Here is a 57,671-nt window from a genome sequence, read left to right on the forward strand (position 1 = left end):
GGCCAGTTGTTTCTCCTCGCCGTCGACGGTGGTGAACGTGGCAGGGGCCGCGGTCGCCCCGGGACTCGTCCCCCCACGCTCCGGCGATACAGAACTGGCAGACGATCCGAGCAAGCTATCTGCAGCGACGCCGCCGAGTCCGGCGGTGGCGATGGCCCCACCGGCGAGGAGTTTCCGCCGGCTAAGTCTAGTATTCGTTACAGCATCGATGGGACCCTGGTGGGCCAGCCGGTTCCCGAACGTGAGCGGGCCGACCGCCTCCTCGAGCCGGTCACGGGTCTCCCGGGACAATGCCTCGGCGTGAACGGCCAGCTGGTGGGTGAACAATGCGTTCTGGGTGTCGAAGTCCGCACCACAGACGTGGCATGCCCCGTGTGCGTTCCACGTGTGGTCGTGGACGGCCGTCTCGCTCGCAAATCGCTGGTCGCAGACCGGACAGACGGTCCCGTCACCGACCTTGGATTCGGCCCGCTTGCGGTCTTCCGCCGTGAGGTCGTCCTCATGGGCCTCCAACCAATGGGTATACAGCACCGCTCGGTCCTCGAATGAGGCCCCGCAGTGGTGGCAGACGCCGTGAACGTCCCACGCGTGGTCACGGGTACTGGTTTCTCTCGGGAAGCTCTCTCCGCAGACCGGACAGTTGTTCCTTCCCGTCATCCGTGGTATCCCCGTCGGCGAACAATGACTCCGATGACGAGCAGTGGCAACGCTGTCGCGAACACAGTCGCGAGGATGCCACCCAACCCACCGGAAGTACCCCTCGCAGCCGTCGCGCCAGCAGCTGTCCCGCCAGCGACGGCGGCACCACCGGCGAGGGTCGCAAGGCCGATACAACAGAGGCTTATCGCACCGGCGACTCCGAGGAGGCCCCAGGCGGAGCCGTCACCCGAGGGTGCCATGGCTCACCCCCTCTATCCGATGGTAGCTGATCGCCAGCAGTCCCGCGAGCATTCCACCGAGACCGACGGCGAGGAGATACGTCAGCCCGGTCGAGAGGCCGACTGCAGCCGCGATGCCACCGAGTATCACTGCTCCGCCGAGTAACTCGATGGCGAGACAACAGACAACGGCGCCTCCGACCCCCGCGTACGGCAGCCACGACCATTTACTCGTCATGGTCATCTGAATCGGTAACGATCTCGCAACCGATGACGCTCTCGATGTTCTGGCGGATGCAGTCGTCGGCGAGCGAGAGCATTTCGACGGCCTCTGGGCGACTGACTTCGTAGTACTTCTTCCGGCCGTCCTTCTCGGCGTCGACGAGTTGACAATTCTTGAGACACTGAAGGTGGTGTGAGACCAGATTCGTCTTTAGATCCGTTTGATCACAGATCTCAGTCACGTTCAACGGCTCGTCGCTCTCGATCAGCTTCTGGAAAATCCGTAATCGAGTTGGGTCGCTCAACGCTCCGAAGATATTTGCCCGTGCGTCGTTCACGTCTGCATTCGATTGGAGGAGCTGAACACTCATTACAATACTCACTGGACTATTGCCATATAGGCTTTTGGAGTTATACTGCATTAAGGGAGGGCCTCTTCTACGATCCTCCGCAATCCCTATATAACGTAATACTCTAACGAGCATTAGAATGGATGGAACAGGCGAATATGATCTCGTGATTCTCGGTGGCGGCGCAGCAGCGTTCGCCGCTATCACCGAAGCGAGTAGTCGTGGGCTTTCAACGGCGATGGTCAATACTGGACTGCCTATTGGCGGAACCTGTGTCAACGTCGGCTGTGTCCCCAGCAAGCATCTACTGGCCGTCGGCGAGAGCGCCTTCGCTTCTCGGGACAACCCGTTCGACGCCGTCCAGTACAGCAAAGACGAGCCGACCGTCGACTGGGGAGCCGCGCTGGACGGCACCGACAACCTTGTCGAGCAATTCCGGCAGACGAACTACGTTGACGTCGCCGAGCATTACGATACAGACATCTACGAGGGATACGGCAAGCTGGTCGATGATACAACCATCGAGGTAGTCGACGGTGCGGACGAGGGTGCGCGCATCACCGGGGAGAAAGCGCTCGTTGCCACCGGGAGCGCACCGTGGGCGCCACCCATCGACGGCCTCGACGATGTCGACTACTACACGAGCGAGACCATCCTCGACGAGCGTGATCTCCCCGAGAGCATCGTCATCATCGGTGGCGGATATATCGCGCTCGAATGGGGCCAGATCCTTCACCGCGTCGGCGTCGACGTGACCATCCTCCAGCGCTCCGAGCGCGTGCTCTCGGCCATGGAGGGGCAGCTCGGCCGTGAGATGCAGCGGGCATTCGAGGAAGAAGGGATCAACGTCGTGACCGATAATGACGTCCGGCAGGTTCACTCGCCAGTCGCAGACGGCGGCGCTGAGGCCGTCCAAGAGAGGATCGCTGTTGAAACCGAAGTCGACGGTGACGAACATACCTTTAGAGCGGAGGGCCTGTTCGTCGCGACCGGCGTCCAGCCCAACAGCGAAAACATCGGGCTGGAAGCGGTCGGGGTTGAGACCGACGCTGACGGAACAATCCGCGTCGACGAGTACTTCCAGACGACCAACCCGGATATCTATGCCGCGGGCGACGTCATCGGCGAACCCGAACTGGAGACCGTCGCCGCCAAAGAAGGCAACCACGGCGTCAAGAATGCCTTCGGCAGCGTGGAGCGAAGCTCCGCGGGCCATTCGAGCGGGCAGAGCCCGCGAGAAGACGACGAAGGCGTCACCATCGACTACGATGCAGTTCCGGCGGTCGTGTTCACGAGCCCTGAGGTCGCTTCAGTGGGGATCACCGAACTGGAGTACATGGACGAGCACGGGACGTGTTCGTGTCGCACCGTCCAGATGGAGGACATCCCGCGGGCGAAGGCCGTCGAGAACACTGACGGGCTCGTCCAAATCGTCAAACACCACGAAACCGACGAGATCGTCGGCGTCCACATGGTCGCTCCCCGCGCCGCAGACATGATCATGGAGGCGACGCTCGCCGTGAAATTCGGGCTCACCGTCGACGACATCATCGACACCATTCACCCGTTCCCGACGTTCAGCGAAGCGTTCAAACACGCTTGCCAGGCGTTCCGACGGGATACCTCGACGATGAGCTGCTGTGTGGAGTAACTGGGCTCTATCGAAACCCTCAGATATTGGTAGTTTTGGGCTAGCGTTTTGTCTATCCTGGAAGTCAGTGCAGAGGAGAAATCAGTAGTCCTACTCGGTTTTGCAGGGATTTGGAGCCTCCTATGAAGTCCCCCAGCTAGCTGGGAGCAAGCAACACCGCTCGCTAGCCCATCTCTTACCTTGCAATGGGAACTGAACCCCAGACCGACGACCGTATCGACCTGCCGCCCGACTTCGCGGATCACCTCGCGGCGGTGGGCAATTTCGAGACGCCTCCGGAAACGATGGACGACTACTGGGCCAGGTTCGCCGAGCAGCTTGCGGCGAGCGACCAGACCATCGAGCCGGAAGATCTGTACACGGAGAACCCGACCCGTCACGAAGTCCGCGTAAACGACCATATCCGGTACTCGCCGTGCATCTTAGATGCGCTCGGGGCCGCGGTGATGGAGGACCAGGACCCGGTGACCGTCCGCTCGGTTGACCCTGTGACCGGGACGCCGGTCACGTTCACCGTCGACGACGGGACCGTGGACGTCACCCCTGAAGAGGCCGTGATCACATTCGGGATCGCTGCGACCATCCCTGAACTCGAAGACAGCGATGAAACCATCTTCAGCTGGATGCTGCAAGCCGAGACGCCCAGTCTTACGAACACGTTCTGCCAATACATCAACGCGTTCGAATCCGCAGACACCTACGAGCAGTGGGCCGCAGAAACTGACGGAGAAACCGTCCCGTTTCAACCAGCGGCAGTCGGGACGCTAGTACGGCGGTACGTGGTCCTCGACTAGCCCAGAAGGGATTCGAGGAGATTGTGTTCCGCTCGCTGGAGGTGTTCGGACACCGTCGAATCGTCCACGCCGAGGTCGGCCGCAACCTCCGCCGTTGACGATTTGCGGGGCACGTCGTAATACCCGAGTTCGTACGCGACGTCAAGCACTTCGTGCTGTCGATCCGTCAGTACATCCATGGGCGTCTCCTGGATACGGTAGTCCTGCAGTTTTTCTAAGGTGATATTTTGTCCAGCAGCCTGCAAGTCAGCGAGCATAGCACTGAGTTCCTCCTGTGAGCCAGTCTGCTCGAACGAGAACCCCTGGCTGTGTACCTCGGCCCATTCAGTCCGCGTCATTACGTCAGCATCGACACCGACCCTGTCTAACTGTTCAGCCACGTTCATCTCGACGAGATAGACATGCTTCGATCCCTCGTCCGCTACGCATTCCCACCACTGGATCGTCTTGAGTTCGTCCAGCCGGTGTTCGTCCAGTTGCTCTTCGACGTGGATTCGGGACACGCCGCGCGGCCCCTCGCACGAGAGGATTTCAATGTCGAGTAACCCGGCATTCTGAAAGACCGCGAATCCGTACTCGGCCAGTGTTTCGTGGTCGACGCTGAGTACCGCCTGGCGCATGACGCTAATATTACTGGCACAGCAGAATGAACCCACCGCCCAGTAGACTGGGCATGACTACATACGATTCTACCACTGGTCACTCTAAAACAGTGTTCTATCTACACATCTGCAGACAGCAACTATCACTTGTTGACTGACGTTTCTATTTATGTATCCGGTTCAGGCGATTCCTTACGGACGACCCCCGCAAGCGATTCGAGTTTCGCCGACACCTGCTCGCTTTCTCCTGCGATGCGGGGAAGACAATCGTCGAGGGTCACAATTCCTACTACGTCTCCGTCTTTAGTAATCGGAATCCGTCGTGCAGCCGCGTTTTCCATCTCGCGAAGAACCTTCGGAAACTCCATCTCGTGATCGACAGTCACCGGATCAGCCGTCATGAGATTCTGGGCAGTCACGTCGGCCGCTGTCGACGGGTCTTCGAAGACATTGGCCGCTCCGTCACCGGTCATGAGTTCGACGACGAGATCACGGTCGGTAATAATGCCTTCTAGCTCACCGTTCTCTTCGACAAGAACGCTGCCGACGGACTGATCGAACATTGTCTGTGCAATTTCCTCGACGGTGGCGTCCGGTGCAACGCTGACAACGTCTTCTCTTCCTGTTTCAAGAATTCCCATACGACTCAATAGGAATTGAAATTCCAAAAGCGTTGGTGCTAGAACCCCCATTTAGGGCGTACTTGACATCAATTATCTATGCTTCACCTCGCTAGGAGGCAGATGCGTTATCACCCCTTATTCCGAAAATCTCTAAGTTCTACGTGAGTATTTTATACTAATAGGGCTTAGTCGACCGGCTTCCACTGGTGGCTCGAATTCCGGCACCACTTTTATTCTAATTGTCGTTGTACCATTAGAGGACGAATTATGCCAGCGACGACTGAACCCTGCCCCGACTGTGGGAACGCTGCCGGGCAAATAAAGACCGAAACAGTTCGTAACATGGTCGAACCGTTCGGGAATCAAGATATAGAGGACGACGTTCAGTACCGAATCTGCAAAACTCAGGACTGTCCAGTCGTCTACTTCGCCGACGAACTCGATCAGCAGTTCGAGATTGACGTGATTCGCGAACAACCGAATTTCAAGTTGGATGGTGACGCCGAGCCATACCCGCTGTGTTACTGCTTTGGATACAACAAGGAACACATCCAAGAGGACATCGCGGAGAACGGCGAAACGAACATCGACGACTGGATCACTGAACGCGTCCAGGCCGAGGAGTGTGCCTGTCGATGGAAGAGTCCACTTGGAGGTTGCTGTCTCGGGAACGTGCGAGCGGCGATCACTGAAGCACAGGAGGAACTAGTCTGATGCCGGACGAGTACGATCTTATCGTTCTCGGCGGCGGTATGGCCGGCCTCCCAGTCGCAATGAAATCTGCCTACTCAGGCATGGAGACCGCACTCGTTGAGGAGGACCTGCTCGGCGGGACGTGCCTCAACCGCGGCTGTATTCCGACCAAGACGATGATCCGGAGCGCCGAAGTGGCGAACCTCGCCCACCGTAGCGAGGAGTTCGGCATCGACATCGACGGTACCATCAAGGCCGACATGGACGCCATCGTCCAGCGGAAGGACGACGTCGTCGAGAGCATTCGCGAGGGAGCCTACAACAACGTCGAGGACAACGAGAATCTCACGCTCGTCGAAGACCACGGCGTCTTCGAGTCAGCCCACGAGCTCCGCGTCGGTGACCGGACACTCTCTGCCGACCGGATCGTCATCAACACGGGAGCCCGTCCAGCAAAACCGCCGATCGATGGCCTCGACGAGGTTGAGGTCCAAGATAGTACATCGCTGCTATTTCTCGACGAGGTGCCGGATTCGCTGGTGGTGATTGGCGGGGGGTACGTCGGCACCGAATACGCACAGATGTACAGCCGGTTTGGTGCGGACGTGACCGTCTTTCAGCGTGGTGATCGGGTGCTCCCGCGAGAGGAACCGGCGGTCAGTGACGTGATCGAGGATGTGTTCACGGACGAGGGCATCGACGTTCACACTAATACAGCTGTGACGGCTCTCACATCGGACGGAGACGACATCCTTGTCGAGGCCGACGGACCAGACGGAACCGTCGAGACGACCGCCTCGGACGTCCTGCTCGCCGCGGGACGCCGACCGAACACCGATGGAATCGGTCTCGACGAGGCAGGTGCTAAAACCGACGAGCACGGGTTCGTCGAGACTGACGACAGCTTCGGAACGACTGCTGACGGCGTCTATGCCATCGGCGATGTCAGTGGGCCACCGATGTTCACTCACTCCGCACGCGACGACGCAGACCTGCTGTATCGCCACCTCGCGAAAAACGAAGAGGTCAGCACCGAGGGCCGAACCGTCCCGTGGGCGGTGTTCACCGACCCACAGGTTGGCCACGTCGGACTGACAGAGGAGGAGGCCCGTGACGCCGGCTATGAGGTCGGAGTCGGTCGACAGACCCTCGCTGAGCAGGCCAAGCCGAAGGCGCTCGGCGAAACCGCTGGCTTCATCAAACTCGTCACGGACGCCGAGACGGACGAACTCCTCGGCGCGCACATCGTCGGCGAACAGGGCGCCGAGATCGTCCACGAACTCGTCCTCGCAATCGAACTCGGCGCGACGGCCGAACAGATTGCGAACACGATGCACATCCACCCGACACTCCCAGAGAGCATCAATTCCGCTGCCGGTGGCGTTCATAAACCCTCGTGACAATCTAGATCGACCTATCCGGGAGTACTTCGGTACGCAAGAAGGTTATGTGGCTGATCGGAGTAACATCGTTTTCACCCGACCGACCCCATCGAAATCGCGGAGCCGATACACAAGTTCTCGTATCCGCGCAGCATCGCCGTGACAGAAGACCGTCTCCAAACACCAGTCGCCTTGGTGGGTATGGCTCATTGTCTCGATCACGTCCTGGAACTGGTGCTGGGCAGAATGAAGGTCATGAATCACCTCGTGATGCTGATAATCAAAGGCCAAGACAGCGACCACGTCACCGGATACCTCTTCGAGCTGTGAATGGCCCTCAATATACTCCTGCATTGCTTCACGAATTGCCCGCGAGCGAGAGTCCAACCCCTCAGCCTGCCACGTCTCGTCGAACTCATCGAGAATGTCCTCAGACACGTTCAAACTCGTTCGCATACTCCCCAGTTGGTCCCCCGGCGTCTTGAGCCCTCGATTATTACGGAATTCCCGTTTCAGTCTTAACAATCGCTATACAGCGCGACGATATATGGACTGGTGAATGCTACAGGGCGAGGCGTTTCCACTGTTGGTCGGCGCGATTGCGCTTGGATTCGTGCACGGCATCGAACCCGGACACGGATGGCCGGTCGCTGCGAGCTATGCGCTCGATCAATCCAATAAGTGGCTCTACGGACTCGCCGCCAGCTCCCTCATCGGTATCGGACACCTTATCAGCAGTCTGGCAATGGTCGGCGTGTTCTTCTACGCGAAATCGTACTTCCAGCTGACTCAGGTGAACGAGCCGATCTCGATCCTCGGCGGCATCGCCATTGGCGGCCCGGTGAGCATCGTCGCGGGTATCTTACTCATCGGTCTCGGAATTCGAGAGTACACGCACGGCCACTCTCATAATCACGAGCATGACCACGATCACGAGCACGATGAGCATGCAGAGGGCCAGTCGGCCCAGCACGACCACGCCACGTCTCCGGTGCAGGAACACACTTCGGATGGATTCGTTGCACGGGTGAAAGCTCGGCTTGGAGGAATCGGAGGACATTCTCACGAGCACGGGGCGAAGCCAGCTGATGACGCCGACCGGGGACTGTTCGGAATTGCCTGGTTCGCGTTCGTACTCGGGTTCGCTCACGAGGAGGAGTTCGAAATTATCGGACTCTGCGCTGGCTCAACGTACTGTCTGCAATTGATGACTGCGTATGCGCTGACGGTCATCGTCGGGATCGTCGGGTTGACGATGCTGCTCATCGCTGGCTACCAGGAGTATGAGGAAACGGTCGAAAAGTACACACCGTACCTTCCGCTATTCTCAGCGACCGTCCTCGTCATCATGGGACTCGGATTCATCGTCGGCTTGTTCTAAGTCAGGACGTAGCGCCTCCAGCGTCTCACCCTCTGTTAGGTCGATGAGCGCGCGGTTCAGCAATTCCCGGATGACGAACTCCTCGTAGTGCTGTGTTGCACAGTACTCGCACGGCTTCATCTCCCGTGCAACCGCTTCGATGTCGTCGCCGTGTTCCTCATAGAGCATCTCTACGAGGTTCGTTAGCTCCGCTGTCGCCGTTTCTTGCGCCCCAGCGAGCGTCTCCTCAGCGTCCTCTGGAAGGTCGTAGGAGAAAATGCGGGTGTTCGATTTGTAGTATTTCTGCGTGCCACCGCCAGCTTCCTCCAGTCGCGCTATTTCGACCATCCCCGCGTCCTTCAGGACGTTTACGTGATGGCGCACCGTCGTCTCGGCCTTCTCCTCGCCGCGATGGTCTAGCTCGTCGTGAATCTCCTCGATGGTCATCTCCTTTTCAGCGAGCATATCGATGATCTTCGCTCGTACGTCGTTCTCCAGTGCTTTCGCCTTCTCCGGATCCGTCGTCACAACCTCGCGAATCGGCACGTCAGATTCGAGTAGAGCCATTTTCTTAGGAGTGTATAGACGCACGACGACAGTAAGAGTATCGCCACTCAGCCAGCAGTGATATAATGAATTGAAAACCGCTATAATATTTGTCGTAATGGTTTTTAGCGTCGCGCAGCAAGCTACTACCACGATGGGAACGACACAGAACCAATTCAACGTCGGGGGGATGTCCTGCTCGTTCTGCGCCGAGAGTATCAAGAAGGCATACAACCGGACCGACGGCGTCGAAGACGTCGACGTGAGCCTCGCCCACGAAGAGGTACTCGTCCGCTACGACAACGAGACGCTGAGCGAGGTCGAACTCAAGGATACGCTTCGCGACCTCGGGTACACGATCCGCGACCCGGACAAAGAAAAACGGTTCGAGGAACAGCAGGCAGAGCTCACCAACGGGAAACGTCGACTCCTGCTCGCCGGCGGTGCATCCATCGGTACTGCCGGATTGATGCTGTGGATGATCTTCGTGATGGGGCGGTTCGAATCGACATCGCTCGCGATGAATCTCGTTACCCTCGGCCTCGCACTCGGCACGATGTTCGGCCCTGGCCGCTACATCCTCGAGAAGGCGTACAACAGCCTTCGAAGGCGCATCTTCAACCAGCACGTCCTGCTGGAGGCCGGCGCGTTCGCGGGCCTCTTTGGGGGCTTTCTCGGTCTGTTCGTCTTCCCCGGGTTCCCGACTGTCCACTTCTTCGCCGTCTCCGTCTTCATCACCACCTATCACATCCTCTCAGAATACACCAGTCTCCTCGTCCGAACGCGGGCATCCCAGGCAGTACAGAGCCTCCTCGACCTTCGGCCGGACACCGCCCGTCGCGTCACCGACGACGGTGCTGTCGAAGAACTCGCTATCGACGACCTCGAAGTCGGTGCCCATGTGCGCGTTAAACCCGGCGAGACAATCCCCATCGACGGCGCGGTCGTCGACGGAGAGTCGACGGTCGACGAGTCGGTCGCGACTGGCGAGTCCATCCCCGAGGAGAAACAGTCGGGCGATGAGGTGATCGGTGGGAGCATCAACGAGACCGGGACGCTCCTGGTGGAAGTAACCGCCACCGGCGAGGATGCGTTCCTGAATCAGGTGGCCCGCGAAATCGAGCAAGCGCGCGCGATGAAGCCCGGCATTATCCAGCTCGCCGACCGCGTTCTCAAGTACTTCGTTCCCGGCGTGCTGACGATCGCCGTCCTCTCGTTCCTGTTCTGGATTCTCGTGCCGGCAGTGGTTCCCGGCACGATCCTCGGCACGGGCCCACAGGTACAGACCGGAGCCTTCGCCGCGCTCGCGGTGCTCGTCCTCGGGTATCCGTGTGCGCTCGGCATGGCGACACCGCTGGCCCTGATTCGCGGCGGCGGCAAGGCCGCGAACCGGGGCATCCTGATGCGTAGTAGCGACGCCTTCCAGATTTTCCCGGACGTCGACCACGTCGTCCTCGACAAGACGGGGACCATCACGGTTGGGACGCCCGCAGTCTCCGAGGTCGTGGCACTCGAGAGTGACGAAAGTGAGGTGGTCGCGACGGCGGCAGGCGCGGAGGCGTTCAGCGAACATCCCCTCGCCGACGCCATCCTCGAGTACGCCGACGAACGCGGCGTCGAGTACGCAGATCCCAAATCGTTCGAGTCGGTGACCGGCAAGGGTGTGACGGCGACAGTCGACGGGGATGATGTGCGGGTCGGCAAACCAGACTGGCTTACGACAGAGGGCATCGACCTCTCAGCGGCCACCGACGAGATTGAGCGCCTCCAGCATCGGGGCCTCACTGTATCGGGCATCGCTCGTAATGGTACTCTCGTCGGCCTCGTCGGAATCGGTGACGAGATCAAGGCCGACGCCGCAGCGACAATCGAGCGGATGACCGACGCAGGGATTACCCCGGTAATGATCACCGGAGACAACGAGCGCACCGCCGAGGCGGTCGCGGCTGAGGTAGGTATCGACCAGGTAATGGCCGACGTCCTGCCGAACGAGAAGCGTGACGAGATCGGCCGTCTCCAACACGAAGGGCATCGTGTAGCGATGGTCGGTGACGGGATCAACGATGCGCCTGCCCTCACGCAAGCCGATATTGGGATCGCCATCGGTGCAGGCACCGACATCGCCATCGAGAGCGCGGACATTGTCCTGATGGGCGACCGCCTCGGCGGCGTGATGGATGCCTACGAAATCGGGACGGAAAGCTACTGGAAGACGCGTCAGAACCTGCTAGCGGCGTTCACGTTCAACGGGGTCGGCGTCGCCGCCGCGACGACCGGACTGATCCATCCGGTGTTCGCGATGATCGCGATGGTACTGTCAGTAACGGCCGTCCTCGCCAACAGTTTCGGTGGCCAACTGCTCGCCGGCGAGGGCGTCAACACCGACTTCACCGTTGATGGGGAAAACACAGCAATCGGACAGGAGGATGAGGCAACCGTCTAGGCCGTGACGTCGTAGCCAGCGTCTCGAATCGCTGTATTGAGGTCGTCGTCTGCGGTGTTCTCGTCGACGACGATCTCCACAGAATCTCCCTTGTGGTCGGCCTCGACGCGAGTGACACCCTCGATCGTTTTGAGCGCGTTCTCGACGTTCTGCTCACAGCCGTTGCAGGACATCCCGGTGACCGCAATCGTTTTTCGCTCCATATCTAGGTGCTACACGCTCCGGCGGCAAGACCATTACGGTAACAATGATATCGGTATAATACAGTTAGAAAGGGGGCCGAGAAACGAGTTCTCGTCGTGGAAGGTAACTGAGTTACAAGAAGACCAGGAGTAAGCGCCCACGTTAACCAACACAATCATCGTCTCGTCTGCCGCCGTTGGTTAATAGCAGCCTTCAGAGCGGTTTTTCGCCCCCTGAGAGGGTGCGGGCGGCCAGATGTGGCCGCGCCAGGCCCTACTCATGTCACTTGATATCAGCACTAGCAGCAGCACTGCGCGAGAGATTGCCGCTGCCAGACAAGCCGACGTCGTGGCGTTCCTGCACCGAGTTCCGTTCGCGTTGGACGCCTTGAAGTTCGACTTTCTTCCTGGCTTTCGGGAAGACTGTGGCTATCAGCAGACCCAGTTTCAGCACTTGGACATCCCCGTCGGGATGCTCGATAATGATTTTCGAAATCCCGATCTTGACCGGTACGTCTCCCGATTTTTCGAACACGAGCCCCGAGTTGGTGTGATCGGGGATGCATACGAACCCGACGAGGTCGATGAGTACGTAGCCGCTGCTCGCGAGATCCAGGCGAGCTATCCCGATGCAGAACTCGTTATCGTTCCCAAGTGTCGAGAGGTGATTCACACGATTCCCGACGACCTCATCCTCGGCTATTCGCGCGGGTACGCCGACCGATTGGCCCACGAATTCTCCGAACCGACTGACTGGCGTGGCCAGCGCGTCCACATCCTCGGTGGAAGCCCACCCAAACAACTTGACGTCATCCGGCAACTGACTCGACCGACGCTCACGGACGAACCACCCGCCGACATCGTCGGCCTCGATTGGAACGGCCTGCATCGCGGGGCGCAGTTCGGGGAGTTCTGGACAGCTGATGGCTGGGACGACAGCGGTCGCGACGCTGACCATGTTACAGTTCGCAAGACTGTCCGGCACAGCCTCGGTCGTATTCGGGGGTTCTGGAAGGCACACGGCGTCTGGCCTGAGTCGACGCCGCAGGAGAACGGCATTCACATCGAGTACGAGGGACCGTCACCAAGCGATCTCGACAGTGCTACCTGTACTGAATGTGGCGCAAACGTCTGGATGACCCGGCGCAGCCCCTACATCGCTGAGTACGATACGGGCGAGATCTGTGGATACTGCAGCTATGATTGCTACTTCGCGCATCGTCATCGGAACAATCTCGAGGAGTTCGCCGGCGAGCAGAGCGTGTACCTCCCGCCCGCGTGACGCCACGAGCAGTTTTTTCGCGCCCGGAGAGGGCGAAGGCTCGATGGAGAGCCTTCACACACAGGTGAACTTCGTGAGTCAACAACAGAGTGCCAACAACATCTCGATCGACGACATTCCAATCGATATTGCAAACACGCAATCAGGGAAGGTCGATTCCGCCGAAGTTCCTGAGGAGATCCGGTCGATCACTCGTAGGCTTGCAAGCGAACAGCCACCGACGAATCCGCTCGTCGTGTTGAAGGCTGCTCGTTGGTGGTACATCCACGGAACGGGCGGTACCGACCCTGCGTTCCGGTGGGCTATCGAGTGGGCGCGACACCTCGCGACCGACACGCCCAGCGACGTTGAACAGTTCGATGAGTTCCTCGAGTACCTCGTGGCGGTCGGCTTCGCTGACGAGAAGGCCGTCCTCCGGTGACCGCCGCCGCGAGTTTTTTATGCGCCCCGAAGGGGTGCGGCGCGATCTGAACTGACGCAGTCGCCGTGAACGCGATTTACTGAAAACATGGCTACGACCAGTGACTCATCGGTCTCGTTCAAGGAGACCGACACGCGACACGACGAGATGCACAGTACCATCGAAGCGTGGATCGACGACCTCGTCGACCACGTCGACGATGCGCAGGCCAGCGATGAATTCCAGGAGTGGCTCGACGTCCAGAGTCGGTTCCACGACTACTCCCACCGAAACACCCTCCTCATCAATCTTCAGTGTCCCGAGGCGACGAAGGTCGCGGGGTACAACACCTGGCGGAATGAGTTCGACCGGCACGTCCAGGAAGGCGAGTCAGCCATCTGGATTTGGGCCCCGATCATTACCAAGCAGTGTCCCAAGTGCGAGAACTCGCCTAGCTACCACGAGCAAAGTGACTGTGAATACGACGAAACGTCGCCGGACGAGTGGTCGAAAGGGCTTGTCGGCTTCAAACCCACGTCTGTCTTCGACGTGTCCCAGACCGAAGGTGAGCCGATCCCCGAACTGGAAACCGAGGCAACTGGGGACGCCGACGATCTCGTGCCTACACTCACGGACGCAGCCGCTGATATCGGCGTGACGGTCCGTATCGTCGACGCTGCCGAGTGGGAGCATGGCGACGCAAAGGGCGTCTGCAAATACCGGAGTACGCGTGATCTCCAACCAGTCGTCGAGGCGAGAGCTCGCTCGAATCAGGCCGACCTCGCCGTGACACTCATCCACGAGTTCGCTCACGCCCTACTCCACGCCGATGTCACCGACGAGGCTGAACGGGCGAAACGCGAGGTCGAAGCGGAAGCCGTCGCGTACATCGTCGGGCGATATTTCGATCTGGATACGAGCGGATCCGCGTTCTACGTGGCCGCGTGGCAGGGCGATGACTCGGAAGCGATTCAAGAGCGCCTCGGTCGGATCAGTTCGACGGCTCAGGAAATCATCGGGAAGGTTGTCGAAGACTGAATCAGCGTTCATTCAAATTTAACCAACAGCCGGGGGTAATCCGCTCTATTTGTTGGTTAAGTTTATCCGCTCTTGTGTAGAGCTACGGAAAGACCCTGTAGTTACACTGAGCCAGCTATAATCTGGGAGTATGTCTTCTGCTCAGCCGGCGTTCGGCGCGATGTTTCGAGAGTTGATCAAGCTGGGCGTCGTCGAGATCGACACCGAGCCGCTCGATGCGGGCATCGAGCGGCGACTCAAGGAATTCTGGGAGAATACATCCTGTCCACGGTGCGGGCACAACTCTGTTCAAACGTGGCCGCATCTCGACCGCGTTTGGTGTCGTAACTGCAACTTCAAGCCGGTCTACACCTACGGAACGCCGTTTCACGAGAAGCACCTCACCTGCGGCGAGGTACTTCTCGCGTTCACGCTCTACGCCGATACGTTGCTCAGTATCAACCAGATCGCGCCGTTGCTCGGTCGGGCCTACAAAACCGTTCACACGGCGATTCGAGAGGTGGAAGCCGCGATCCATCGCGGCTTCCCCGTCGTTTGGGGACTCCTCGACCAGACCATCGATGGACGGACGCAAGTTGACGAATCTGGCATAGTCTGTTCGGGGTATAAGGGACAAGAGCCGCCGCGAAACAGCCGTTCTCGCGGCGGCTCGTCCCAAACTGGCCGCTCACGTTGGCGGGGCCGCCACGGTGATCAGCTGACGCTCGTCGCGGCGTGCCGCGACTCGCTTCGCGTGATCCGTGGTCAACTCGGTATCGACTTCAGCGGTGATTTGGAGCCAGTGATTCGGGAGGCTGAAGACCTCTCCCAGCGGCTGGGAGAGGTCTGGACCGACGGACTCCAAGCCTACCGAGAGATGGACTACGATCACCGAACAGTCGTGCACAAAGAGAGATACGTATCGCCAGAAGGCGTCCATATTAACCAAGCTGAGTGCCTGTTTTCGCTCGTCCAGCCGTGGCTGCGGAAGTTCCGCGGCCTGTCCAAGCAGGGCTTGGAACAGGCCGCTCACACCTTCGGCATCATTCGGTCACTCAACCTAGCTGGTGAATCTATCGAGTCAGCCATTGATTGTCTCATTATCGGGGCTTTCCACAGTTCTACATAAGAGCGAGGTTGGTATGGCACTCTACTCGAGTTCCACGACGTCTCCACGCCCGTTGTCGAGGATTTCTCGCACCTCGGCCAAGAACTCTTGACCTTCCTCGTGGAGCCTTGTGCCTTCATCGAGGTCACACTCGTCCGCATCGAGCTGCTCAATGATTTCCTCGACACGGCTCAGCCGATCGTGGATCTCTTGGTCGTTTGCCACGCTCAGATCACCCCCAGCCACAGTCCGGTAATGACCAACAACAGCAACAGCAGCACAGCGATTGCGGCCTTGTAGTAGATCGGCGGAACCCCCTCAGGTGCGGCCGCCTCGTCGACTGCTTCGACGAGTTCCTGTTCGTGTTCGTGCTCCTGCTGGAAAGTTTCGTACGCAGCCTCGAGTTGCTGCTCCAGCGGTTCGACCTCACTCGCAAGGAACTCCTCGCGAGAACTCACGATATACTCGCCGGCGGCCGTCGGCGTGATCGTCGCGACATCCGCCACCTGATCAGCGATTAGCTGGTCATCAGTGTGCCCAATTGCGGTGATGATCGGCGTGTTCGCGGTGAAGATCGCCTCCGCGACCCGCTCGGTGTTGAAGGCTTGGAGGTTCGAATCACTCCCGCCGCCGCGACCGACGATGATCGCGTCGACGTCCTCGGAGCGGTCGAGGTGGTGGATGCCGTTCGCGATGGACGTCGGCGCCTCCGATCCCTGGACAGTCGCGTCCTTCACCAGGATATCGGCGGTGGGGTCCTGCTCGTGGATCGCGTTCTGGATGTCGTACTGGGCGTCCCCCCGGAGAGAAGTGACGACGCCGACCCGCTCCGGGAACGCCGGTGGTTGTTGTTTCTGCTCGTCGTCGAACCAGCCACGCTCTTCGAGTTCGCTTCGCAGTCGCTCGACTGCGGCCGCCTGGTCGCCGTCGCCGACGACGATCACTTCCCACGGTTTGAGGTCGATTTTCCCACCTTCGACCCAGTAGTCGATATCGCCCTCGAGGATGACCTCGGTGCCGTCTTCGAGCTCGGCGTCCATATCCCGGTAGCGGTTCGCCCAAATCATACAGGGGAGTTCAGCGTCGCCGTCGGTGAGCGTGAAGTAGAGCGCCGTACTGTTCTGGTGGAGGTCAGTGACTTCGCCAATACCGCGGACACCGTTGAGGGCAGGCATCTCCTCGACGATAGATGCAATCCGGTCGTTCAGCTCTGACACGGTGAGGACCTCTCTCGCATCGGGTTCGACCGCCTGCCGTTCGGTTTCCGGTGCGTCCGCCATCTCCGTCTACTAACTCTTGCCAGGAACCTCAAAAAGCTACGTTCGAGTGATGGGTCGGCTGTGTTACGCAGGCCTACAGGTCGCGGGGCTGAACCGTCTTCCGATCGTTGGCCTCAGCACGCTCTGCGGCGTCGTCGAGCAGTTCGGCGACCTCTTCGTTGAGGCCGTCGTAGAAATCTGCCGACACGTTGTGCTTCGACAGTGCATCCTTCACAGCTGCTTTGACGATCAGGTCAGACATTCCATCCTGGAGTTATCTTGTTCAGCATATAAACGTTGAAGAACTACGGTGTTACTGACGAAAGAGGGAGCGTATAAGTGTTGTCGAAAGGCGATCGGCGTTCCGCATCAGTACCGTCCCTATGATACTCGTTAGGAGAACGTACCCAACGGTGAACGCCGGGATCGTCTCTCGAAGCGCAGAGGTGGTACCTGCTGTTACGAGGAACGCAGCGATGACGAGCGAGAACTCGCCGCGGGGCGCTAATGCACACCCAACCCGTACTGACCGATGACGATCCAATCCGTACGCCCGTCCAGCGAAGAACCCACTTACGAGCTGTCCGCTTGTGGTAACAACGACTGCGACGAGAACGAATCCAAGTGTTGCCATCAACAATGCCGGGTTCGTCTGTAATCCGATCACGAAAAAGAACATCGCGGCGAAGAGATCCCGAGTGGGCGCGATGAGCCGTTCAATTCTATCTGTGTGTCTCGTTCGGCCGAAAGCAGTCCCAACGAGAAACGCAGCAACAGCTTCACTGACCCCCACCATGAGCCCGGCACCGGCGACAATAGCTCCAACACCGAGGACACCGATGACGAAGATTTCGGTTGAGCCCACGCCGAAGAGCCGTTCGAGGATTCCTGCTCCGTAATACGCTGCGCCAAGCAGGAGGAGCAGAAACAGTATCGATTGACCGATGGAGAGAACAACGGTTGATGCATCCGTGCCACCAACTAAGAACACAGAGAGAAGAGCGAATCCGAGAGCAGTCAGGATATCCTCGATAACAATAACACCGAGAATCGCCTGACTCTCCGGATCTACGATCCACCCGAGATCGATGAGCGATTTCGCGATGATGACCGTCGAAGAGTTGAAGACGATCAGGGCGATGAACCCTGCTTCTAGCCAGGTAAACCCGAATGCGAGCCCGAGAGCGATACCGAGTGGGAGACTAATCCCGATATCGACGGCACCGGCACGCAGGAATCTAATGCGGTTCGTGAAGAGCTGTTCGAGGCTCAGTTCGAGGCCCACGAAAAACAGAAGCAAGACGACACCCAGGTCAGCCAGCAGTCTCACGATATCTGGACTGTCTATGAGAGTCAACGAGATACCGCCGAGCGACGGTGCGTATGGACCAATGAGAATTCCGACGATGATGTACGCAGGAATAACAGACTGCTTGTATCGAAGTGCCAGCGCTCCTGCCCCCGCGAGCAACAGGAGGAGGACACCGGCCGTAAAGAGAAGATTGAACTCGACCACAGTGGGCTACCTGACTTCGGGAGAGATGAAAGGCGTTGTCTCTCTTGCCGGCTCGCTCGACAGCTACGCTGTTAGGAGTTCATCGAGGGCGTCGTATGCCTCATCAGTCCCGACCACAACGAGCATATCTCCGGCCTGAATGTCGGTGTCCGGGTCTGGATTCGATATTGTCCGGTCACCGCGCTGGATTGCGAGAATCGAGACTCCTGTGCGACTTCGGAGCTGTGTCTGGCGAATGGGCTGATTTGCAATTGGCGATGTTTGCCCGACTTCGATCCACTTGATGCGAGCATCTTCAAAGGCGTCCTCGAGGCCTTCCCCGACCGGATGGAAATATGTCCCATCGAATATCTCCGCGATTTTTCGGGCCTGTGACTCGGTCGCTTCGAACAGTTGCTCACTGTCACCATCGGCGTCTTCTCGCCAGTAGGTCTCCCGACGGCCGTTGTTATGCACCACGATGACGAACTCACCACCGGTCGGGAACGATAGAGTATAGCGACGACCGACGCCTGGAAGCTGGGTTTCGAAGACCTTCATTGAGCGGGTATTCGCAGGAGATACATATTGGCCTTCGGGTCAGTGATACGAGCACTTTTCTCGCATCTATCCGAACCACCGAGTGTGTATGGGTACTCGCCGAACACCGCCGACTATCTGCCCGGACTGTGGGGCCGAGGATTCGTACCGGCCACGGTATACAACGGGAGGAGGCTGGCGGGTCTCACACTATCGATGTCTCCGCTGTGGTCGAGAATTCTATCCCCATCGTGAGTAGTCGATATCTCAGTCAGGAAGGCACCTCCATAGTTTTGCCGTCGCTCTGCTAAGTGAGGAGCTATGAACGTCCTCATCCCGGTCCGTTTCCCTCTTACCGACCGGAACAAGCGTGCGCTGGAACGTGCACTCTCGCTTATCGATGACGATCCCATGGCGTTGGTGACAGTCCTGCATCTGAATTCGTATCCGGACGATGAACGCGTGACTCGTCGTGATCTCAGGACTGTCGTTGAGCGTGAGTATGGAGACGTTCGGGCTGACTACATTACTCGTGATGGCTTTCTCATTGAAGAGGCAGTCCTGGAAGAAGCGAGTCGTGAAGAGATTACCCACGTAGTCATTAGCGAAGCGCGCCGCAGGAAGTGGGTCGATTCACTGCTCGAACTGCTTGATGTCAGTGTGGATATCGAGAGCTATCTCCGAGCGAATTTGGATATCGAACTCGTCGTGGTACCCTGAGTAACGCCATCGAGTTTAGTCTTTAAATTACGTCTCTGCATATCAGTCAGTACTTCATGTCCCTGTACTCGCGGTGGAGTCAGTACGGAGCTCGGCTTACAGTTATACTCACACTCGCGGTAGCGCTCCTCTCAGTCCTCACAGGTATCGCAAATATCGGAGCACAGAGTGTCGTTGGGCCACTTGCAGAGTTCATCCCACCAGCGATTCAACGCACTGCGGGGTTTACGGGCGCGCTCACTGGTTTTCTCATTCTCATCAGTGCGTTCGGGCTGCGTCGAGGGCTCCGTGTTGCTTGGTACTCGACTGTCGTACTGCTTCCGATCACCGCGCTCCAGGGATTGATGCAGTCCAGTCCCCTGTCGTTCCCGCTAATTGTCCTCTCACTCCTCGCTCTTCCAAATGTTCTGGCGAACCGACGTCACTTCGACCGCGAACTCTCGTTTTCGATATCACAACTGACGGCTTTGGCCGCGATTGTCGGTGCACAGATCTACGGGACGGTCGGGACCTATGCACTCCGAGACGAATTTGCAAATATCACCACGCTGGTTGATGCGTTCTACTACACGCTGGTGACTGCCAGCACCGTCGGGTACGGGGATGCTGCACCGACGACCCAGAGTGCCCGCCTCTTCGGGATGTCGGTTATCGTGATCGGGACCACGAGCTTCGCACTCGCACTCGGGACGGTCCTAGGCCCTGCAATTGAAGCCCGTCTATCCCGTGCACTCGGACGAATGACGGACTCACAGCTCGAACTCCTCAGCAATCACATCCTCATTCTCGGATATGGCGACCTCACCGAGGCAATCCTCGAGGAGTTCTCGCAGGATATTCGAGACGGAACCGAGATTCTCGTGATAACGCCAGACAGCGATAACGCACAACACCTCGCTGAGCGGGATTTCAACGTGCTGACTGGCGACCCCAGCGATGAGGAAACCCTTCGGAAAGCGCATATCGAGGAAGCTCGAGCGATACTCGTCGCGACGAACAACGATGCTGAAGACGCGCTCTCCGTCCTTACCGCGCGAGATTTGAACACCGAGGGTTACATTGTTGCTGCAGCGACGAACCGTGAGAATATCGGGAAGCTAAAACGGGCAGGGGCAGACACCGTCATCAGTCCGCAGAGTATTGCGGGCGAAATCCTCGTCCGATCGGCGTTGAATCGGCAGAGTATGGACGAGATGGACGAGTTAACGACAGAGTTTCTCGACGAATAGCACAATCCTGTCCAAGATACATACGGACCGCTCATCGATACTTTTGTTCGATGTTACAAGCTGTTTTAAACACGGGATGTGAATTCGGTCTCGATAAGCGGAGTCTCAACCAGATATGGAACCGCCCCGGTCAAGAGTCGTTGAGATCGCAACCCTCCTCGAGAGATATCTCGCGCTCTCCGTCTATATCGGCGTTCGAGGAATGATATTTTTTGGGAGCTGGTTTATTCTGTATACCATTATTGGACTATTTGTAAAAATGTCTGGGTGGTTCGACCCACCGTATCCTCCATTATCACTGGAATCTGACCCATTCTTCGTCATCGGAGGCGCAATTGTGGGGTTATTCGTCGTTCAGAGTGCTGGTTCGTTCTTGCTGTATCATTTCCTCGTTGGGGTCGAGGACGAGAAGTCAGAGTTCGCAGTCCTGATGGGATTCATCAGTCTTGGATTCGGTGGCGCACTGCTTCGAGTGACCCTCCCTCCTGCGCTTCGAATGGTCTCAAGCATAGTATAATCCGGAATTAATTCGTATCCTCACCAATTGACGGTGAGGACCTGACTGGTATCAGACCACAACGTCTTTTCTCGGAGAAGTCGGAGGACCTACCAGTCATCTAATTGGACAGCCAAACTGTATTGGACTCCTGGCTTGAGCACTATGTTGGGACTCAAGAACGATTCCGTATGCTGCTCGGCAACGATGAGTGCTCTCTTCGCGGGTCAACCGAGGTGGGAACCCAATTCTCCAGTTCCTTTGCATACCAGGCCAGTGATCCTATCTCGTTCTGAGCCGTAGGAGTTGTTGAACTCTGTCACTCTCTGACACTTCATGCGTCTGGGACTTACGGAGATTCTCATAGGGCCATCCGACTTGATCACAGTATCGCCAGTCGCGTTGTCGGGGTATTGTCGCGTGGACTCTCGTTCTGGTCGCCGTAGGATGCAGTATTTACTTATTTATAACTGGCATACAGCCACGCTAGTATGGCCGATGATTCAATTTCGTCTTCTACTCAGGCAGGGGGTGGGCAAAGCGTAACCGAAGAACTCAATCCGGAAATCGGGCTCCTCGGCGCGCTGGCGATCGGCGTGGGGACGATGATTGCCGCTGGCATTTTCGTTCTGTCCGGCCTCGCCGTCGAAAAGGTCGGTGCCGTCGCTATCCTCTCGTTTCTTATCGCTGCGATAGTCGCCGCGTTCACCGCCGCCGCCTACGCCGAATTCTCCTCCATCTACCAGGAGAGTGGGGGCGGATACATGTACACCGCTAACACCTTCGACAACAATCTCACCTACATCATGGGATGGACGATGATTCTCGGCTATCCCGCGAGCGCCGCCTTCTACCTCGCTGCGTTCTCTGACTGGTTCTACCGGTTCATCTATCCCGCTCTGAGCATCCCCGAGGCAATTCCGTTCTGGGTCCCGGGAATCGTCATTCTCTCTTTGCTTGTGCTCGTCAATATGCGCGGCACAGAGGAATCCAACCAGTTCCAGATCATCGTCACCGGCCTGAAGGTCGCGCTGTTGCTGTTGTTTCTCTACGGTGGATTACAGGCGCTGGATCCGGCGGTCATCCAACAGTCAGTCACAGAGAACATTAGCGAGTTCGCCAACATCGGCCTGACCAGTGCCCTCGTGTTCATCACGTTCTTCGGCTTCTCCGCGATCGCCACCAACGCCGAGGAAATCAAAGACCCTGGTGACACTATCCCGAAAGCGATCTATCTCAGCATGGGGATTGTGACGGTCATCTACACGCTGGTCGTGCTGGTGATCGTCATCGCCGTCAACAGTGATGCCTTCGTTCAATTCCTCGCAGCGAATGTTGATCTCGGTGGCGTGGACGCCGCCGAATACATCGCTACCCATGGAGAGGTATCGATGGGGTACGCGGCTCGGTTCTTCCTCGGATTGCCCTACAACGCCGGGTTCTACGTGATTATCGTCGGGGCACTGTTCTCGATGCTGTCGGCTGCAAATGCGACGATCATGGCCGGGTCGCGCGTGAAACTGGCAATGAGTCGCCGGAACCACCTGCCACGAAGCCTCGAGGCGATTCATCCGAACTGGGGGACGCCGTACAAGACGGTGCTCATGACTGGGGGACTCATCTTCCTGTATATCTTCGTGTTCGCGGTGTTGTTCGGTGAGACCGGTGGCTCCCGCCCGCTGTTCGGTATACACCTCGGGATCGAGGGGCTCGCACAGTTCGCTAATTTCCTGTTGATCACTGGTCTCACGGTCGTCAACGTCGCGTTAGTCGTCAACCGTCGCAAGTATCCTGACATCAACCGTGGCTTCCGGGTCCCGCTGGTCCCGATCATCCCGGCGATTGCCGTCCTCGCTAACCTCGTGCTCATCGGAACCATCGTCACCGATACGGTCGGACAGTACGCCGTCGCACTCGGGGTTCTAGCGGAGGTTATCGGCGTGGGAATCTGGTTCGCCTGGAAGAGTCGGACACCGTCAGTCGAACAACTCGAGGAGGAGACACCGACGGCTGTCGCCGAATATACGGCTCCTGGTAACGGCTATCAGATTGTCGTCCCGATTGCGAATCCACGGAATGCACCCCAGTTAATGCGAACTGCGACGACACTCGCCAATGAAAACGACGGCGAAGTGCTCGTCATGAGTGCGGTCACTGTTCCCAACCAGACGCCGCTCTCGCGTGGACGTGAACGGACCGGCGAGAAGCGTGCCGTCCTCGACCAAGCGATGGATATCGCCGAGGAGGAGGGAGTTCCCGTCAGCGGGACGATCAGGATTGGCCACCACGCCGCCGACGCCATCATCAACACGGTCGCCCAGCACGGCAGCGACGCCGTCCTCGTCGGATGGGGTGGCGACCGGTCGAGCGATAGTGACGTCGTACTCGGCTCTGTCGTCGATCGTGTTGTCGCCGAAGCCGACTGTGACGTCTTCGTCGAGCGGATCGGGATAGAAGCCGACGGCGATCTCGATTCGATCCTGTTACCGACGGCGGGTGGCCCACACGCCGAACTGGCAGCCGAAACGGCCGCCGCGCTCGCCCGCGGAACTGGCGCGACAGTGACGTCCGCCTACGTCATCGACCCCGACGCGTCCGACGCGGAATACGAGCGGGCACGCTCGTTGCTCGCTTCGGCGACCGAGGCGTTCGAAACCGGTGGAGCATTCGAGACAACCCTCCTAGAAGGAGAAGACGTGGTGGCGACCTTGGTTGAGGCGAGTGCAGATCACGACCTCACCATCATCGGCGCGACGCGGGAAGGCGCGTTCCAGCGGTTCCTGTTCGGCACGATTCCGGAAACGGTCGCCATGCGAGCGTCTAACACGGTCATCATGGCCAAGCGGAACCTAGACGTGCGGTCGCGACTTCAACAGTCGATCGACATATTACGCGAGCGTCTGACTGGGCAGTCAAACACGATGGAGCAAGGTGGGGAGGAATAAATGTCCGAGCCGGATGCGGATCCGTTGCGCGTAGAGTACACGACAGTTGGTGAACTCATTGACTTCATCATATATGCGATCGAGGATATTAGTCTCGAATTCGAGAGGTGGGGCGAAGAGCACGTTCGGGGACCGGGGTTGTACTTCGTGGTCGTGGCAGGGGTGCATTCTGGCGCGTATGCGGACCCACTGGGCGAGAACGTCTGGCCGACCGAGACCTGTCGGGTCGTCACGGAGAATCTCGACGGATTCGTCCAGGCAGCGCGAACGGTCGGCCATTCACGTGACGGCGCGGTTGTCGTCAGTACGGACGGAACTATCCAAGAGCAGATGGTCCGGATCAAAAGTCCGAATTCCGACGAAGCGGAGGCGGCAGAAACGATTGAGTATGCTGACTGGATGGGAACGAAGCACTTGAGCGCAATCGAGGTGTCTGTCCGTGAAGAAGTGGTCGCGGCTGTGACGCTCAGTGAGGAAGACGGTCGCATGACACTCTTTGAGGATGGGGATTACAACGATTATCAGCGCGATGAGTTAGGTGGTGAGTGGCGTCCTTCGGGTTGATTCAGACTCTTCAAGAACATCCTTCCTTAGAAGATTCGACCCGGAATGTCGAGAACGACTTTTTTGTAGGGTTCGCCCTTTAGTCACGTCTAATGAGTACATTGAGGGAGAACCAATGCGTGTAATCGTAGTTGGGGCTGGTGAAGTCGGTTCCAATATCGCAGTCAGTCTCGCCGAGAGCCACGACGTCATCGTTATCGATGTTGACCCCGAGAAAGTTGATGAACTTACCTATTCGAACGACATCTTAGCGATAGAGGGGGACGGGACCTCGCTGGAGACACTCGAAAACGCTGGCATCGCCGAAGCAGACATGCTCATCGCCAGTACAGACGACGATGAGACGAACCTCGTCACCTGTGGAACCGCGAAAACAGTTGGTGGCGTCTTTACTATTGCCAGGACTCGAAATACGAACTTCTTCAAGACTTGGACAAAGTCGGAGGATGCATTCGGCGTCGACTTCATGGTCTCGACGAATCTCCTCACGGCGAATGATATCGTCCGCGTCGTCGGGCTCCCAGCAGCAATCGACGTCGACCCGTTCGCTGGCGGACTCGTCCAGATGGCCGAGTTCGAGGTGACAGCAGAAAGTGAAATCGCGGGACAGACCGTCGAAGAGGCGGATAAATTCGAGGCGCTCACGTTCGCTGCACTTGTTCAGGATGGCGACGTCGTAATCGCTCGTGGGCAGACGCGTATCGAAGCTGGGAACAGGGTGATCGTCATCGGCAGTCCAGAGAGTGTCCAATCCTTTTCGAGAACGGTTGCCTCACCTGAATCTTCAGATGAGGCCCGCAATATTGTCGTCGTTGGTGGGAGCGACATCGGATATCACACGGCTAAGCTACTCGAAGAGCGTGGTATCGAACCTCGTCTAATCGAACAAGATGCGGACCGTGGTCGGGAACTCGCCGAAGACCTCCCCGGAACAATCGTGTTGGAACACGATGCGACAGATACAGATTTCCTCGTCGGGGAACAGATCGATCGAGCGGACGCAGTCATCGCAGCGACCGACAGCGACGAAAAGAACCTCCTCGTCTCGCTGCTCGCACAGAACATTGGAGTTCAACGAACAGTCGCCGTTGTCGAGGAAGGGCAATACGCCGGCTTATTTGAGGCGATCGGGATCGACGTCGCAATCAATCCACGTGAAGCGACTGCAGAGGAGATCATCCGCTTTACACAGAAGGGCCAGGTCGAAAACCTCTCACTCATCGAAGATCGTCAAGCTGAGGTGCTGGAGATCGAGGTCGACGAGGAAAGCGTCCTCACCGGTCGACCGATCCGCGAGTGCGTTACCGAACTCCCATCCGACGTCGTCATTGGAGCGGTCACTCGCGATCAGGAGTTCATCGTTCCCCGCGGCGAAACCGTCATCGAACCCGGCGATCACGTCGTTCTCTTTGTGGCTACAGATGTCCTTTCTCCTGTTATGGATCTCGTATGAGGATTCGCGTCGATTGGCGGGTTAGCTGCCGACTGGTTGGAACGATTCTCAAGTGGCTGTGGGTGCCATTACTCTTCCCACTCGGTATCGCTCTCTACGACGGAACGGCACTGCTCCCGTTCGTCCTCCCGATATTGGGCACGGTACTCCTAGGATTCGGTCTCGAACAGCTAACCGACGAGCGTGACCTCCGTGCCCGGGAGGCGTTCCTGATGGTCTCGCTGACGTGGCTGAGCATAGCTCTCGTCGGTGCCGTCCCATTTCTGCTGGCTGGTGAAGGCACTCTTGCAGAACCTGTGAACGCGCTCTTCGAGAGTATGAGCGGCATCACGACTACCGGCGCGACGGTCATCGTGAATTTCGACCGCCACTCGCGGGCCATCCTCATGTGGCGAGCGGTTCTTCAGTGGCTCGGTGGGCTCGGAATCCTCGTGCTAGCGACGGCGGTCCTCTCCCAGTTATCCGTCGGTGGGGCGCAGCTCATGGAGACCGAAAGCCAGACCCAAGACGTCAACAAACTCACTCCCAAAATTTCGGAAACGGCTGCTCTTCTCTGGAAGCTCTATATCGGCCTGACCGGGCTCCAGGTGGCGGTTCTCTACGGGCTTCACTTGGTTGGATATGCACCGGAGATGACGTTGTACGATGCGATTGCGCACGCATTCACGACGATCGCGACGAGTGGCTTTTCACCCCGGGGGGACAGCATTGCTGCCTTCTCTCCTGCTGTGCAGTGGGTGATTATTCCGTTCATGGCAATCGGTGCAACCAGTTTCGTGTTACTCTACTTCGTCTTCCAAGGGAACTTCGACCGGCTCCGGAACAGCGACGAGTTTCGGTTCTACGTCGCGATCCTCGGGTTCTTTTCCCTCGGTGTTGGCGGGATGCTGTTCGCGAACGGCGGGCCATACACGAGCCTCGAAGAGATCGCTCGACACGCTATCTTCCAGGTTGTCTCAATCGTCACAACCACTGGCTACGCGAGCACGGACTTCAACCTCTGGTCGGCGGGACCCAAACACCTCCTGTTCGTCTGTATGTTCATCGGTGGAATGGCTGGCAGTACGACCTGTTCGATCAAGACGCTGCGCTGGTTGGTCGTCGTGAAGGCGTTTCGGCGCGACCTGTTTACGGCAGCTAGTCCAAGTGCGATTCGCCCAGTCCGACTGAGCGGATCCGTCATCGACGAAGAGACGATTCGGGATATCTATGCGTACACCCTCGTGAGTCTCGTGTTTTTCATCCTGGCGACGATTTTCGTCGTGCTCGACGCTTCTCGGGTACAATTAACGGTTTCTGAGTTTGAGGCGATGAGTGCTGCAGCAGCAACGTTCTTCAATATCGGACCGGCCTTCGGTATCGCAGGCCCACTCGAAAGCTACGAGCCGTTCCCGCGGTCGACGAAGCTCGTTATGACGTTCCTCATGTGGGTTGGACGGATCGAAATCATTCCGGTGCTGGTGCTATTGACGCCGTCCTACTGGCAATCGTGAAAAGCGTGGAGAAGCGGTACTAGTCCAGCTGCTTTCCACATCGAGGGCACAGACGGACTGAAGAGAGGATTGGATGGAGAAACTTGACTTGAAACTCGAAGCCACAGTTCTCACACTCGTAGACGGGTGGTTCTCGAATCCAGATCGTCCGGTTTGGTTCGGGCTCTTTTTTCCGGACTTTGTCTTCGCCGACGAGCTTGTTCAGAAACGACCAAATGAGACCTTTCGATGTCTCGAGGCGGCGTGCTAACTCATCCGTAGTGTATGGTTCGAGCGGGTCCATAGTCTCATAGACATCCTCAGGGGAGAGCTCATCCCCATTCGACGACTCGCTATCGGGATTCGGGTCAGGCATGATGAGGGATAGTACGGGTACCTACGCGTCGCATACGGCTTTCGAGCTTAAATAGGGTCGGAATGCCCTTCAAGATATCCCGGCTTCACTCGGGTGTTGACTTTCGCAGTCTCAGTGGAACACGGTCCAGAATCGGATCCGAGTTCTGGATCAGAACAGTCCCCAAGATGCTCATCAGCAAGACGTAACCAACCGTAAATGCGGGAATTACGGATCCGAGTGCCCCAGTGCCAACACTGGCAGCAAGTGTAGCGATCACGAGAGAAAACTCACCTCGTGGCACCATCCCAAAACCGACACGGGCCGAACGTATTCGATCCAATCCGTAGACTTGACCGGACAGTGTGCCACTCACCAGCTTTCCAGCAGTCGTGACGAGAATGGCTGCAAGGAGCAACCAGACGACGTTGGCGAGTAATGTAATGTCTGTCGTGAGCCCGATCGAGAAGAAGAACACAGCAGCAAAGAAGTCACGGGCAGGTGCGACGACGTCCTCGATCCGTTCGGTATGGTCGGTTCCGCTGAACGCTGTCCCGACGAAGAACGCAGCGACAGCTTCACTGAGTCCAGCGGTGAGAGCTGCACCGGCTATGAGTGTCGTGATCCCCAGAACCCGAAGCAGGAATAGTTCATCTGAATCCGCGTCGAACGCTCGCTCCACGTACTCCGAGCCGTACCACGCAACGACGGTGAGGACACCGAGAAACGCAAACGCCGACCCCACAGACATCGCAGCATCCAGAGCTGTCCCCTCACCCAGTGCGACCGCCGATAGTAGTGCTAAGTAGATGGCGATGAGAATATCTTCAAAGACGAGTGTGCCCAAGATCGGGCTACTCTCCGGGTTCGCAACCCAGCCGTTATCGATGAGTGACTTCGTGATCACGGCACTCGAGGAAATGTAGACGATCCCCGCGATGAAGAACGTCTCCAAGAGCGTGTAGCCGAAGACGACACCAAGAGTCAGGCCGAGACCGAAGTTGATGAGGAAGTCGATACTCCCGATTTTCGCGATGCGTTTCCGATCGGCCAGCAGCTGAGAGACGCTGAACTCGAGACCAAGGAAGAACAACAGGAATATGATACCGAGTTCAGCGAGTACATCGATAAACTCCCGATGTTCGACGAGGGTGAGTGAGATTCCGCCAATTGAGGACGGCTCATTCGGTCCGATGAGGATCCCGATGATGATGTATGCTGGGATTACGGACAGGCCGATGCGGTTGGCCAAAGCACCTGCGAGCGCGATACCAGTCAGTGCGATGCCGATCTCGACAAGCAACAGTTCCGCCATTCTTAGGCCTGCGAAGTATCGGTAGATCCGGTTTCGACAAGTTCGGAGAACGCCTGTTGCTCGTCCCGGCTCCCGAGCGTGACGAGGATATCATCAGCCTCGATAGTCGTATCGGGCATCGGATTCGCTATCGTCTTTTCGGCCCGCTGAATTGCAATAATTGATACGCCGGTCTGCTCCCGAATATTGGCCGCCCGGAGGGTCTGTCCCACTAATGGTGATGATGAATCGATATCGACCCACTCGATGATCGCTTCGCCCAAGGGCACTTGGATTTCGTCCATTTCGATGGGCTGAAAGTGTGCTCCCTCAAGGATAGAGCCAAGCTGGCGCGCTCGCTTACCAGTAAGACTGAACAACTTCTGGCTGTCTTGGTTTTCTCCAGGACGGCGATAGACCTCACGCTTCCCATCGTGGTGAATGAGTACAATTAGTCGTTCCTCACCATCCAGTTCGAGTTCGAATTTATGACCGACCCCTGGAACTTCGGTTTCATAGATCGTCATACGTTATCGCGGGAGGCCGAGTATGATAAATGACGTGCGTTGAAGCAATTTCCGGCGAGTTGCTACTCAACGTCGCTCCTGGCGGCTTTATGTCCAGCCGAGAAATAGTCTTCTAGAGCGCTTATGGAGGAAGTGACCGACAAAAACTCTACGAGTACACGACTGAGATAATCGTCGAGGTCATGGGCATCGATAATCGTGGTGAGTTCGCTATTGCCACCTATCAGTTTACGTTTGAAGAGAGAAATGGATGGTTCAAGCAAAAGGCGAACTTGACATCCTCCATGAGCCTCACGTCGAAAGGGCTCTGGAAGAAGCCGGCTATTCATTCAAACGGTCGAAGTGAGCACAGTTTCAGATTACACTAGTGGGACCTAAGAATGGAAGCGACGAAGCAAAAAGTTCATAGCCTTTTTGAAGAAGGTGTCGGTATGGAAAAACTCCGAGTGATGGTTCGGAGATTGAGTGACATCTCATTACTCTCCAGTCCAGACTTTGAATGTCCGAACTGCGAAACTACGGTTAAGTCACAATACGAAGAGTGTCCATCCTGTGGCCGACAGTTGCTCTAACTCCGAACATCTGTTATATATTGATGAGATGTTTAATTCTATGTTTTTGCAGGGAAGCGAAATACCAGTTCCGTTCTGGAAATGAGCTCAGTCAAAGTTGTATTTGGATTACAGGGGTGGGCTCATGAACCGGAATCAAGTACGCGCGACTGCACTCGGATTTCTTGGCGTGTTTGTCGTCTTTGGTATATTGGCATATCTTGTCGGCGCAGAAGGATTCATTCAGGAACTTGCTGACGCTAATCGTCGTATCGTTGCACTTATCCTCCTAGTTACACTCGGATGGCTCGCTGCGTGGGGAATTGGTCTTCGGACAGTCCTGGCGGTGATGGACATCGAGATCTCGTTCATACGATCGTTTTTCATTCTCAACGGAGCAATGTTCTCGAACAACATCACCCCATTTGGGCAAGCAGGTGGTGAACCGGTGACCGCACTGCTTATCTCAAAAGTAACTGACTCGGAATACGAGCAAGGGCTAGCAGCTATCGCAAGCGTAGATACCCTCAACTTCATTCCATCGGTGACGTTCGCTCTGATCGGTGCCGGATATTACGCCACCAAAATGTCGTTCAGGCGGCGCCTGCAATTCCTCGTCGCTGGTATCATCATCCTTGCTATAGTTGCCCCCGCCGTCGGATATCTTTCGTGGCGAAGGCGAACTCGGGTACAGTCGTGGATCGTTCGAATTCTCACTCCAGGTCTCAAACGGCTAGGTGGGATTCTCCCGCGGATGCAATCCCCCACACGACAGGCTATCCGCTCTCGGGTCAGGCATTTTGTCGCCGCTATAGAACGCGTGGCGGGGGATCGTCGGGGAATTATTGTTGCACTCGCTGCCTCGACGGCTGGCTGGGTCCTCCAGATGGTCGCGCTCTGGTTAGCCTTTCTGGCGATCGGTTCTCCGATCCCGTTCTCCGTCCTGTTATTCGTGATCCCAGTTGGGGCTCTCGCTGCGATCACGCCGCTTCCAGGTGGCGCTGGTGGCATAGAGGTAGTACTCGTCGGCGTGCTTACTACCCTTCCTGAACTGGCGATTGGAGGGGGTACCGCCTTCGCCGCTGTCGCTATTTTTCGGGGAGCAGTTTACTGGGTTCCTGTGACTATCGGTGGCGTAGTAATGGGAATCGTAGGCGTTGACGCTGTTTGATACACATTCGTTGTTTCAAAGAACGTCTGCAACCATACCATGGATTAATACTCTACAGCCCAACCACCGGACAAGGATCCAGAGTGCACTCGTACCTCCGCGAATATCTCCGGCGTCTTCGCTTAGTCGTATGGAACAAGCGAGAGCAGCGACCTCGGGCGTTTCTTCGGATATATATCTTCTTGATAGCCTACACCATTATCTTCATCTCGATTCCGGTCCTCGTAGCGCCATCTGGTGACAGCCTCTTCCGGTCTGCTTTGCTTCGCACGATACTCACAGTCTGTGTGATTGGGCTCCTGTTTGGGGCAGCAACCTACATCGACAAACGCCCCATTCGCTCGTTTGGACTCGAGATTGACGGGCGGTGGGGGGTTGACGCACTCGTCGGCCTCATAATTGGAGGCGCAATCCCAACAGTAGCAACTGTACTCGGATTGGTTGGTGGCTGGATGACAGTTAGTGGAGTGGAGTACACTCCAACAGCCACCTATCTCCGAGATCTCGGCTTTGCTATCGTTATTACAGTGGGTATCGCGATTGTTGAAGAACTCGTTTTTCGAGGGTACGTACTCTCGAACGCCATCGAGGGGCTTAACTTTCGATGGCTGTCCCAGCCCGTAAGGGTCGGTACTGCATTGGGGTTGTCCGCCCTTCTATTCGCACTCACGCATCCAGCACCTGAACTCGTCAATGGTCTCCATTTCCTGTGTGCCGGTCTTTTGCTGGGCCTCGCATACCTCTGTTCGGGACAGCTCGCCCTCCCAATCGGCATCCACGCTGGCTTCAATTTCGTCTCTGCGTACGTCTTTCCGACAGCTGCTGATCCATCAGTAGCCGTGCTCTCGTTGACCGTCCACGGGCCCTCCTGGCTCACCGGGCAGACGGGATTTATACCGTTGGTACTCCAGTTCCCGGCGGCACTTGCGATCATAGGATACATTTGGTGGCAAACTGGCGATTTCGGTATCAGCCCAACGGTTAAATCCAGAAATCTCGAGGGGTGACCGCTCTACATGTGCGCTTGAATGCTGTCTCAAAGACGGTTAGATCGGAGCCCCTCGACACGAGGTATAAAACGACACGTCTGGAAAAGGTAGTATACCCATGCCCCTCACCGGTGACTCGACGATTCTCGTTCCGGTCGACGTCTCCGTCGCAGAACCACCTGATCAGGAGGTTTTAGAACTACTTCGACCGGTTAACCTCGTGGTACTCGGTTACTATCCGGTCCCAAAACAGACCGCCCCAGCTCATCTCAAGGAAGACCACGAATCCGACGCCTCAGAGCGATTGGACGACCTCGTTAGACAGTTTGACAGTACTGAACACGACGTCGAGGGCGTCCTCGTCTTCACGAAGGACCGTCAGGATTCCATCGACCGGGTCGCAGATCAACACGACTGCGACGCGGTCTTTGTCCCCGGTGAAGCCGGACCCGTCGAACGGATACTCGTTCCCCTTCGAGGAGACGTGAACCTAGAGCGAATCATCTCACTCGTCGGCGATCTCGTCCGAGCGAGTGATGCGACTGTCACCTTGTTTCATTCTGTTGAGGAGGGGACCGATCCGAGTCAAGGAGAGTTTGTTCTCCGGGGTGCAGCTGACCGGCTATCGGAGGAGGGAATCGATCGCGACCGGCTCGACTGGGAACTTTCCGGAGCCGAGGATCCGAAGTCAGCGATTATCGACATCGCTGCGGAGCACGATCTGATCATTCTTGGGGAAACAGAACCATCACTTCGAGGCCGGATTCTGGGAACTGTTCTCACTCCGATCCTCGATGGAACCGAGAAACCTGCGATCGTCGTTCGAGACATCAATTAGACTCTTCATGACAACTATTTCTGAGCGACCAGCATGACCGACGACAGCGGCGGGGAACTAGAGCGGAATATCGGGTTCCTCGAGGCGATGACACTAGGCGGTGGTACGATGATTGGAGCGGGAATTTTCATCCTACCAGGAATCGCAGCCGAAGGTGCCGGCCCCGCGAGTTCGATCTCCTTCATACTCGCTGGCTTCGTCGCGTTGCTCGCGGCCCTGTCGCTCTCCGAGCTGGCGACAGGAATGCCCATTGCCGGCGGAAGCTACCATTACGTGAATCGTGCTCTCGGTGGACTGTTCGGAAGCATCGTCGGATGGGGAATGTGGAGTGGCCTCATGTTCGCCAGCGCGTTCTATATGATCGGATTCGGCCAATACCTCGTCGAGCCGATTCCATTTCTCGATGGCCGACTGTTCATTGTCCTTCTGGGACTCGCGGGACTGGCCCTGATTGTCGGGGTGAATTACTACGGGACAGAGGAGTCGAGCCAGCTACAAAACGTGATGATTGGGACGGAAACCGTAGTCGTCCTGGCGTACGTGGCTCTCGGTCTGTTCTTTATCGACCCGTCCAATCTCGAGCCGTTTGCTCCCACGGGACCGAGTGGGATTATCGCCACGACTGGCGTCGTTTTCGTCTCATTTCTCGGCTTCGAGATCATCGCGACTGTCGCAGGGGAAGTCAAAGATCCCAGCCGGAACATCCCGCTGACGATGATTCTCTCGGTCGTCCTCGTCACGATCCTCTACGCATTAGTGATGCTTGTCAGTACCGGGGTCATCCGATACGAAGCACTTGGTGACTCACTCGTTCCGGTTTCGGATGTCGCAGTCGTGTTTATGGGCTCAATCGGAGTTGTGGCAATCGTCGCCGCTGCAGCCATCGCAGCGATTTCCAGTTCGAACTCTTCGATTCTCGCAGCGGCCCGAGTGAACTTCGCGATGGGGCGCGATGAGTTGATGAGCAACTGGCTGAACGTCACCCACGACAGATTCGGTACCCCACACCGGGCGATCATCGCAACCGGTGCCGTCACGGCGTTACTGATTGCTGCCGGGCTCAATATCGAGACGATCGTCGCGCTCTTGGCCGAGGTTGCGAGTTTCAGCTTCCTCGTCTCGTATTCGATGGTCCACGTCGCCCTTGTCGTCTTCCGTCGGGCCGATCCCGAAGACTACGATCCGTCGTTCAAGATTCCCGATGTATTGTATCCGGCAGTACCGATCCTCGGGGTGGTACTCTCGCTCGTCGTCATCTCACAGATGGCGTCGGTCATCATCCTCCTCGGATTAGGAATCGTCGGAGTCGGTGTGGGCTGGTACTTCATCTACGTCAAGGAGCACGCCATCGACAGAGGCCTCATCGACGATGCAATCTCGCCGACAGTAGATGGATACACGGTCGTTGTTCCAGTCGTGAATCCCGAGACACAGCAGGACCTCCTCCGACTGGCAGCGGCAACTGCACACGCACATACCGACGAAGAGACGCCAGAACTCGTGGCAGTGAACGTTCTCCAGGTTGCCGACCCGTCACCACAACAGAACATCGAAGCCGAGCGCCTCGACCACCAGCACGACCTCCTCGAAGCGGCACGGGATATCGCAGCGGAGATGGACGTGAATCTGCGGACGGTGGCGATGACCGGACAGCGCGTCGACGAGACGATTCTTGAGGCGATTCTCGAAGAGGACGCCGATCAAGTGCTGCTCGGCTGGAAGGGAACGCTCACTCGACTGGGGCACGTGTTCGGCCCGAATCTCGACTCCGTCGTCGAGAGGGCACCATGTGAAGTCACTCTCGTTACGCTCCACGACGAGACGATCGGTACCACCGTGGCCCTGGCAGGTCCGGGGCCCCACTCGCCGGTTGCTGCACGGCGGGCTGCTGAGTTTGCGACCGTCGACGGGAGCGTCCCGACACTAGTGAACGTTCAGCCAGAAAGAGAACCGGAATCCGCTGCTGTCGAACGAGGGGAAGCAGTGATCGAAGACGTTGCACACCAAGCAGGACTCGATCCAGAGGAGTATGAGAGTGAGGTCATCGTTGCCGATGATATCGAAGCCACGATCCTCGAGACCGTTAATCACTACAATACGATCTGTGTCGGGCTGTCCGAACGGAGCGAAGCGTCTCGGATTATGTTTGGAACGATCGCAGAACGCATCAGTCAGGAGGCAACGAGCAACGTTGGCATCGTTCGCGGTCCCCTCGAAGTCGACGAGCCAGCTACGCGTCCTCTAGAGGAACAGCTATCGAAATGACCAGTGCGGAGTCCCCCCTAACGGTGAACACACCTCTCCGGACAACAGCAAAACGTTATCCCGGGGATGCACCTGTTCCCAGATAGTCGTCAATTTCGGAAAGTGCCTCAGTCGCAACATCACCGAGTTCCCCAGCCTCGATATGCGAATACCGTTCGCGAACCATCTCCTCGGAGTTGTCCAAGTACCGGGCAGCGACAGTGTACCCGAACGCCCGAACGAGGACCTCTCCCATCCCACGTCGACCGCCGTGAGGGGCGAGATAGTCGTGTTTCGGATGGTCGATGTCGATCTCTGCGGCCTCTGAGAGTCGCTGGAGAATCGACCGTGCGCCGTCCGTCGTGATCGACGGCGGTCGCACGTCCTCATCGAGCGCCAATAAGAGGTCACGAGCGAACTCGCTACGTCTATCGTCGATTGTATCCGGGTGTTTCCCTCGGTCGGCCAGCTCGTCCTGTACGAGCGTCGCAAGCGTCCGCTGGTCGAACGTCGAAAACACCGGCCAGCGGTCCGTCGGCGGGTCCATCAGCTTGCGGTAGCTCCGCAGGGGCGAGATCACCGGGTCGGGGAGACTGGCGGCGTCCCACTGCTGTTTCTTCCGGTAGACGTCCATACTCCCGTCGTCGAGGGAGAGGTCCTCCCAGCGGACGCCGCGCCGGCGCGGATCGTTTGGGTCTCGAAGGAGTTCCCCGACCCGAACGGCGGTGTACGCGAGAACGAACACCAGCGCCCGGTCACGAGCCGCCTTCAGCGCCGCGTAGCGCGCTCGCTGTTTGTCGAGGGGGTCAGTATCCTCCGAGAGGGTCGTGTACGCCTCGACGGCGTCGCGGGCCCGTTCGTCGACGTGGCGGGTGAAGGCGTGGCGCTGCTCGGACGTCCAGGCCTGCTGGTCGCCGGGCTTGCGGCCGTCGTCTTCGGGAAGTGGAGCCATCGCACTCGCCCGCTGAGCGTAGTGGGCCTCGAGGTAACCCTCGTTGACGCACCAGCCACACCACGCAGAGATATAGCGGTAATAGGTTTGTACGGTATTCTGCTTGAGCCCGCGATCACCGGCGAGGTGCCGGGCGTACTCCCGGAAGACGCGTTCGTCGAGGTCCTCAAAGGTGGGTTTGCGGTCGACGTCGTCGGTAGTGATACCGGTCCAGTCGTCGTCACCGCGGTCGCCGGCGGCCCACTCGGCGAACCGCTCGAGCTCGCGCGCCGCGTTGCGTCGGTAGTTCCCGCCATCGCCACCCCGGCCTTTCCCCTTGTCCTGCAGGTAGCGCTCGAAGCTGTCGTCGAGCGGTGTCGAACCATCGCGTGTCGATGAGGTGTTCTGATTCATACGGTTTCGTCACGGGAGCAGGTGGTCGTCCAGAATATCACTACAATCAATCGGGATCGCCTCCCACGCAGCTTTCACGGCGTTGTATCCGGTCCAGCCCTCACGTTCCAACATCTCGCCGCACGCTTCGCAGAACTCGCGACGCGAAATTAGCTCGTTGTCGTAAAGAATGTAGAACAAAAACGGCGGTGTCACGACACGGATATCTTCGTCTTGGTCGTCGACAGCACGACGAATCGAGCGCCGGCCCGCCGCGTCCATCAAGATGACGTAGTCAACGGCCCCCGGGTTCTGTAGCACTTCCTGTCGGAGCGATTCCTCGCCGGCGTCCGCTCCGTGGGGACGGGGGACGCTCGTCACCTGGGTGAGCGGTGTTTCGTTATCCTCGAGCGCATCGAGCGCGGTACGGCTCCCGTAATGAAGCCGGTACGGACGGCTTCCCTCTGGCGCTGTCTCGCGTGTGTTCTCGACGTGTCGCTTGAGTTCCTGTTTGCAAACGTTTGTCGTCGTGAGGCCGATTTGGTCGGTTATCTCGGTCCACAAGGGGCTGTTCGCGACGGCAATCAGCGCGTCCGTATCGACCAAGATCGGATACCGAGTGTCGTCACTTGCCATTTAGACGAGATAGTCACTAGTGTCATCCTTGGCAGCCTCACGGAAATCGCCAATGTCCTCTTCGAGCAGGTCGAACTCTTCACCGAGGAGCACGCGAGCAGCGTCCTCCGAGAGGTCGCCCGCTGAATAGCGTTCGTAAATCGCGATCTTGTCGTCGTCCGTCATCGCTCGCCGAAGCATCTGAGTGAGCCCTTCGCGTGCGAGTTCACTAATGTTGATTCCGCCCAGATGGACGGAATCGAGTTCGTTCGCCGCCTCTTTGAGCGGCCCAGCACGGAATTTGATCGTATCGTCAAGCGATTCCTGGCTCATGATACGAATTACGCGGGGCAGAGTGATAAGTTGTTCCCCCATGTGTGAACACGTGGGTGGGTGGCGAGCTTCTATCGAGCGTAGAGGTTCGCGTTCGGATCACCACCTGGATGTGGGACCGACATCCGTTAGCTGTTGGCCTCGGCAGGCTCTGTCGTCGGAGCGAGGAAGTCCCATTCGCGGATGGCGAAGCCAACGATCTGGATACGCCGCTGAAGGTGCTCCCACTCGCGGGCGATCTCACGGCGCCGGTCTTCCTCGTCGGAGTCAAGGGACTCGTCGGCGAGCGTTCCACGAAGCTGGTTCGGTGACTCGACGCCGAATTCGTCCTCCCAGTCGCGAATCTGCGTCTTCATATCGGCGAGACGGTCCGTGAGCTCCTCGACAGTGTGCCCGCTGTCTCGGAGGCGCATCGCCTCCTGCATCGCTTGGCGGCGGTAATCAGGGTAATACGTCGTGTGAGTGCCGCTTTCGTCACGATGGAGGATCCCATCGTCGACGAGGCGTTCGAGGACGCGTTTGGTTGGTTCGTGTGACCAGCCCGCTTCGGAGGCGATCCAGTTGGCCGTCCGCGGCTCCGACAGCTGCCGGGCGACCATCCGCACGCGGTCTTCGCCCGTAGTCTGTTGATTCCGTAGTCCAGTATCTTCTGTCATATCCTACTATCAACGCGATTTCTTAATATAGGTTGAGATGGATAGTTCTATATCGACATCAGGGGATGGGTCACCGAAATTCGTTGGCGGTGATCGTCTCGAGATACTCGACGCTGACGTACCGGAATTCGATTCGGTCGCTGAAGCCGTGTTGAGGGAGGAGCGTCTCGGCCGCGCGTCCAGCCGGTTTGTCCGTCGTTAGGAGAACAACGTGGTCTGCCTCCCCAGTGTCGAGTACTTGAGCAGCAAGCCCAACGAGTGCCGTGTCCGCTTTCTCGGTGACATCCTCGTCGCGGTCGGTCTCGTTGGCGATGAATCGGCGCGCTTCGTCCATCACTGTCGAGACGAGTGGATTGGTGTAGTCGAGCTCGTCGGCGACGACGATCCACCCCTCCTCGAATCCATCGGGATAGGGAATGTTCCCCGAGGGATACTCGTCCGCTGCAGGATCGCCCCCGAGCTCTTCGTAGACGCGCTGCGGGATACGCAATGAGACACCGGCCTGTCGGAGTGCCCGACGAAGCCGTTGAAATTTGTCCTTGTCCGGGCCACCACACCGTACAAAGACGCCGGTATCGGCGATATAGACCGTCGTCATGCAGCCGCGTCGGCGTACTCGGTCGCAACCGGTTCCAGCGCCTGGAGGATGATCTCGGCCTCAAGCGGTGAGAGGTCAAGCTCCCGGGCCGCAATCCGATGGTTGACCGTGCCGTCGACGTACTCGTAGGCGTACTCGAGGGCGACAGCAAGGCTGTCGAGGCCATGACGCTCGATGTAGACGTCGACGTCCTCGTCCTCCTCTCGGCGGGCGACGGCTGCAATAAGGGCCGGCGTGATCGTTTGGGTCTCGCCGTCCGTCGAGAGCGTGAGTGCAATCGACTCGGCGTCGTATTTATACGGTCGCTGATCACGGGTTTTCTCCACTAAGCCAGCTGTTTCGAGGTTCTGCACGTAGTCGTAGGTGGTCCCTTGTGGGATATCGAGCTCGTCGACGATCTCGGAAACGGTGACGGGGCCGTGCTGCAAGATGTAGGCGTACAGCCGAGCGAGTGCCGGCGTCTCGAGAAGGTCGACGACCGTCTGCAGCTGCTGAATAGGTGGTCGACCTGACCGGGGCGGCGAGTGCGCCATCTCGATTACGAATTATAGATAATTCGTGATAAGACTTCCGGCGATGGATCGGAACTCGCAACCAGTCCAATACCCGCAGAGAGACAGCCGCTTGCTGCGGCTCAACCCCGGGGGAAGCGGCGTCGTGAGGCGGTTGCAGCATTCGTGCTTCACCGACGGCGGCGGGGTACTTCAATCTGGTCGTGATTATTCGTGTAATCACGTCCAGACGCTTATTTGCCTGAAGTGCCGAATCCCGGCGGTAGAAGTGTTAGTAGCCAAGAAACCGGATTTATAAATTATATGTCGCTATACTAAAACTGAGCCGGCGGTCTCAACTGAGTCCACCGTATAGAGGCGGAATCAGACTATTCTGAGGTTGCTGCTGGGGTATTGTAGAATAGTTTTCTATTTTGGAATAGTACGCTATTCAGTCGATTCTGAAGAAGCAGACTCGCGGGCTTGTTCGAACCGTTCGGCCACTTCGTCTACGAGATCTTCCTCCACGACGGTTCGGAGAAGAGCATCAGTCATTTCCCGAACGACGATGTTCTGGTAGCCCTGCTGGTTGAGCTCGCGTTCCAGTTCATACTTCAGCCAGGAATCGAAGTCCTCGATCGTAGCCTCCCGGGCGTAGAAAGGCCGCTGTTTAGCGGCCTCATAGCTGAACGCTGAATCTGTCATCGGGTTTTGTCGTTCGACGGGTTCCTGAGAGGGCGTCTCCTCGTCGCCTTCCGATTCAGACGCGTCATCCGTATCCTGGGGTTCGTCGTCCGGTTCATCTTCGAGTGTCTCCCCGAGGTCGGCAAACGGATCGTCGTCAGCCATGGCGGACCACCTCCCCAGCCTCAACGATGTGCGCCAACTCGTCGAAACACTGCAACTGGTCACAGTCAGGGTCGTAGTCCAGCAGGGGTTTGCGCTCGCCGTAGGCCTTCGTGATGCTGGTACGGTCACGGATGCCCGGTGATGGTTTGAGATCGCCGGCGTCGACAGCCTCCCAGTCCGTGATTCTCGCGAAATTCGGGATGCGGTCCTGAAGGTTATCGTGCGAGTTGAGACGTTCGAGGAGCTGTCGATCCTGAGTCTGCTGGTCGATACGGCCGCTCAACATGTTCGGAACCAGCGACAGGACGTCGACGTCCATATGCTGCCGAAGCGGGGAGATCTGTCGCTCGATGGTTCGCTCCAAGCCGGCCATCGCCTCGTTCCCAGGAGCGAGCGGAAGCACGAGATTCGCTGTCGCGACGAGCGCGTTGTCCGTGAGTCGGGACCGGTACGCCGGCGAATCCGTGACGATATAGTCGTACGTATCACCGAGGAGTGGGTCGACGACTTCCCGTTTGAGCAGCGCAGAGGGTTGGAACACGTCGCCCACGACGATCTCCCGCTCGACCTGTTCTAAATCCTCGCTGGACGGGAGAATATCGAACTCGTAGCTGGTATCGTAGACAACAGAAGTCGGGTCAGCATCGTCGAAGAAGACGTCGCCGATTGTTTCCTCGGTGTTGTGATACTGGTCGTCAAAACCCAGCCCAACGGACGCGTGACCGTTCGGGTCAAGATCGATGAGGAGGACATCGTGTTCGTGTGCGGCCAGCTGTCGGGCGAGGTTGACCGCAATCGTCGATTTTCCGACGCCCCCCTTAAGCATACAAACCGAAACAGCCCGAAAGTTGCCGTCGGTCTGTACCGAATCATATGGGCTATTCGGGCTATTCGTTCTATCTATGCTATTCTCGCTATCTGAGCCACTCATACTATTCAGCAGTATCAACTCCTCTCAACTTAACTCTGTGGTGAATAGTCCGAATAGTATTCTATTCCAAAGCTATACGCTATTCCAGAATAGTTTACTACTCTAGAATAGTTAGGATAGAATCAGTAAACGTGGCTTAGGAGACGAGCTCCAACATAGAGCGAAGTTCAGATTCGATATCAGTCAGTTCACTCCGTTGCCACTCAAACCGTTCTTCGACCCCAACATCGGTAAACCGGAGTGAAGCACGAACCTGCCGGGCGGGATCGTGCTGGAAGAGCGCGAGAGCGTAGGCAAGCATTTGCGGCCGATAGTGGTCAGCGAGGGTATCAGTCGTCGTCGACGAAAGATCGTTCGTCTTGTAGTCGATGATATGATACGCATCAGGAGTGACCAGAAGACGGTCAATATCACCCACTATGCGGGAGTCATCAAGACGAGCGACAACTGAGTACTCGTCATAGGTCGCTTCGAGTGGGAGGTCCGCCTCAGTTTCATCGACGAACCGGATCGCATCCTGGGCATGGCTCACGGCCGCTTGGAGATCGTCATCCGTCGGTTCTTCGCTCCCCATACGACTCAATTGACGAATAAACGAGGGCCACTCTTCTCGTGGGGGACGGAGCTCATTGAGCCGATGGACAACAGTTCCGAAGGTGGTGGGACTCAATCCGACTGTCCCATCCCCCGACGTGTAGCTGTGTCCGTCTTCGGAGGCATCCGCAACAGCACTGACGAGGGTCGTCGCGGCAACGCGAACGGCAGCCTGACGTTCCGGCGGGGAAGGGACAGTAATCGCAGGGTCTAACTCTTCAGTCGGAGCCTCAGATTGCCATTCAACCGGCCGAGGTGGCGCCTGAATGGTGTATTGGGCATCACCAATTCGAGCGTCTGTAGCTCCATCGTGAAACGTCTCAGCGACTAGCTCATGGTCGTCAAACAGAATGGGCTGGAGCCAATCCCGCCATCGACTGGCGTCGTCGAAATCATCTGGCTCACCGAGTTCGATGTGGCCAGACTCATCGATATCGATGTCGTGTGTTCCACACAGCAGCAGGTGGTCCCGAGTTCGGGTACAGGCCACGTAGAGCAGTCGTTTGGATTCCGCACGCTCTTGCGGGAGCGAGCGACGATCGGCATATTCGTGGACTGCCGTCTTCTCGATTGCGAACGCATCGTTGGGGTGGGGAGCACCTACTGCAGGAATCGGTGGGGCATCAGTCGTCCCCTCGACGAGGCGGACATAGCCGTGGTCGTCAACGGACCGCCCGAAATTGAGGTCACTTCCGAGATCGGGGACAGTGACGATTGGGAACTCAAGTCCCTTCGCGGCGTGAATCGTCATTATCCGAACGCCCTCAACATCACCCGGAATGTCAGCCTCTCCTTCTCGGGGGTCAATCTCGGTTTGGCGGTCGATCCGGTGGAGTAACCCAGCAGCTGTGTGAACACCGTTCTCACTCCAAGTTCGAACCTGGTCGCGAAATTTCTCGACGTTCGCGACGGCCTGCTGACTGCGTTCGTCAGCACTCACACTCGCCAGATACCCCGTGTCGTCGATCACCCGGGACAACAGACGATTCCACGGGAGCACACCATCCTCAGACGGCATCGCACAGCCACTAAGGGTCCGCCACGAAGTGAGGAGGTCGAAAGCATCCGCGAGCTGTGGATCGTCCGTCTCGGCGAGTGCATCCCACACTGAATCGGCCTCTGCGACAGCTGGTGCGAGGCGGTCATCGGTGAATCGGAACAGCGGCGACCGAAGCACCCCGTAGAGGGAGACGTCGTCCTGTGGATCACCGAGTACTCGAAGCAGGTTCGTGAGCGCCTGGACCTCAGGCGTATCGTAGAACCCGACGCCACCGACGACAGTGTAGGGGATGTCGTACTCTTCGAGGGCGCGCTGATACCGATCCAGATGGGTTCGCCGGCGAAGGAGGATCGCCGTGTCGTCCGGCGTAGCGTCGCGATGATCACCCGTGTCGGGGTCTTGGACTGTCGGCGGATCGTCGAACAGGTGGGTCAGTCGAGCAGCGAGTGCTTGCGCCTCGGCCTCGATGGTGTGGTCCAGCGCACCTTCGGCGACCGGATGGTCGTCGCCGAAGAGTTCCGCCGCAGTGTCGGCATCGTCGGGCACAGCGAGATACTCGACACTCCCGGTAAGTCCCTCGATGTCCTCGACACGGTCACGTTGCGTGGTCAACTCCTGTGGTGGCGCTTCGTAGGGTTCGTGCGTATCACCCTCCGACTGGAACAGGTACTCGAAGAGTTCGTTCAAGAACGACAGCGGCTCATCCAGCGTCCGGAAGTTCCCAGAGAGTTCGAGCGCCGTCGGACTCTCGGCCTCGCTGTCGGGGACATCGTCGACCCCACGGGCTTCGTTGACGGCCCGAAGTTCCGCTCTCGCCGCTCCAAACGTCGTTACGTCGGCGCCACGGAATCCGTAGATACTCTGTTTCTCGTCGCCGACCAGGAAGACGCTCGACGCCGTCTGCTCGTCGACGCCCGTGAGGAGCTTGACCAGCTCCCACTGGCGCGGGTCCGTGTCCTGGAACTCGTCGACCATCACGGCCGCAAACTGGTCTCGAAGCCGCTCCGTGACGGCATCGTTCGCTCGCAAGAACTCAAGGGTGGTCTCGATCACGTCGGGAAAGTCGAGCGTATCGCGGCGCTCCTTCTCGTCGGTGTAGGCTGCGAGGACGGCGTCGAAGACCCGCATCAGAGCCAGTGCGTAGTGGGCGCTGTTCGATTCGAGTTCACCGGGCGTCGTCTCGACTGCATCCGCGTGCGGTTCGACGGCCGCGATGACCGCGTCGATGACGTCCTTCAGGTCGTCGTAGACGTCACCGTACTCATCCCACTCGTCCCGGTCACCGACGACGTACCCCGAACTGCTGTACAGGCCGCCGTTCTTCTTCTCACAGTCCTCGTAGAGCTCGAGGATTGCCCGCTGACAGTCGCGAGGATCGCTTTCCTCCGGGTCGGCAGGGAGTGTCGTCGCGACCTCGGTGAAGGTCCGGTAGGCCCCAAGGCCGTCCTCGTCGGCGATAGCGACCTCACGGTCGACGCGGCCTGCGACCGTGCGTAGCTGCTCGAGGAGTCCGTCCGCATACAGCGTCTGTCGAGCGTCGGCAGCATCGAGGTCACAGACAAACTCCCAGCAGATATCGACGTAGTCGTCGACCTCGGCGTCACGCCACGCCTCAAGGACGGTCTCGCTCTGTGGGCGATCATCGAGTAATCCAGCGAGTACATCGACCAACTGGTCACGACTCCAAAGCTGAGCAAGGAGCTCCACGTCGTCATCGTCTTGGTTGCGTTCGAGGAACTCCGTCACGACTTCGCGTTGGAGTGTCGCGGCGCCGTCTTCGTCGAGCACGTCGAAGCCGAGCGGGACCGGAGCCTCGACGGCCCGTTCCCGCAGGAGCCGGGTACAGAACGCGTGAATGGTGTGGACGTAGCCGTCCTCCAGGTCGTCGAGGACGTTTCGCCAGCGGTGATAGGCCTCTGGTGAGTCGACGGCCTCGAGCCGGTCGTACACCTCCTCCCGAACGCGCTCGGTCAGTTCGGCAGCAGCCTTTCGCGTGAAGGTGATCGTGACGATGTTCTCCGGAGTGAGCGACGGGTTCTCGGCCAGAATCGTCACGTACCGCTCGGTGAGCGTCGTCGTCTTCCCCGTCCCGGCGCCGGCAGTGATCGCGACGTTCCGGCCCTGGACGAGCGCGTCCTCCTGTTCCTCCGTGAGCTGAATCTCCTCAGGGTCCTCAGTCATCGCTCATCACCGCCTCGATGTCCTCGTCGTCACGAACACGGAGTGGAACGTACGCAGCGTCGTCCTCGTGGACTTTATCGACGAACTCCCGCTTGCGGTGATGGCGGACATCGCACGCCCGACGGTAGTCACAGTATCGGCAGTTCGCTCCGCGGGCGGACAGAAGCGTCGTGTGGAACCGACCGTTGCCGATCGCCTCGTCGATCTGGCCCAACCACTCCGGAACGACATCGTTCAGGAACCGACGGAGTTCGACCTCTGAATCGAACTTCGATTCGACGCCGCGTGGAACCTTGAGGTCGTTGGGGGGCCGTACCTGATAGTACGTCGCTGAAAGCGATCCCTGCTCGAACAGATCACCGTCGACGACGTTGGCCGCAGCGAGCAGATAGATGGGGAGCTGGAACTTCGTGCCGCCAGTCGTTTTCGTCATATACGGTGCTCGCCCAGTCTTGTAGTCGTAGAGCGTGAGCGTCGGTTGTTCACCATCCCGGCTCACGTCAACGCGGTCGATGTAACCCCGAATCGAGACAGTCGAGCCGTCCGGTCGCTCAACTGTGAACGGACCAGCATCCGAGTCGGGAAGCCCCTCACCGAACGGGGCCTCGAATAGGTGTGGGCGGCCAGCGCCGTCCCGCGAGAGCTCGTTGTCGAAGAAGGTAGCGAACAACCCCTGTTCCGGTGCGTCGTGGGGTTTGCTCCCGGCCTCGTACGGAGCGCTCTCGCCCTCACCCAAGCCCGCGAACAGCTCCGCTTTCCACCGCTCGTAGAACAGACCGTCGTACTCGAAGTCGGCATCCCGGAGTTCCTCGACGGCGATCTCGCGAAGGTACGTCGCCAAGTCGCCCCGGTCGAAGTCCGTGAGATCGACACTATCCTTGGTCTCGTCCTGCAGATCCGCAAAAAATCGTTCGAGAACGTCGTGAACGTACGACCCGGTTTCGAGGGGCGTAGGGACGACCTCAACGTCGTCGGGATCCTCGATTCCGAGTACTTTCTCGGCGTAGAACTTGAACCCACACTCGACGTATCGCTCGATCCGACTCGCGCTGTAGGGTTCTCGTTCCGACGGAGGATAGACCTCAGCGACGGTCTCGGGTTCTAACATGCCGTCGTGTTCGGAGAGGCCAGCCGTTCCCCTGTTGTCCGCACAGTGGAGTCCCCGATCCGTGCGCTTGGTCTGCTCGGGGGAGAGGTCACCTCGGTCGCCGGCGCGGCTGACTGCCGCACGCCGGTCGGCCGTTACAGCGACGTGGCGCTGGAGGTCTTCGCGGGAGCCTACGCGGTCGTCGACGCCGTCTTCGGGGTCGATGCCGGTCACGCGCTGGAGTTCGTCGAGGACCGGCGACCGGACGACGGCAGACTCGTCGTCGCCCGTCTCTGGTGTGGTGATCGTGAGTTCGTCGACGTTCGCGAGCAGCGTCGCGAAGAGATAGCGGCCACGGAGTCGTTCGTCGCCGGTGTCGAATCGCGGATGGGCGTCGGTCATCTCCTCGAAGAAGGCCGGGCGTTCCGGCGTCACAGGGAAGTGTTCGCTTGTCAGGCCCACGAGAAACACCTTCTCAAACGAGCGCATCCTGGCGTCGAGCAGCCCCATCACCTCAACATGGCCGCCAGCAGCGCGCTGTGGAACCCTGATCGGCACACCATCGAGCGCACGGGTGAACAGTGCCAACGGGGAGAGATCGCTATTGACCGCCGCCAGCGACTCGAACGAAGAGAGGACCTCGTCCACGAGGTCGTAGGCTCGCTGTTCAACGGCTTGCTCGGCGCCGCTGGCGTAGTCCTCCGTCGCCGCCTCCAGGTCGAACCGGTCGTCCAACAGTCGTCGGAGCGTCTCGGTTGCGCCCTCGATGTCCTCCGTTCGGAGCGTCTCTAGCGTGGCCAGCAGCTCCTCGATCAGTGCCGCCGCCTGGTCGTCGACGTCCTCGAGCAGGGGTGACACAGAAACAGTATCACGCCGGCGAGCAGCTGCCGTGACAGCGTTGGCTTGGTCGGTGTCGACGACGTCGACCAATGGATTTGCTAACAGGGACGTGAGGTCCTCAGCACGGGGGTCGGGTTCGGCGAGGTTCAGGAGGTCGTGTACAACGCTCCCGGTGAACGTCCGGTTCAGCTGTGAGGCGGCGGTCGTGACGTGCGGGATGTCGAACGTATCGAACGTGTCCTCGACGTACCTCGAATAGGCCTCGGTCCCCGGGACGACGACAGCCAGGTCGTCGGGATCGCGACCATTGGCCAACTCAGTCCGGAGCTCGCGAGCGACGAAGCGAATCTCGCGCTCGGGCGTCGGGAGTTCACGCCATCGCAGAGTGTCTGGAGCAGGGACAGTGTCCGGGTCCGGGCGGTAGAGCGACTCGGTGATCGTTCCAAAGGCCCGCCCTGACTCGTCGACGGGCTCGAGTTCTACTGCCTCAAAGTCAAGTGCTTCGTAGACATCCAAGGCGTCCTCCGCAACGGCGTCGACTCCGCTCCGGCCATCTTGGTGGAGCGGCAGCAGTGCGATCATCGGAAGTTCATCGACGAGGCGTTCGATGAGGCGGCGTTCGACAGGACGGAACTCGTGATACCCGGAAAGGATGACGACATCCGGTTCCGGAGAGAACGCCGATAGTGACTGCTCCGCCGTCGCCACGGCGTCGAACATTTCTCCCCGGGTACAGACCCACTCGTCGACATAGTCGCCGTGGAGATCCCGGTAGTGTCGGTACGCGTCGGCAGTGGCTTTCGCGATACGGTCATCGACGTCTGAGCCCTCGAACTCCGCTACGAGCGCGTCAGCGGTACCGACGCCGGCGTCGTCGAAGAGCGAGAAGCGGCTACTGAACGAATCAGCGAGAGCGGCAGAGGCAGGTTCGCCAGCGAGAGCGCCATCTGTCTCGGCTGTCGATCTGTCCAGAGCGTACTCCGCCAGCCGGCGGTTCAGCTGCCCGGAGAGGGGTTGAACCGGACCGTGGAGCTCCTCGTACCACTCCCGAACGACCCCGTCGAGCGTCTCGGCACGAAGACGGAGGGGATCGTGCGACGCGGCCCAGCGGTCCTCAACCATACTCCTGCGAGCGTCGTTTCGCGTTATGTAGAGAATACTCCCCAGCGAGTCGGTGGCAATGTCATCAGCCCGCTGAAATGCCCGTCGTTCCAATCGGGCGTGTTTCGGGCCGGTGAGGAGCGTGGAATCCATCGAACACTCCCTACCAAGATATCGGTCTCACTTCACTCTTGGCGAGAGTGACAGCTTAGGAGCGGCTTACCAGAAGCGGCCAAAAAATCAGAGAGGACTGAGAACTCAGTCGACGGTCGCTAGCACTCGGATATCTGTGTTCGAATGTCGTTCGCGCTGAGTTCGAGCACCCCGTTCTTGCAGGAAGTCCTCTATCTCATCAGCCAGCGTATCGGCGTCCTCTCTATCGACGTGTACGATCAGCGTTGGCCGGTCTGGATCGTTGTTGTCGATGACAAGCGATACGACTTTGAATTCATCCGGCTGTCTGTACGCCTCGAATTCCTCGGCGACCTGGTCAGCCAGGTCATCGAGAATATCTACTGGATCTGAGGTCATATTTGGATGACGAGCAATTGGAAAACGATCACACCTGACGGGCTTGGAGAGAATCCTATCGACTCCTACCACCTCCAATTTCCAGTTCGGCAACCAGGTGTTCAGAAGCGTCGTTCCGTGGACCGTGCGAGAATGTCTGATCAACTTTTAAGACACGTGACCGAGGATAGTGCTGTATGTCCATTTACTTCGAAGAAACCACCTCCTCTAAACTCGATATCCATGACTGAGGAGCAAACCAAGGAAATTCGTCGCCGTTTAGACGAGGACCTCTCCTTAGACGATTTTGAACGAGATTACCGCTCAACCGGAGAGGCGGCTACCCAGTTCTTCCAAGACCTCTTCGTTCAAGTTCTCAACTTCGAAGAGACAATGTCTGCCTTGGGCGACGCAACTTGGCAGGATATTCCCGTTCACGAGTGGCCGAACACAGCTCGGGCGAACGCCGCTCGACTATTCGCCGAAGCAGGAAACTTCCGTGTCATCTACGTCGAACTGGAGAAGCTGACCCGGACAGCCGAACGAAACGCCATCCAGAGCCTCACTCGTTCAGACCGAACGAGTGGGTGGGCCATCGACGGCTCCTTCCTGACTGTATTCCACGCTCCTGACGAGGACATCTGGCACCTCGTCACACCCTACGAGGAAGGCACGGACGACATCACGACTGGCCGTCCTGTTCTGCGCCGGTACACCCTCGGGGAAGGCGAGACCCACCGCACCGTTGCAAATGCGCTGTCGAGTATGGATGCCAGCAAAGGGCGGCTGGCAGAACGCATCGATGAGGCGTTCCGAGTTAAGCCCGTCACTGAGGATTTCTACGAGAACTACAAGAGCGCCTTCGACACGCTCAGTAAGGAACTTCGCCGTAAGGGACTGGAGATTGAGGACGCCGACCGGTACGCACACACGATGCTAAACCGGTTGATGTTCTTCTACTATCTCCAGAAGAAGGGCTGGATTGGTGACCGGAAGGACTTCGTCCGATGGTTCCACCAGCAGTACGAGGAGTCCGACGAGGAGGACGTGTTCCACGAGAAGTGGCTCTCGGCGCTGTTCTTCGAGGGTATGAACAGTCCGGAAGGCGGAGAGATCGATGCTGACCTCCCTTCCGAAGTCGAGACGGCTATTGCTGAGCTCCCGTACATGAACGGTGGACTCTTCCAGCCGACTGAGGAGGACGGACGCGACACGTTCCTATCAGATTCTGCGCTGAAGTCGGTGATCAAAGAGTTCCTCGAACAGTACAACTTCACCGTCACCGAGGAGAGCCCCTACGATATCGACGTCGCCGTCGATCCCGCGATGCTCGGGAAGATCTACGAGTCTCTGATTGCTGAGCAGGAACGCGGCGAAGCTGGGATCTTCTACACGCCTCGTGTTGAGGTGGATCTGATGTGCCGGATGGCACTGTACGAGCAGTTCTGTGACCATGCAAACGATCTCGATGCCGAAGGAAAACAGCAGATTGTCGAGTTTATCTTCAGTGAGCCACAGGACTGGGATGCGGAGAGCAGCGGGAAAACAGAGCAACTGGAGAGTATCCTCCACGAACTGCGTATCGTTGACCCCGCCTGTGGTAGTGGTGCGTTCCTGGTGGGAATGAAGCAAGTGGTTACCGAACTTTACCGAAAGCTCGGTACGACTCCGGATTACCACCTCAAAGAGCAGATCATCAACGAGAATCTGTACGGCGTCGATATCATGGACTGGGCGGTTCGGGTTGCTGAGTTCCGTCTTTGGCTTTCGCTCGTTGAGGGCGAGGAGCAACTCCCCGACCAGCGGCCAGTGCTTCCAAATTTCTCCTTCAAGCTTAAGGTTGGCGACAGCCTGATTCAGAAGCTCGATGGAGAGTTTGTTTCCCTAGATACCCTCACGCGAACGTTAGATGGGGATACTGGCGACCTCCTTACTGAACTGAAAGAGCTGAAGCGCGAACACTTCGAAGGAGAGGCCGATCGGACACAGGAGATCGAAGAGAAGCAGGTGGAACTTCTCAAGAATCACATCGACGGTCTCATCGACAACCTATCTAAAGACGGTTCTCAGCAGACCCTCTTTGGGGACACAAAGGACGATCAAGTTGATGACGACGTCGAGGAGCGGATTGAAGAGCTCAAGGAGACTCGCGACGCGATTGACGAGGCCGGGGCTACTGGGTTCTTCATGTGGGACATCGACTTCTCCGACGTAATGGTAGAAGGTGGGTTCGACATTGTGATCGGTAATCCACCATACGTCCGTCAAGAGGACATCATCGACCAGGGGATTCACCCAGAACGCCTTGATGAGATGGAAGATAGTGAGGTCAAGGATCTTAGGAACCAGTATAAAAACGACCTTGTAGAGTATGTACAGAAGACATTTGACATCAAGCCATACAAAAGAAGCGACATATACATATATTTCTACTTCAAGGGAATCGATCTGCTGCGGGAGAACGGAACTCTGTCATTCATCACCTCGAACTCTTGGCTTGATATCGGCTACGGGAAGCGGCTCCACGAAGGTTTGCTCAAACTAACCGATCTTTCGTACATTCTCGGCAATACCAGTGAGAAATCCTTCGAGGACGCTGACGTCAACACGTACATTACAGTTGCGAATCGGAAGTCTCAGGAGGTATTGAACGAGAATACTCGCTTCGTCCGGTTCAATCGCGGCTTCTTCGACTATGATTATGCAAATGAATTCGGAGATTTCTTGGTTTCCCCCGAGGAGTCGGCGGAAACTGTTCCGCTGGACGAAGAAACCATGCAAGTCACTACAAGTGACGGAATACGGGTTGCGTCAATTCCACATGAGAGTCTGTGGAGGTTAGGTGGAGGAAGTACGAAAGAGATCGACACCGAGGAAACTGAACAGGTCTTCTCAGAAGAAGTGGGTCTTGTGAGTAACCAGTCTTCGCTTGAATCGTATGAGGACAGTGGATGCCTCCCCACCGGTTCTTATGAGGATGGAATCTGGGGCCGGTTTATTGAGGCACCGACGCTCTATTTCACTATTTGGCGGGACTCTGGAAGTAAATTTGCCACTCTCGGGAGCCTCGTAAGTGATGAGCAGGGGCTTAAACGTGGCACCACAAGCGGTGCAAACAAATTCTTCTTCGTCCCTCGTCCGGGGAACAGCAATAATACGTTCGAGTCTTCTGTGGAGGAATCTAGCGGAGATCTCAGGCTACACCATACTGATTCAGGAGAAGACTACTATATCGAAAAGGAATACTGGATGAGAGATGCCGATGAGGTCCCCGACCGCTTTATTGAGGACTTTGACTACATCTATGAAGGAGATAGCCGAAGACTGGTTCCTAACCTGATTCTAGTAAAGAATCGGGAGATCAAACAAAGTCCGATCAAGCCAAGCCACTTGAACTCTGTTCATCTCCAGATTGAAGGAGGGAAGTCCGAGTTACAAAACGAGCAAGTAATCGAATATGTTAACCTTGGAGAAGAACCAATCTGGGGTAGAACGAATAAACCACTTCCGGACCGACCTACACTAAGTGGTTCTCCTTGGTATGAGCAGTCAGATTGTGATCGCCCGTTCTTACTACTGAATAGAACATTCAACGCTAATTTCCAATTCCATTACAACCCCTGTCTGTTTGAGGTAGCAGATAACTTCTTCTACCTTCCAAAGCCAGAGTTTGTGTCACCAGAGTACCTAGCTGGTTACATGAATACAACATTAGGTTGGTTCATGACCGAGGTGACCGCTCGTGCTTGGACAAATACTCTGAGGATGGATAAGTTCGAGTATCAACAGATGCCAATACTGAATGCTTCAGATGGGATTGAGGAGGGCATCAAAGAGACACTCGAACAAGTGATGAGCCGCGATATTGGCAATGTGTTTGAGGAGCTGCAGGCTTATTCCCCGGATGATTTCGATTTAGATGAGATGAAGCAAGATCGGAGATCCCTTGACGAGCCTTTCCTTGATGAGATCGGTCTTACCTCTGTAGAGGAGAAAAGCGAGTTCTACCAAGAGATGGTTCGCATGGTCCGGGATAGACTGATGAGGCAACCTGAAGAAAATCCATCACTCTGTGAGACTATCGTACAACACAATCCCCAGTATGACTATTCCAGATAAGCAGTTCAACTGATCGCTCTAATCTCCTTTTTCAAGGACTCGAAAGCAGCTTCTGCACACCCTTGTTCGGTGGTGCCCAGAACTAGTACCTTCCCGCTCGAAAACACAAGGAGCGTAACAGTTTGGTTTGCTGGCCGATACACTACGCCCGGGAATTGCTCGGGTTCGTACTCCGTGAATTCTAGACCAAGGTGAATCGTGAGTGCTTCCAGATTCACACTCTGCTGAACCTCGTCCATGAATACAGCTGTCTTCTCTTCAAATTCAGCGTCCTCAATATCGAATCCAATCTCAGATAATATTCCAAGAAATTGATCGATCCAGTCGTTCAGATCGTCATGATCAGATGCTCCGCGGACTTGAAACGCTCCTGTACGATAAATACTAAATGCTGGGCTTTCACTTCCGAATTTCACGGTTACTATCCCAGCACTCTGGAAGTTCGTCTCCAAGATATCGCCGACTTCATCTTTCAAACCTGTAACGAGGGGATCCAAGTTGATTTCCCTGCCTAAGGAGCCGCTTCCCATGATACTCACGATCTCCATTTGTTTGGTACTACTGGTGAATCACTCAGTAGTGCGATGAAACATTTTTCATGTGGCTTGTTCCAGTGTAGTGTATGTTTCCGCAAATCTCCTTCACGGTTTGCACCACTAAGATAATAAACAAATATCGCAGTCAAGCCGCTCGAAATCATGAGTGATGACGAATCAATAGGAATCATCGATAACCGGCGCTACTCGCACCTAGACGAGGTCCTGAAATCCGGGCTCGAAGGCGACGGGGTGGATCGGATTCGGATTGCTGTCGGGTACCTCTATATGAGCGGCCTGAAGCGACTTCGTCCAGAGCTGGATGAATTCCTCGACAACGGTGGTACACTCCAAGTCCTAATAGGGAATCCAGATCAGCAGGGGTTGGACGAGCTCATAGAGGCTCATCAGAACCTCCGTCTCACTGGGACGAAATTCAAACAATCACAGAACGTCAAGTGGAGTGAGCGCACAGAAATTCGTGCCGAAACCGCGAACAACTACTCGAACCAGCTGCTTTACGAAAACCCGACTGCAGAGAATCAAGCGTTCTTCACGAAGCTAATCGACTGGCTAGAACAGGGACGTATCCAGCCAAAGCTGTACCTTCAGGAACGGTTCCACGCAAAGGCATATCTCTTCGAAAAAGACGAAGGGGACATCTTTACACCCAAAGACGTCGGCGTCGTCGGTTCGTCGAATCTCAGTCTCAGTGGGCTCCACAGCAATACGGAACTAAACGCACCCGTCTACAACGAGAGAGTTACGCAACTGAAGGACTGGTTCGATGACTTGTGGGACGACGCCGTAGAATTCGACGCCGACCTCCTAGACGCATTCGAAGATTCTTGGGTTTCGAACAATCCGGGTCACGTTTCGGCGGAAGACGAGCCACCGGCACTGCCGGATGATTCACTCCCAGATGACACGACGGAGACGCTCCGTGAGGTCAGTAGTGGTACTGGTCTCCCGGCGCCGTATCTGGTGTACACGAAGATTCTCTACGAGCTTTACAAGGAGACATTAGAGACTGCTGAAGACTATCTCCAGTCATTCGACGTATACGAGGATCTCTATGAGTTCCAGCAGTGGGCGGTGAATCGGGGCATCCGAATCGCCAACAAATACGACGGGGTCCTCGTCTCCGACGTGGTCGGGATGGGGAAGACGTTCGTCGGCCTTGGCCTCCTCGAACACTTCCACGCTCGGAATCGTCTCCGTGGTAACAAGGGGAAGATGTTGATCATCTCGCCGAAACATCTTCAGCCGATGTGGGAGCGGATGGTCAACAAGCGGTACAACTTCAACGCGGAAGTAATCAGTCTGGGGATGGTCTCGAAGGAGGACTACCACGAGACGCTCCTGGAAGAGCATGACGACACGACGGTATGTCTCGTTGATGAAGCGCATCACTTCCGGAACGACGATACACACCGGTACGACAATCTACAGTCGTTCCTGCCGACGGTCAATCAGACAATTCTCCTGACTGCGACACCGTATACGAAAAGCGCGTGGGACGTCTACAATCAGATTAAGCTGTTCCACATCGAGGACCTCACGCAGATTCCGATTACGCCCCCCAACCTCTACGACTTCACACAGATGGCGGAGAACGACGAGACTGACCTCTCGAATCTTCTCAGCCACGTCATGGTGCGGCGGACTCGCCAGGACATCATCGACCAATACGGTGAGGAAGATGAAGAGGGCAATCTGTATCTCCAGATGGGTGGCGAACGACGGTACCTCCCAGATCGGCACTTACAGACGGTCGATTACAATCTGCATGAGACGTACTCGACGGAAGATGGTGTGAATGATTCACTCTACGATGCGATTGTGGAGACGCTGGAAGACCTCACGTTCGCTCGGTACTCACTGGGTCAAGAGGAATACCTGAAGACGGGGTACGCGAATCAGGACCCGTATCAGAACCTCTCTTCGATGGGGAGGAGCATTCGTGGGTTGATGAAGTCCAACCTGCTGAAGCGGTTGGAAAGCAGTGTCCATGCCTTCTACACGTCTCTCAATCGGATGCTTCGGAGTTACCGAATGTTCCGGGATCTCCTCGACGAAGGTACGGTCGCCGTCGGGAGCGACGTCTCCGAACTCATCAACAGTGGAGAGCAGATCGATACAATTCTTGAAGAGATCGACGAAATGGTTGAGGAGGGAGAGTACGCGGCGTACCAAACAGAGGCCTTCCATCTTGAACAGCTGAAGCGTGATCTGGAGACCGATATCCAACTGTTAGCTGATCTGCAAGACACGCTGGAACCGTTCCATCAGGACATCCAGAACGACTACGCGATGGATGACAAGGTCGAACAGCTCCGCCAGCTTCTCGGAAACCTCCGTATTGGGTCACATGAGATCCTCCAACGCGGTGACCGTGCTGAGAAGCTTATCGTGTTCACGCAGTTTACAGACACGGTAGAGTATCTGGAAGCTGCGTTTGAGCAGTTCCAAGACCGCGGGCTAATCTCTGATGATGTTCGGTTTGCCAGTGCCACGAGTGACACGTCAAACGTGGAGAGCATCATCCAGCGTTTCGCTCCAGAGGCGAACGATGCACGGGATGAAATCGACCCGAGCGAGGAGATTGACGTCCTCTTTGCGACCGACGTGGCGGGGGAGGGGGTCAATCTTCAGGATGCGAATTTAGTCATCAACTACGACCTGCACTGGAATCCCCTGCGTCTAATTCAGCGAATCGGTCGTGTTGACCGCCTCGGGAGTGGCCACGACGACATCTACGCGCTCAACTTCCTGCCGGAAACGGAACTTGAAGAGGAACTCGGTATCGTTGACCGGGTTGAGTCTCGGGTCCAAGAGATCAGTAGTGTTCTCGGCGAAGACGGGGAGATCCTGAGCCCGGAAGATAACGTGAACAAGTCGTACATGGAGGACATCTACGCCGAAGAAGACATCGAGAAGGTCGAAGACGACGTTAACGAGATCATCGGGAGTGACGATCTTATCGGTCCGGCAAGCAGCCTTCAGGATCTCAAACAGGAACATCCGGATCTCCTCAGTTGGTTGGATGACCGTGACGGTATTCGAAGTGCGATGGAGTGGGATCGAGAATACGACGGCGTCGTCATTGTCTATCGGCAAGGAGACTACACGACCCCGTACCTCGTTACGTTCCCAAGCGAAGGAGGTCAGGACCTTGCCACACAGGAGAAGGACACCATCGTTGAAACAATCACATGTCCCGTCGATGAACCAGTCGCATCCGTCGACGCAGAGACGTTCGACAGTCGCTACGAACGGGCGGTACAGGTGGCACGGACGGAGTTCGGCGAGGACATGGGGAAACGGCAGCAATTCCAGCGAGAAGCCCGTCAAGGTGCGAGCATTGATCGGGACTACGTGATTGACGAACTTGGAGAAGTCGCGTCGTCTGTAGAAAATACCGACCAACAACAGACACTAGCACAATTCCAGGACATCGTTGAGACTGTATCGGCAGACCAGATCCTCGACGAATTCCGAGACTTGCGTAACGAGGAAGTCACGGGGGAAGAACTGGTAGCTGCTGTTCGAGAGATCATCTCACGATACAATTTACAAGAGAAATACGAGGAACGTCAGGAATGGGCGGAAGAACAGGAAGAACCGCCCCATGTCGTCGCGGGGATGTATTTGAAAGGAGGAGATTAGATCGCTTCCCAACGCGCTGAAGTTCAAATAGCTGTAGGAGCCAACTCTAACCATGGCCGAATTAGACCAACTGCCCACCACTGACTCTGGACACGTCGTAAAACAACAAGCGATGGAGTGGATGGAAGGTTTGGACGAACCAAGTGAGGGAGAGCTCAAAGACGCCGTGATTCCGAAGCCTTCCGACTTCTCAGGTAGTAAGTATCCAACAGAGATCTCCACGGTTCGAATTACCGGAACTCCTGAATTTATTGAGGCAGCAGGAGCCCTCCTCAAGCCCTTGCTCGATTTTGAAGACGATACTACCCGTGTCGAAGTCAATCTTCAACGTACTGAGGATCGGGATACTGGAGAACTAACTGATAATTACGCTCTCTACCTATCTATCGCCGAGCGGGGATGAGTCCAAGACACCACCTGTACACTATGGAAAACACAGACAAAGGAGATCGGGTCCGAATTGACATCCCCGACGAGACCGATCCAGACCACCAATATCACGGAGACCACGGTGTAGTTGTGAATATTCTCTGGGACGACGCCGGCGTAGAAACAGGAGATT

General features: G+C 57.2%; 52 protein-coding genes (2 of these 52 cut by a window edge). 25 read left to right on the forward strand and 27 right to left on the reverse strand.

Annotated elements, in window-relative coordinates:
- From NGM06_RS23390 to NGM06_RS23400, 3 genes are all read right to left on the reverse strand, one after another.
- Window positions 1-657: the 5' portion of a DUF3105 domain-containing protein gene (locus NGM06_RS23390; RefSeq protein ID WP_254270754.1), read on the reverse strand. Its footprint begins 795 nt before the window's first position; 657 of the gene's 1,452 nt are visible here — the first part of the coding sequence; the start codon lies at window positions 655-657; its stop codon lies off the left edge, out of view.
- A 225-nt stretch (window positions 658-882) separates the two neighbouring features.
- Window positions 883-1,122, reverse strand: a complete 240-nt coding sequence (locus tag NGM06_RS23395) for a hypothetical protein (RefSeq protein ID WP_253521727.1) — start codon at window positions 1,120-1,122, stop codon at window positions 883-885.
- The gene (locus tag NGM06_RS23400) at window positions 1,106-1,471 is read right to left on the reverse strand and encodes an ArsR/SmtB family transcription factor (RefSeq protein WP_232688909.1); all 366 of its coding nucleotides are present in this window, start codon (window positions 1,469-1,471) and stop codon (window positions 1,106-1,108) included. The genes NGM06_RS23395 and NGM06_RS23400 overlap by 17 nt, the downstream gene beginning before the upstream one ends.
- A gap of 118 nt (window positions 1,472-1,589) precedes the next feature.
- Between NGM06_RS23400 and merA the strand changes: the two genes are divergently transcribed.
- Window positions 1,590-3,101: a mercury(II) reductase gene (merA, locus tag NGM06_RS23405; RefSeq protein ID WP_232688910.1), complete on the forward strand. Its 1,512-nt coding sequence runs from the start codon at window positions 1,590-1,592 to the stop codon at window positions 3,099-3,101.
- Between the two features lie 185 nt (window positions 3,102-3,286).
- Window positions 3,287-3,895: an organomercurial lyase gene (gene merB, locus NGM06_RS23410; RefSeq protein WP_253521725.1), complete on the forward strand. Its 609-nt coding sequence runs from the start codon at window positions 3,287-3,289 to the stop codon at window positions 3,893-3,895.
- On the opposite strand, the gene NGM06_RS23415 is transcribed toward merB, so the two are convergent.
- Together NGM06_RS23415 and NGM06_RS23420 are read right to left on the reverse strand one after the other, a co-directional pair.
- Complete coding sequence (locus NGM06_RS23415; RefSeq protein WP_254270755.1) at window positions 3,892-4,515, reverse strand: helix-turn-helix domain-containing protein; 624 nt, start codon at window positions 4,513-4,515, stop codon at window positions 3,892-3,894. The two genes, merB and NGM06_RS23415, sit on opposite strands and share 4 nt — an antisense overlap.
- Before the next feature lie 149 nt (window positions 4,516-4,664).
- Window positions 4,665-5,138 carry a CBS domain-containing protein gene (locus NGM06_RS23420; RefSeq protein ID WP_232688913.1) on the reverse strand — a complete coding sequence of 158 codons (474 nt, stop codon included), beginning with the start codon at window positions 5,136-5,138 and terminating at the stop codon, window positions 4,665-4,667.
- A 249-nt stretch (window positions 5,139-5,387) separates the two neighbouring features.
- Here NGM06_RS23420 and NGM06_RS23425 point away from each other — a divergent pair, with 249 nt between their 5' ends.
- Both NGM06_RS23425 and lpdA read left to right on the forward strand, forming a co-directional pair.
- Window positions 5,388-5,834: a putative iron-sulfur cluster-binding metallochaperone gene (locus NGM06_RS23425; RefSeq protein ID WP_253521723.1), complete on the forward strand. Its 447-nt coding sequence runs from the start codon at window positions 5,388-5,390 to the stop codon at window positions 5,832-5,834.
- Window positions 5,834-7,213 (forward strand): dihydrolipoyl dehydrogenase, encoded by a 1,380-nt coding sequence (lpdA, locus tag NGM06_RS23430; protein ID WP_232688915.1) that lies wholly within the window; start codon window positions 5,834-5,836, stop codon window positions 7,211-7,213. Before NGM06_RS23425 ends, lpdA begins: the two co-directional genes overlap by 1 nt.
- Window positions 7,214-7,258: 45 nt before the next feature.
- Here lpdA and NGM06_RS23435 read toward each other — a convergent pair whose 3' ends face one another.
- A complete protein-coding gene (locus tag NGM06_RS23435) occupies window positions 7,259-7,651 on the reverse strand; it encodes a CopG family ribbon-helix-helix protein (RefSeq protein ID WP_232688916.1) in 393 nt (130 codons plus the stop codon).
- A gap of 103 nt (window positions 7,652-7,754) precedes the next feature.
- Between NGM06_RS23435 and NGM06_RS23440 the strand changes: the two genes are divergently transcribed.
- Window positions 7,755-8,576 (forward strand): hypothetical protein, encoded by an 822-nt coding sequence (locus NGM06_RS23440; RefSeq protein WP_232688917.1) that lies wholly within the window; start codon window positions 7,755-7,757, stop codon window positions 8,574-8,576.
- Here NGM06_RS23440 and NGM06_RS23445 read toward each other — a convergent pair.
- Window positions 8,523-9,122, reverse strand: a complete 600-nt coding sequence (locus tag NGM06_RS23445; RefSeq protein WP_232688918.1) for an ArsR/SmtB family transcription factor — start codon at window positions 9,120-9,122, stop codon at window positions 8,523-8,525. The genes NGM06_RS23440 and NGM06_RS23445 overlap by 54 nt on opposite strands.
- 133 nt (window positions 9,123-9,255) lie before the next feature.
- On the opposite strand from NGM06_RS23445, the gene NGM06_RS23450 reads away from it, so the two are divergent.
- Entirely contained in the window at window positions 9,256-11,544 is a 2,289-nt protein-coding gene (locus NGM06_RS23450) for a heavy metal translocating P-type ATPase (RefSeq protein WP_254270756.1), read from the forward strand.
- On the opposite strand, the gene NGM06_RS23455 is transcribed toward NGM06_RS23450, so the two are convergent.
- Entirely contained in the window at window positions 11,541-11,747 is a 207-nt protein-coding gene (locus NGM06_RS23455; RefSeq protein ID WP_232688920.1) for a heavy-metal-associated domain-containing protein, read from the reverse strand. The two genes, NGM06_RS23450 and NGM06_RS23455, sit on opposite strands and share 4 nt — an antisense overlap.
- Window positions 11,748-12,006: 259 nt before the next feature.
- Between NGM06_RS23455 and NGM06_RS23460 the strand changes: the two genes are divergently transcribed.
- From NGM06_RS23460 to NGM06_RS23475, 4 genes are all read left to right on the forward strand, one after another.
- Entirely contained in the window at window positions 12,007-13,008 is a 1,002-nt protein-coding gene (locus NGM06_RS23460; RefSeq protein ID WP_232688921.1) for a DUF6610 family protein, read from the forward strand.
- A gap of 73 nt (window positions 13,009-13,081) precedes the next feature.
- Entirely contained in the window at window positions 13,082-13,429 is a 348-nt protein-coding gene (locus NGM06_RS23465) for a DUF8013 domain-containing protein (RefSeq protein ID WP_232689000.1), read from the forward strand.
- Window positions 13,430-13,516: 87 nt separating this feature from the next.
- Window positions 13,517-14,446, forward strand: a complete 930-nt coding sequence (locus tag NGM06_RS23470) for an ArdC-like ssDNA-binding domain-containing protein (RefSeq protein WP_254270757.1) — start codon at window positions 13,517-13,519, stop codon at window positions 14,444-14,446.
- Between the two features lie 130 nt (window positions 14,447-14,576).
- Window positions 14,577-15,554, forward strand: a complete 978-nt coding sequence (locus NGM06_RS23475; RefSeq protein WP_254270758.1) for an IS1595 family transposase — start codon at window positions 14,577-14,579, stop codon at window positions 15,552-15,554.
- A gap of 21 nt (window positions 15,555-15,575) precedes the next feature.
- Here the strand turns inward: NGM06_RS23475 and xseB are convergent, their stop codons facing one another.
- The 5 genes from xseB to NGM06_RS23500 form a co-directional block, all read right to left on the reverse strand.
- Window positions 15,576-15,758, reverse strand: coding sequence for an exodeoxyribonuclease VII small subunit (xseB, locus tag NGM06_RS23480; RefSeq protein ID WP_248653098.1), 183 nt, complete (start codon window positions 15,756-15,758; stop codon window positions 15,576-15,578).
- Between the two features lie 2 nt (window positions 15,759-15,760).
- The gene (xseA, locus tag NGM06_RS23485; protein ID WP_254270759.1) at window positions 15,761-16,813 is read right to left on the reverse strand and encodes an exodeoxyribonuclease VII large subunit; all 1,053 of its coding nucleotides are present in this window, start codon (window positions 16,811-16,813) and stop codon (window positions 15,761-15,763) included.
- Window positions 16,814-16,886: 73 nt separating this feature from the next.
- Entirely contained in the window at window positions 16,887-17,054 is a 168-nt protein-coding gene (locus NGM06_RS23490; protein ID WP_248653096.1) for a DUF1931 domain-containing protein, read from the reverse strand.
- A gap of 51 nt (window positions 17,055-17,105) precedes the next feature.
- Window positions 17,106-18,308, reverse strand: coding sequence for a cation:proton antiporter (locus NGM06_RS23495; RefSeq protein WP_248653095.1), 1,203 nt, complete (start codon window positions 18,306-18,308; stop codon window positions 17,106-17,108).
- 63 nt (window positions 18,309-18,371) lie between these two features.
- A complete protein-coding gene (locus NGM06_RS23500; protein ID WP_248653094.1) occupies window positions 18,372-18,848 on the reverse strand; it encodes a cation:proton antiporter regulatory subunit in 477 nt (158 codons plus the stop codon).
- A gap of 300 nt (window positions 18,849-19,148) precedes the next feature.
- Between NGM06_RS23500 and NGM06_RS23505 the strand changes: the two genes are divergently transcribed.
- From NGM06_RS23505 to NGM06_RS23535, 7 genes are all read left to right on the forward strand, one after another.
- A complete protein-coding gene (locus tag NGM06_RS23505) occupies window positions 19,149-19,547 on the forward strand; it encodes a universal stress protein (RefSeq protein ID WP_248653093.1) in 399 nt (132 codons plus the stop codon).
- Window positions 19,548-19,603: 56 nt separating this feature from the next.
- Complete coding sequence (locus NGM06_RS23510) at window positions 19,604-20,776, forward strand: NAD-binding protein (RefSeq protein WP_248653092.1); 1,173 nt, start codon at window positions 19,604-19,606, stop codon at window positions 20,774-20,776.
- Window positions 20,777-20,891: 115 nt separating this feature from the next.
- Window positions 20,892-21,293 (forward strand): hypothetical protein, encoded by a 402-nt coding sequence (locus NGM06_RS23515; protein WP_248653091.1) that lies wholly within the window; start codon window positions 20,892-20,894, stop codon window positions 21,291-21,293.
- A 470-nt stretch (window positions 21,294-21,763) separates the two neighbouring features.
- Window positions 21,764-24,217: an amino acid permease gene (locus NGM06_RS23520; RefSeq protein ID WP_248653090.1), complete on the forward strand. Its 2,454-nt coding sequence runs from the start codon at window positions 21,764-21,766 to the stop codon at window positions 24,215-24,217.
- On the forward strand, window positions 24,218-24,781 hold the full coding sequence (locus NGM06_RS23525) for a diadenylate cyclase (protein WP_248653089.1): 564 nt from the start codon (window positions 24,218-24,220) through the stop codon (window positions 24,779-24,781).
- 115 nt (window positions 24,782-24,896) lie between these two features.
- Window positions 24,897-26,234, forward strand: coding sequence for a Trk system potassium transporter TrkA (gene trkA / locus NGM06_RS23530; protein WP_248653088.1), 1,338 nt, complete (start codon window positions 24,897-24,899; stop codon window positions 26,232-26,234).
- Window positions 26,231-27,727, forward strand: a complete 1,497-nt coding sequence (locus tag NGM06_RS23535; RefSeq protein ID WP_248653087.1) for a TrkH family potassium uptake protein — start codon at window positions 26,231-26,233, stop codon at window positions 27,725-27,727. The genes trkA and NGM06_RS23535 overlap by 4 nt, the downstream gene beginning before the upstream one ends.
- Window positions 27,728-28,167: 440 nt before the next feature.
- On the opposite strand, the gene NGM06_RS23540 is transcribed toward NGM06_RS23535, so the two are convergent.
- Both NGM06_RS23540 and NGM06_RS23545 read right to left on the reverse strand, forming a co-directional pair.
- A complete protein-coding gene (locus NGM06_RS23540; RefSeq protein WP_248653085.1) occupies window positions 28,168-29,376 on the reverse strand; it encodes a cation:proton antiporter in 1,209 nt (402 codons plus the stop codon).
- A gap of 2 nt (window positions 29,377-29,378) precedes the next feature.
- The gene (locus tag NGM06_RS23545) at window positions 29,379-29,882 is read right to left on the reverse strand and encodes a cation:proton antiporter regulatory subunit (protein ID WP_248653084.1); all 504 of its coding nucleotides are present in this window, start codon (window positions 29,880-29,882) and stop codon (window positions 29,379-29,381) included.
- Between the two features lie 696 nt (window positions 29,883-30,578).
- Between NGM06_RS23545 and NGM06_RS23550 the strand changes: the two genes are divergently transcribed.
- The 4 genes from NGM06_RS23550 (at window position 30,579) to NGM06_RS23565 (ending at window position 35,696) form a co-directional block, all read left to right on the forward strand.
- The gene (locus NGM06_RS23550) at window positions 30,579-31,604 is read left to right on the forward strand and encodes a lysylphosphatidylglycerol synthase transmembrane domain-containing protein (protein ID WP_254270760.1); all 1,026 of its coding nucleotides are present in this window, start codon (window positions 30,579-30,581) and stop codon (window positions 31,602-31,604) included.
- Between the two features lie 182 nt (window positions 31,605-31,786).
- On the forward strand, window positions 31,787-32,611 hold the full coding sequence (locus tag NGM06_RS23555) for a CPBP family intramembrane glutamic endopeptidase (protein ID WP_248653082.1): 825 nt from the start codon (window positions 31,787-31,789) through the stop codon (window positions 32,609-32,611).
- Between the two features lie 100 nt (window positions 32,612-32,711).
- Window positions 32,712-33,431: a universal stress protein gene (locus NGM06_RS23560; protein ID WP_248653081.1), complete on the forward strand. Its 720-nt coding sequence runs from the start codon at window positions 32,712-32,714 to the stop codon at window positions 33,429-33,431.
- A gap of 33 nt (window positions 33,432-33,464) precedes the next feature.
- Window positions 33,465-35,696: an amino acid permease gene (locus NGM06_RS23565; protein ID WP_248653080.1), complete on the forward strand. Its 2,232-nt coding sequence runs from the start codon at window positions 33,465-33,467 to the stop codon at window positions 35,694-35,696.
- Between the two features lie 55 nt (window positions 35,697-35,751).
- Here NGM06_RS23565 and NGM06_RS23570 read toward each other — a convergent pair whose 3' ends face one another.
- From NGM06_RS23570 to NGM06_RS23620, 11 genes are all read right to left on the reverse strand, one after another.
- Window positions 35,752-37,020: a site-specific integrase gene (locus NGM06_RS23570; protein WP_248653079.1), complete on the reverse strand. Its 1,269-nt coding sequence runs from the start codon at window positions 37,018-37,020 to the stop codon at window positions 35,752-35,754.
- A gap of 9 nt (window positions 37,021-37,029) precedes the next feature.
- Window positions 37,030-37,635 carry a hypothetical protein gene (locus NGM06_RS23575; protein ID WP_248653078.1) on the reverse strand — a complete coding sequence of 202 codons (606 nt, stop codon included), beginning with the start codon at window positions 37,633-37,635 and terminating at the stop codon, window positions 37,030-37,032.
- Complete coding sequence (locus NGM06_RS23580) at window positions 37,636-37,947, reverse strand: DUF8065 family protein (protein WP_248653077.1); 312 nt, start codon at window positions 37,945-37,947, stop codon at window positions 37,636-37,638.
- A 128-nt stretch (window positions 37,948-38,075) separates the two neighbouring features.
- Window positions 38,076-38,603 (reverse strand): DUF7342 family protein, encoded by a 528-nt coding sequence (locus NGM06_RS23585; protein ID WP_248653076.1) that lies wholly within the window; start codon window positions 38,601-38,603, stop codon window positions 38,076-38,078.
- Window positions 38,604-38,673: 70 nt separating this feature from the next.
- A complete protein-coding gene (locus NGM06_RS23590) occupies window positions 38,674-39,201 on the reverse strand; it encodes a PIN domain-containing protein (protein ID WP_248653075.1) in 528 nt (175 codons plus the stop codon).
- Window positions 39,198-39,734, reverse strand: coding sequence for a DUF7437 domain-containing protein (locus tag NGM06_RS23595; protein WP_248653074.1), 537 nt, complete (start codon window positions 39,732-39,734; stop codon window positions 39,198-39,200). Before NGM06_RS23595 ends, NGM06_RS23590 begins: the two co-directional genes overlap by 4 nt.
- 405 nt (window positions 39,735-40,139) lie before the next feature.
- Window positions 40,140-40,541 carry a DUF7970 domain-containing protein gene (locus tag NGM06_RS23600; protein ID WP_235167900.1) on the reverse strand — a complete coding sequence of 134 codons (402 nt, stop codon included), beginning with the start codon at window positions 40,539-40,541 and terminating at the stop codon, window positions 40,140-40,142.
- Window positions 40,534-41,472: a ParA family protein gene (locus NGM06_RS23605; protein ID WP_122106900.1), complete on the reverse strand. Its 939-nt coding sequence runs from the start codon at window positions 41,470-41,472 to the stop codon at window positions 40,534-40,536. The genes NGM06_RS23600 and NGM06_RS23605 overlap by 8 nt, the downstream gene beginning before the upstream one ends.
- Window positions 41,473-41,608: 136 nt before the next feature.
- Entirely contained in the window at window positions 41,609-45,247 is a 3,639-nt protein-coding gene (locus NGM06_RS23610; protein WP_254270761.1) for a UvrD-helicase domain-containing protein, read from the reverse strand.
- Window positions 45,240-48,296, reverse strand: a complete 3,057-nt coding sequence (locus NGM06_RS23615; protein ID WP_254270963.1) for a PD-(D/E)XK nuclease family protein — start codon at window positions 48,294-48,296, stop codon at window positions 45,240-45,242. The genes NGM06_RS23610 and NGM06_RS23615 overlap by 8 nt, the downstream gene beginning before the upstream one ends.
- Before the next feature lie 237 nt (window positions 48,297-48,533).
- Window positions 48,534-48,806 carry a hypothetical protein gene (locus tag NGM06_RS23620; RefSeq protein WP_254270762.1) on the reverse strand — a complete coding sequence of 91 codons (273 nt, stop codon included), beginning with the start codon at window positions 48,804-48,806 and terminating at the stop codon, window positions 48,534-48,536.
- Window positions 48,807-48,962: 156 nt separating this feature from the next.
- On the opposite strand from NGM06_RS23620, the gene NGM06_RS23625 reads away from it, so the two are divergent.
- Window positions 48,963-52,904: an Eco57I restriction-modification methylase domain-containing protein gene (locus NGM06_RS23625; protein WP_254270763.1), complete on the forward strand. Its 3,942-nt coding sequence runs from the start codon at window positions 48,963-48,965 to the stop codon at window positions 52,902-52,904.
- Between the two features lie 5 nt (window positions 52,905-52,909).
- On the opposite strand, the gene NGM06_RS23630 is transcribed toward NGM06_RS23625, so the two are convergent.
- Entirely contained in the window at window positions 52,910-53,452 is a 543-nt protein-coding gene (locus NGM06_RS23630) for a TATA-box-binding protein (protein WP_256568019.1), read from the reverse strand.
- 150 nt (window positions 53,453-53,602) lie between these two features.
- Between NGM06_RS23630 and NGM06_RS23635 the strand changes: the two genes are divergently transcribed.
- The 3 genes in view from NGM06_RS23635 to NGM06_RS23645 are tightly spaced (at most 52 nt apart) and all read left to right on the forward strand, a layout consistent with a single transcriptional unit that may run on beyond the window.
- Window positions 53,603-57,109: a helicase-related protein gene (locus NGM06_RS23635; RefSeq protein WP_254270765.1), complete on the forward strand. Its 3,507-nt coding sequence runs from the start codon at window positions 53,603-53,605 to the stop codon at window positions 57,107-57,109.
- Between the two features lie 52 nt (window positions 57,110-57,161).
- A complete protein-coding gene (locus NGM06_RS23640) occupies window positions 57,162-57,512 on the forward strand; it encodes a hypothetical protein (protein WP_254270766.1) in 351 nt (116 codons plus the stop codon).
- A 23-nt stretch (window positions 57,513-57,535) separates the two neighbouring features.
- Window positions 57,536-57,671, forward strand: the 5' portion of a protein-coding gene (locus NGM06_RS23645; RefSeq protein ID WP_254270767.1) for a DUF8139 family protein. It continues 89 nt past the right edge of the window; the window shows 136 of its 225 coding nt (coding positions 1-136); the start codon lies at window positions 57,536-57,538; its stop codon lies beyond the right edge, outside the window.

Origin of the sequence: Halorussus aquaticus (genome assembly GCF_024218795.1) — an archaeon.
In the GTDB taxonomy this organism is placed as follows: Archaea; Halobacteriota; Halobacteria; order Halobacteriales; family Haladaptataceae; genus Halorussus; species Halorussus aquaticus.

Bases quoted from the DNA above. Each gene is read 5' to 3' on its own strand.
- NGM06_RS23395 (WP_253521727.1), bottom strand. From the start codon at position 1,122: ATGACCATGACGAGTAAATGGTCGTGGCTGCCGTACGCGGGGGTCGGA.
- NGM06_RS23400 (WP_232688909.1), bottom strand. From the start codon at position 1,471: ATGAGTGTTCAGCTCCTCCAATCGAATGCAGACGTGAACGACGCACGG.
- merA (WP_232688910.1), top strand. From the start codon at position 1,590: ATGGATGGAACAGGCGAATATGATCTCGTGATTCTCGGTGGCGGCGCA.
- merB (WP_253521725.1), top strand. From the start codon at position 3,287: ATGGGAACTGAACCCCAGACCGACGACCGTATCGACCTGCCGCCCGAC.
- NGM06_RS23415 (WP_254270755.1), bottom strand. From the start codon at position 4,515: ATGCGCCAGGCGGTACTCAGCGTCGACCACGAAACACTGGCCGAGTAC.
- NGM06_RS23420 (WP_232688913.1), bottom strand. From the start codon at position 5,138: ATGGGAATTCTTGAAACAGGAAGAGAAGACGTTGTCAGCGTTGCACCG.
- NGM06_RS23425 (WP_253521723.1), top strand. From the start codon at position 5,388: ATGCCAGCGACGACTGAACCCTGCCCCGACTGTGGGAACGCTGCCGGG.
- lpdA (WP_232688915.1), top strand. From the start codon at position 5,834: ATGCCGGACGAGTACGATCTTATCGTTCTCGGCGGCGGTATGGCCGGC.
- NGM06_RS23435 (WP_232688916.1), bottom strand. From the start codon at position 7,651: ATGCGAACGAGTTTGAACGTGTCTGAGGACATTCTCGATGAGTTCGAC.
- NGM06_RS23440 (WP_232688917.1), top strand. From the start codon at position 7,755: ATGCTACAGGGCGAGGCGTTTCCACTGTTGGTCGGCGCGATTGCGCTT.
- NGM06_RS23445 (WP_232688918.1), bottom strand. From the start codon at position 9,122: ATGGCTCTACTCGAATCTGACGTGCCGATTCGCGAGGTTGTGACGACG.
- NGM06_RS23450 (WP_254270756.1), top strand. From the start codon at position 9,256: ATGGGAACGACACAGAACCAATTCAACGTCGGGGGGATGTCCTGCTCG.
- NGM06_RS23455 (WP_232688920.1), bottom strand. From the start codon at position 11,747: ATGGAGCGAAAAACGATTGCGGTCACCGGGATGTCCTGCAACGGCTGT.
- NGM06_RS23460 (WP_232688921.1), top strand. From the start codon at position 12,007: ATGTCACTTGATATCAGCACTAGCAGCAGCACTGCGCGAGAGATTGCC.
- NGM06_RS23470 (WP_254270757.1), top strand. From the start codon at position 13,517: ATGGCTACGACCAGTGACTCATCGGTCTCGTTCAAGGAGACCGACACG.
- NGM06_RS23475 (WP_254270758.1), top strand. From the start codon at position 14,577: ATGTCTTCTGCTCAGCCGGCGTTCGGCGCGATGTTTCGAGAGTTGATC.
- xseA (WP_254270759.1), bottom strand. From the start codon at position 16,813: ATGGCGGACGCACCGGAAACCGAACGGCAGGCGGTCGAACCCGATGCG.
- NGM06_RS23490 (WP_248653096.1), bottom strand. From the start codon at position 17,054: ATGTCTGACCTGATCGTCAAAGCAGCTGTGAAGGATGCACTGTCGAAG.
- NGM06_RS23500 (WP_248653094.1), bottom strand. From the start codon at position 18,848: ATGAAGGTCTTCGAAACCCAGCTTCCAGGCGTCGGTCGTCGCTATACT.
- NGM06_RS23505 (WP_248653093.1), top strand. From the start codon at position 19,149: ATGAACGTCCTCATCCCGGTCCGTTTCCCTCTTACCGACCGGAACAAG.
- NGM06_RS23510 (WP_248653092.1), top strand. From the start codon at position 19,604: ATGTCCCTGTACTCGCGGTGGAGTCAGTACGGAGCTCGGCTTACAGTT.
- NGM06_RS23515 (WP_248653091.1), top strand. From the start codon at position 20,892: ATGGAACCGCCCCGGTCAAGAGTCGTTGAGATCGCAACCCTCCTCGAG.
- NGM06_RS23520 (WP_248653090.1), top strand. From the start codon at position 21,764: ATGGCCGATGATTCAATTTCGTCTTCTACTCAGGCAGGGGGTGGGCAA.
- NGM06_RS23525 (WP_248653089.1), top strand. From the start codon at position 24,218: ATGTCCGAGCCGGATGCGGATCCGTTGCGCGTAGAGTACACGACAGTT.
- trkA (WP_248653088.1), top strand. From the start codon at position 24,897: ATGCGTGTAATCGTAGTTGGGGCTGGTGAAGTCGGTTCCAATATCGCA.
- NGM06_RS23535 (WP_248653087.1), top strand. From the start codon at position 26,231: ATGAGGATTCGCGTCGATTGGCGGGTTAGCTGCCGACTGGTTGGAACG.
- NGM06_RS23540 (WP_248653085.1), bottom strand. From the start codon at position 29,376: ATGGCGGAACTGTTGCTTGTCGAGATCGGCATCGCACTGACTGGTATC.
- NGM06_RS23545 (WP_248653084.1), bottom strand. From the start codon at position 29,882: ATGACGATCTATGAAACCGAAGTTCCAGGGGTCGGTCATAAATTCGAA.
- NGM06_RS23550 (WP_254270760.1), top strand. From the start codon at position 30,579: ATGAACCGGAATCAAGTACGCGCGACTGCACTCGGATTTCTTGGCGTG.
- NGM06_RS23560 (WP_248653081.1), top strand. From the start codon at position 32,712: ATGCCCCTCACCGGTGACTCGACGATTCTCGTTCCGGTCGACGTCTCC.
- NGM06_RS23565 (WP_248653080.1), top strand. From the start codon at position 33,465: ATGACCGACGACAGCGGCGGGGAACTAGAGCGGAATATCGGGTTCCTC.
- NGM06_RS23570 (WP_248653079.1), bottom strand. From the start codon at position 37,020: ATGAATCAGAACACCTCATCGACACGCGATGGTTCGACACCGCTCGAC.
- NGM06_RS23575 (WP_248653078.1), bottom strand. From the start codon at position 37,635: ATGGCAAGTGACGACACTCGGTATCCGATCTTGGTCGATACGGACGCG.
- NGM06_RS23580 (WP_248653077.1), bottom strand. From the start codon at position 37,947: ATGAGCCAGGAATCGCTTGACGATACGATCAAATTCCGTGCTGGGCCG.
- NGM06_RS23585 (WP_248653076.1), bottom strand. From the start codon at position 38,603: ATGACAGAAGATACTGGACTACGGAATCAACAGACTACGGGCGAAGAC.
- NGM06_RS23590 (WP_248653075.1), bottom strand. From the start codon at position 39,201: ATGACGACGGTCTATATCGCCGATACCGGCGTCTTTGTACGGTGTGGT.
- NGM06_RS23595 (WP_248653074.1), bottom strand. From the start codon at position 39,734: ATGGCGCACTCGCCGCCCCGGTCAGGTCGACCACCTATTCAGCAGCTG.
- NGM06_RS23600 (WP_235167900.1), bottom strand. From the start codon at position 40,541: ATGGCTGACGACGATCCGTTTGCCGACCTCGGGGAGACACTCGAAGAT.
- NGM06_RS23605 (WP_122106900.1), bottom strand. From the start codon at position 41,472: ATGAGTGGCTCAGATAGCGAGAATAGCATAGATAGAACGAATAGCCCG.
- NGM06_RS23610 (WP_254270761.1), bottom strand. From the start codon at position 45,247: ATGACTGAGGACCCTGAGGAGATTCAGCTCACGGAGGAACAGGAGGAC.
- NGM06_RS23615 (WP_254270963.1), bottom strand. From the start codon at position 48,296: ATGGTTGAGGACCGCTGGGCCGCGTCGCACGATCCCCTCCGTCTTCGT.
- NGM06_RS23620 (WP_254270762.1), bottom strand. From the start codon at position 48,806: ATGACCTCAGATCCAGTAGATATTCTCGATGACCTGGCTGACCAGGTC.
- NGM06_RS23630 (WP_256568019.1), bottom strand. From the start codon at position 53,452: ATGGAGATCGTGAGTATCATGGGAAGCGGCTCCTTAGGCAGGGAAATC.
- NGM06_RS23635 (WP_254270765.1), top strand. From the start codon at position 53,603: ATGAGTGATGACGAATCAATAGGAATCATCGATAACCGGCGCTACTCG.
- NGM06_RS23640 (WP_254270766.1), top strand. From the start codon at position 57,162: ATGGCCGAATTAGACCAACTGCCCACCACTGACTCTGGACACGTCGTA.